The organism is Parabacteroides vesiculifaciens (assembly GCF_049860805.1).
GTDB lineage: Bacteria > Bacteroidota > Bacteroidia > Bacteroidales > Tannerellaceae > Parabacteroides.
On sequence record NZ_CP187555.1, the window covers coordinates 749,729 to 807,399 of the forward strand.

At 43.0% G+C, this 57,671-nt stretch carries 46 protein-coding genes and 1 pseudogene (2 of these 47 running past the window's edge); 30 read left to right on the forward strand and 17 right to left on the reverse strand.

What is annotated here, in order from left to right; all coding sequences use genetic code 11:
• On the forward strand, positions 1 to 331 hold the 3' portion of the coding sequence (locus ACPYIV_RS02990; protein WP_425885460.1) for a type I phosphomannose isomerase catalytic subunit. It extends 644 nt beyond the left edge of the window; the window shows 331 of its 975 coding nt (coding positions 645-975); its start codon lies off the left edge, out of view; the stop codon is at positions 329 to 331.
• 77 nt (positions 332 to 408) lie between these two features.
• Here the strand turns inward: ACPYIV_RS02990 and xyl3A are convergent, their stop codons facing one another.
• Positions 409 to 3,015, reverse strand: a complete 2,607-nt coding sequence (xyl3A, locus tag ACPYIV_RS02995; protein ID WP_293731986.1) for a xylan 1,4-beta-xylosidase — start codon at positions 3,013 to 3,015, stop codon at positions 409 to 411.
• Between the two features lie 205 nt (positions 3,016 to 3,220).
• Here xyl3A and ACPYIV_RS03000 point away from each other — a divergent pair, with 205 nt between their 5' ends.
• Positions 3,221 to 4,099: a DUF5032 domain-containing protein gene (locus ACPYIV_RS03000; RefSeq protein WP_301705026.1), complete on the forward strand. Its 879-nt coding sequence runs from the start codon at positions 3,221 to 3,223 to the stop codon at positions 4,097 to 4,099.
• 7 nt (positions 4,100 to 4,106) lie between these two features.
• Here ACPYIV_RS03000 and trmD read toward each other — a convergent pair whose 3' ends face one another.
• On the reverse strand, positions 4,107 to 4,781 hold the full coding sequence (trmD, locus tag ACPYIV_RS03005) for a tRNA (guanosine(37)-N1)-methyltransferase TrmD (protein WP_293739760.1): 675 nt from the start codon (positions 4,779 to 4,781) through the stop codon (positions 4,107 to 4,109).
• A 147-nt stretch (positions 4,782 to 4,928) separates the two neighbouring features.
• Positions 4,929 to 5,741, reverse strand: coding sequence for a class I SAM-dependent methyltransferase (locus ACPYIV_RS03010; protein WP_293739810.1), 813 nt, complete (start codon positions 5,739 to 5,741; stop codon positions 4,929 to 4,931).
• Between the two features lie 360 nt (positions 5,742 to 6,101).
• On the opposite strand from ACPYIV_RS03010, the gene pheT reads away from it, so the two are divergent.
• Together pheT and ACPYIV_RS03020 are read left to right on the forward strand one after the other, a co-directional pair.
• Positions 6,102 to 8,564 carry a phenylalanine--tRNA ligase subunit beta gene (gene pheT / locus ACPYIV_RS03015; RefSeq protein ID WP_425885463.1) on the forward strand — a complete coding sequence of 821 codons (2,463 nt, stop codon included), beginning with the start codon at positions 6,102 to 6,104 and terminating at the stop codon, positions 8,562 to 8,564.
• A 45-nt stretch (positions 8,565 to 8,609) separates the two neighbouring features.
• Positions 8,610 to 9,344 carry a YebC/PmpR family DNA-binding transcriptional regulator gene (locus tag ACPYIV_RS03020; RefSeq protein WP_293739758.1) on the forward strand — a complete coding sequence of 245 codons (735 nt, stop codon included), beginning with the start codon at positions 8,610 to 8,612 and terminating at the stop codon, positions 9,342 to 9,344.
• A 73-nt stretch (positions 9,345 to 9,417) separates the two neighbouring features.
• Here ACPYIV_RS03020 and ACPYIV_RS03025 read toward each other — a convergent pair whose 3' ends face one another.
• A complete protein-coding gene (locus ACPYIV_RS03025) occupies positions 9,418 to 10,479 on the reverse strand; it encodes a 6-bladed beta-propeller (protein ID WP_425885465.1) in 1,062 nt (353 codons plus the stop codon).
• Positions 10,480 to 10,733: 254 nt separating this feature from the next.
• On the opposite strand from ACPYIV_RS03025, the gene ACPYIV_RS03030 reads away from it, so the two are divergent.
• Both ACPYIV_RS03030 and ACPYIV_RS03035 read left to right on the forward strand, forming a co-directional pair.
• Positions 10,734 to 11,744, forward strand: coding sequence for a DUF4621 domain-containing protein (locus ACPYIV_RS03030; RefSeq protein WP_293731992.1), 1,011 nt, complete (start codon positions 10,734 to 10,736; stop codon positions 11,742 to 11,744).
• 136 nt (positions 11,745 to 11,880) lie between these two features.
• Entirely contained in the window at positions 11,881 to 13,185 is a 1,305-nt protein-coding gene (locus tag ACPYIV_RS03035; RefSeq protein ID WP_425885467.1) for a DUF5723 family protein, read from the forward strand.
• A 63-nt stretch (positions 13,186 to 13,248) separates the two neighbouring features.
• Here the strand turns inward: ACPYIV_RS03035 and yaaA are convergent, their stop codons facing one another.
• A complete protein-coding gene (gene yaaA / locus ACPYIV_RS03040; protein ID WP_425885469.1) occupies positions 13,249 to 14,013 on the reverse strand; it encodes a peroxide stress protein YaaA in 765 nt (254 codons plus the stop codon).
• A gap of 579 nt (positions 14,014 to 14,592) precedes the next feature.
• Here yaaA and ACPYIV_RS03045 point away from each other — a divergent pair.
• A complete protein-coding gene (locus ACPYIV_RS03045; protein WP_425885471.1) occupies positions 14,593 to 16,860 on the forward strand; it encodes a TonB-dependent receptor domain-containing protein in 2,268 nt (755 codons plus the stop codon).
• A 126-nt stretch (positions 16,861 to 16,986) separates the two neighbouring features.
• Here the strand turns inward: ACPYIV_RS03045 and ACPYIV_RS03050 are convergent, their stop codons facing one another.
• Together ACPYIV_RS03050 and ACPYIV_RS03055 are read right to left on the reverse strand one after the other, a co-directional pair.
• Entirely contained in the window at positions 16,987 to 18,753 is a 1,767-nt protein-coding gene (locus tag ACPYIV_RS03050) for a C13 family peptidase (RefSeq protein WP_293731996.1), read from the reverse strand.
• Between the two features lie 2 nt (positions 18,754 to 18,755).
• On the reverse strand, positions 18,756 to 19,220 hold the full coding sequence (locus ACPYIV_RS03055; RefSeq protein ID WP_293731997.1) for a hypothetical protein: 465 nt from the start codon (positions 19,218 to 19,220) through the stop codon (positions 18,756 to 18,758).
• 1,003 nt (positions 19,221 to 20,223) lie between these two features.
• Between ACPYIV_RS03055 and ACPYIV_RS03060 the strand changes: the two genes are divergently transcribed.
• Complete coding sequence (locus ACPYIV_RS03060) at positions 20,224 to 21,273, forward strand: linear amide C-N hydrolase (protein ID WP_370648502.1); 1,050 nt, start codon at positions 20,224 to 20,226, stop codon at positions 21,271 to 21,273.
• 12 nt (positions 21,274 to 21,285) lie between these two features.
• Positions 21,286 to 21,450: pseudogene (locus ACPYIV_RS03065) on the forward strand (ADP-ribosylglycohydrolase family protein); the annotation flags it as partial.
• A gap of 187 nt (positions 21,451 to 21,637) precedes the next feature.
• Here ACPYIV_RS03065 and ACPYIV_RS03070 read toward each other — a convergent pair.
• Complete coding sequence (locus tag ACPYIV_RS03070; protein WP_425885473.1) at positions 21,638 to 22,996, reverse strand: transposase; 1,359 nt, start codon at positions 22,994 to 22,996, stop codon at positions 21,638 to 21,640.
• A 593-nt stretch (positions 22,997 to 23,589) separates the two neighbouring features.
• Between ACPYIV_RS03070 and clpB the strand changes: the two genes are divergently transcribed.
• The 9 genes from clpB to ACPYIV_RS03115 all read left to right on the forward strand — a co-directional run bounded on the left by clpB (position 23,590) and on the right by ACPYIV_RS03115 (position 35,892).
• Complete coding sequence (gene clpB / locus ACPYIV_RS03075; RefSeq protein WP_293731999.1) at positions 23,590 to 26,178, forward strand: ATP-dependent chaperone ClpB; 2,589 nt, start codon at positions 23,590 to 23,592, stop codon at positions 26,176 to 26,178.
• 211 nt (positions 26,179 to 26,389) lie between these two features.
• A complete protein-coding gene (locus tag ACPYIV_RS03080; protein WP_425885475.1) occupies positions 26,390 to 28,477 on the forward strand; it encodes a retropepsin-like aspartic protease in 2,088 nt (695 codons plus the stop codon).
• A 99-nt stretch (positions 28,478 to 28,576) separates the two neighbouring features.
• Positions 28,577 to 29,524 (forward strand): Rpn family recombination-promoting nuclease/putative transposase, encoded by a 948-nt coding sequence (locus ACPYIV_RS03085; protein ID WP_293732001.1) that lies wholly within the window; start codon positions 28,577 to 28,579, stop codon positions 29,522 to 29,524.
• 8 nt (positions 29,525 to 29,532) lie between these two features.
• The gene (locus ACPYIV_RS03090; protein ID WP_425885478.1) at positions 29,533 to 31,239 is read left to right on the forward strand and encodes a RecQ family ATP-dependent DNA helicase; all 1,707 of its coding nucleotides are present in this window, start codon (positions 29,533 to 29,535) and stop codon (positions 31,237 to 31,239) included.
• Between the two features lie 81 nt (positions 31,240 to 31,320).
• Positions 31,321 to 31,647: a hypothetical protein gene (locus tag ACPYIV_RS03095; RefSeq protein WP_293732003.1), complete on the forward strand. Its 327-nt coding sequence runs from the start codon at positions 31,321 to 31,323 to the stop codon at positions 31,645 to 31,647.
• Between the two features lie 45 nt (positions 31,648 to 31,692).
• Positions 31,693 to 32,373, forward strand: a complete 681-nt coding sequence (locus tag ACPYIV_RS03100) for an OmpA family protein (RefSeq protein ID WP_293732004.1) — start codon at positions 31,693 to 31,695, stop codon at positions 32,371 to 32,373.
• A gap of 237 nt (positions 32,374 to 32,610) precedes the next feature.
• Positions 32,611 to 34,296 (forward strand): leucine-rich repeat protein, encoded by a 1,686-nt coding sequence (locus tag ACPYIV_RS03105; protein WP_425885481.1) that lies wholly within the window; start codon positions 32,611 to 32,613, stop codon positions 34,294 to 34,296.
• 279 nt (positions 34,297 to 34,575) lie between these two features.
• On the forward strand, positions 34,576 to 35,229 hold the full coding sequence (locus ACPYIV_RS03110; protein ID WP_293740895.1) for a DUF4136 domain-containing protein: 654 nt from the start codon (positions 34,576 to 34,578) through the stop codon (positions 35,227 to 35,229).
• A 33-nt stretch (positions 35,230 to 35,262) separates the two neighbouring features.
• Positions 35,263 to 35,892, forward strand: a complete 630-nt coding sequence (locus ACPYIV_RS03115; RefSeq protein WP_293740896.1) for a porin family protein — start codon at positions 35,263 to 35,265, stop codon at positions 35,890 to 35,892.
• An 82-nt stretch (positions 35,893 to 35,974) separates the two neighbouring features.
• Here ACPYIV_RS03115 and ACPYIV_RS03120 read toward each other — a convergent pair whose 3' ends face one another.
• From ACPYIV_RS03120 to ACPYIV_RS03150, 7 genes are all read right to left on the reverse strand, one after another.
• A complete protein-coding gene (locus ACPYIV_RS03120) occupies positions 35,975 to 36,616 on the reverse strand; it encodes a hypothetical protein (RefSeq protein ID WP_299363295.1) in 642 nt (213 codons plus the stop codon).
• Entirely contained in the window at positions 36,597 to 37,403 is an 807-nt protein-coding gene (locus tag ACPYIV_RS03125; RefSeq protein ID WP_293740898.1) for a metallophosphoesterase family protein, read from the reverse strand. The genes ACPYIV_RS03120 and ACPYIV_RS03125 overlap by 20 nt, the downstream gene beginning before the upstream one ends.
• A gap of 153 nt (positions 37,404 to 37,556) precedes the next feature.
• Positions 37,557 to 38,492 (reverse strand): phosphatase PAP2 family protein, encoded by a 936-nt coding sequence (locus ACPYIV_RS03130; protein WP_425885484.1) that lies wholly within the window; start codon positions 38,490 to 38,492, stop codon positions 37,557 to 37,559.
• Positions 38,489 to 39,172 carry a CDP-alcohol phosphatidyltransferase family protein gene (locus ACPYIV_RS03135; protein WP_293740900.1) on the reverse strand — a complete coding sequence of 228 codons (684 nt, stop codon included), beginning with the start codon at positions 39,170 to 39,172 and terminating at the stop codon, positions 38,489 to 38,491. The genes ACPYIV_RS03130 and ACPYIV_RS03135 overlap by 4 nt, the downstream gene beginning before the upstream one ends.
• Before the next feature lie 17 nt (positions 39,173 to 39,189).
• Positions 39,190 to 39,696: a GtrA family protein gene (locus ACPYIV_RS03140; RefSeq protein ID WP_293740901.1), complete on the reverse strand. Its 507-nt coding sequence runs from the start codon at positions 39,694 to 39,696 to the stop codon at positions 39,190 to 39,192.
• On the reverse strand, positions 39,681 to 40,154 hold the full coding sequence (locus tag ACPYIV_RS03145; protein ID WP_293740902.1) for a phosphatidylglycerophosphatase A family protein: 474 nt from the start codon (positions 40,152 to 40,154) through the stop codon (positions 39,681 to 39,683). The genes ACPYIV_RS03140 and ACPYIV_RS03145 overlap by 16 nt, the downstream gene beginning before the upstream one ends.
• A 183-nt stretch (positions 40,155 to 40,337) precedes the next feature.
• The gene (locus tag ACPYIV_RS03150) at positions 40,338 to 41,630 is read right to left on the reverse strand and encodes an inositol-3-phosphate synthase (RefSeq protein ID WP_299363304.1); all 1,293 of its coding nucleotides are present in this window, start codon (positions 41,628 to 41,630) and stop codon (positions 40,338 to 40,340) included.
• A gap of 402 nt (positions 41,631 to 42,032) precedes the next feature.
• Here ACPYIV_RS03150 and ACPYIV_RS03155 point away from each other — a divergent pair, with 402 nt between their 5' ends.
• Both ACPYIV_RS03155 and ACPYIV_RS03160 read left to right on the forward strand, forming a co-directional pair.
• The gene (locus tag ACPYIV_RS03155; protein ID WP_005635197.1) at positions 42,033 to 42,278 is read left to right on the forward strand and encodes an RNA recognition motif domain-containing protein; all 246 of its coding nucleotides are present in this window, start codon (positions 42,033 to 42,035) and stop codon (positions 42,276 to 42,278) included.
• 163 nt (positions 42,279 to 42,441) lie between these two features.
• The gene (locus ACPYIV_RS03160; RefSeq protein ID WP_425886489.1) at positions 42,442 to 43,635 is read left to right on the forward strand and encodes a hypothetical protein; all 1,194 of its coding nucleotides are present in this window, start codon (positions 42,442 to 42,444) and stop codon (positions 43,633 to 43,635) included.
• Positions 43,636 to 43,638: 3 nt separating this feature from the next.
• Here the strand turns inward: ACPYIV_RS03160 and ACPYIV_RS03165 are convergent, their stop codons facing one another.
• Positions 43,639 to 43,884, reverse strand: a complete 246-nt coding sequence (locus ACPYIV_RS03165) for a hypothetical protein (RefSeq protein WP_293740409.1) — start codon at positions 43,882 to 43,884, stop codon at positions 43,639 to 43,641.
• Between the two features lie 150 nt (positions 43,885 to 44,034).
• Between ACPYIV_RS03165 and ACPYIV_RS03170 the strand changes: the two genes are divergently transcribed.
• The 10 genes from ACPYIV_RS03170 (at position 44,035) to ACPYIV_RS03215 (ending at position 56,165) form a co-directional block, all read left to right on the forward strand.
• Positions 44,035 to 44,634, forward strand: a complete 600-nt coding sequence (locus tag ACPYIV_RS03170) for an RNA polymerase sigma-70 factor (RefSeq protein WP_293740410.1) — start codon at positions 44,035 to 44,037, stop codon at positions 44,632 to 44,634.
• Positions 44,635 to 44,711: 77 nt separating this feature from the next.
• Positions 44,712 to 45,284 carry a FecR domain-containing protein gene (locus tag ACPYIV_RS03175; RefSeq protein ID WP_425885488.1) on the forward strand — a complete coding sequence of 191 codons (573 nt, stop codon included), beginning with the start codon at positions 44,712 to 44,714 and terminating at the stop codon, positions 45,282 to 45,284.
• Complete coding sequence (locus ACPYIV_RS03180) at positions 45,212 to 45,754, forward strand: FecR family protein (protein ID WP_425885490.1); 543 nt, start codon at positions 45,212 to 45,214, stop codon at positions 45,752 to 45,754. Before ACPYIV_RS03175 ends, ACPYIV_RS03180 begins: the two co-directional genes overlap by 73 nt.
• A gap of 160 nt (positions 45,755 to 45,914) precedes the next feature.
• Entirely contained in the window at positions 45,915 to 49,244 is a 3,330-nt protein-coding gene (locus ACPYIV_RS03185) for a TonB-dependent receptor (protein ID WP_300762804.1), read from the forward strand.
• A gap of 11 nt (positions 49,245 to 49,255) precedes the next feature.
• Positions 49,256 to 50,950: a RagB/SusD family nutrient uptake outer membrane protein gene (locus ACPYIV_RS03190; protein ID WP_300762806.1), complete on the forward strand. Its 1,695-nt coding sequence runs from the start codon at positions 49,256 to 49,258 to the stop codon at positions 50,948 to 50,950.
• 23 nt (positions 50,951 to 50,973) lie between these two features.
• Complete coding sequence (locus tag ACPYIV_RS03195; RefSeq protein WP_300762808.1) at positions 50,974 to 52,149, forward strand: FN3 domain-containing metallophosphoesterase family protein; 1,176 nt, start codon at positions 50,974 to 50,976, stop codon at positions 52,147 to 52,149.
• Positions 52,150 to 52,489: 340 nt separating this feature from the next.
• The gene (locus tag ACPYIV_RS03200) at positions 52,490 to 52,999 is read left to right on the forward strand and encodes an RNA polymerase sigma factor (RefSeq protein WP_217803649.1); all 510 of its coding nucleotides are present in this window, start codon (positions 52,490 to 52,492) and stop codon (positions 52,997 to 52,999) included.
• A 326-nt stretch (positions 53,000 to 53,325) separates the two neighbouring features.
• Positions 53,326 to 53,829: an outer membrane protein gene (locus tag ACPYIV_RS03205; protein WP_008147456.1), complete on the forward strand. Its 504-nt coding sequence runs from the start codon at positions 53,326 to 53,328 to the stop codon at positions 53,827 to 53,829.
• A gap of 33 nt (positions 53,830 to 53,862) precedes the next feature.
• Positions 53,863 to 55,038, forward strand: coding sequence for an OmpA family protein (locus tag ACPYIV_RS03210; protein ID WP_425885494.1), 1,176 nt, complete (start codon positions 53,863 to 53,865; stop codon positions 55,036 to 55,038).
• An 89-nt stretch (positions 55,039 to 55,127) separates the two neighbouring features.
• Positions 55,128 to 56,165: a hypothetical protein gene (locus tag ACPYIV_RS03215; RefSeq protein ID WP_021862113.1), complete on the forward strand. Its 1,038-nt coding sequence runs from the start codon at positions 55,128 to 55,130 to the stop codon at positions 56,163 to 56,165.
• Positions 56,166 to 56,934: 769 nt separating this feature from the next.
• On the opposite strand, the gene ACPYIV_RS03220 is transcribed toward ACPYIV_RS03215, so the two are convergent.
• Positions 56,935 to 57,671: the 3' portion of a manganese catalase family protein gene (locus ACPYIV_RS03220; protein WP_300762816.1), read on the reverse strand. Its footprint extends 217 nt past the window's final position; the window shows 737 of its 954 coding nt (coding positions 218-954); the start codon falls outside the window, past its right edge; its stop codon occupies positions 56,935 to 56,937.

A 57,671-nucleotide genomic window follows, 5' to 3' on the forward strand; every position in this document is an offset into this window, starting at 1 on the left:
CGAACTGGCAAAAGATGCGATCGATTATACCTTGTATCCGGATTACCGTACCCATTACAAAGCGCATACGAATGCGACTGTAGAGCTTGCAGATTGTAAGTATTTTACAACTAATTTGTTGGATATCGATACGATCATGGTGCGTGATTTCTCCGATCTGGATTCTTTCGTCGTTTATATCTGTATGGAGGGGAAAGCATCCATCCGTGATAATAAAGGCAATGAAATTTATGTACATCAGGGGCAGACGGTTTTGATCCCGGCTGATACGGATGTTGTAACGATTTCACCGGTTCCGGGTGCTAAGTTTATGGAAACGTATATCGGATAACAACCTATAGGGTTGTGGAATAGATAAAATGCCGCAGGTTTTCCGGATCATCCGGAGAGACCTGCGGCGTTTGTTTTTTATTCGATTGTCACCTCTAATTTTTGCAAGGTCTTGTCGTCGGATGAACCGCCGTAAAGTATCTGGTATTTTCCGGAGCGGACTTCCATCGTTTGCGTGTTGTCGTTGAAAGAGTGGAAGGCTTCGGGAGTCAGTTCGATGTTGACTTCCTGGCTATCGCCGGCTTTTACGTGGACACGCACGAATGCTTTCAGCGCCTTGACCGGCCCTTCCGGATCATTCGGGTTCTTGATGTAGACTTGTGCGACTTCATCACCATCCATTTTGCCGGTGTTGGCAATGTCGAATGTCAGCGTGACAGACTGGTCTTTGGCAATCCTGCCGGAAGACAGCTTTGCATTCTGATAAGCAAAGTTCGTGTAGCTCAGACCGTATCCGAACGGGTAAAGTGGTGTTTCGGTCATATAACGATACGTGCGGCCTTTCATGCTATAATCTTCGAAACCCGGCAACTGGTCGATCGATTTATAGAATGTGATCGGCAGACGTCCTGACGGGTTGTAGTCGCCGAACAGAATGTCGGCAACTGCTGTTCCGGCTTCCTGTCCGCCATACCACGCATTCAGAATCGCATCGATATTGGCGTCTTCCCAATTCAGAGCCAGGGCGCTTCCCGTACAAAGTACGTAAACGACCGGTTTACCCGTCGCTTTCAGCGCTTTTACCATTTCTTGCTGTACTTTCGGTATTTCGATATTGGTGCGGTCGCCTTTCTTGAAACCTTCCACGTTGACCGGCATCTCTTCACCTTCCAGGCGGGGAGAAATGCCTCCGACATAGACAATCACATCCGCATCTTTAACTTTGGTAGCCGTGGCGGCAAAATCGACCGGGCGCCGTGTGCCGATCTGGAAATTGAGGTCGGCGCTGCCTGTACGTTGCATATACTCGATCTTGACGGGATATTTCTTTCCCTTTTCCGCATTCAGTATATACGTCTTTTCCGCCCCGTATTCGTTTTCCCATACTTCGGCTACTTTTTCATCTCCGACAAAGAGGCGGAAAGCGTCATTCCCTGATATCTTGATCTCGACCTGTTCCGTTTCGGGTGCTTCAAACTCGCCGGTGAAACGTGCTGTGAAGTTCGTCAGGTTTACATTCGGTGCAAACTGCGTATTTCCGCCTGTCGTATAATGCAACTGGTTTGCTAAACCTTTGTAAGCAGCTTCGCCCTTAAATTCCGTATTGTTGAAGAACTCCGAAGCAAATCCTTGTCCGGCAGTGGAAGTGATGTTGTTGCCCAGGTCCTGGATTACGAAGTCGGCGGCATGATTACATCCCAGTTCGTAGATTATTTCTGCATCGGGTACTTTGTTGCGGATACCTTCCAGTATCGTTACGGTATGCGTCGGGAAGCCGTTATAGTTCGCCCAAAGCATGGTCGAGTCGGCTGCATTCGGACCGACAACCGCAATTTTCCGGATCGTTTTGCTCAACGGCAGCGTGTTGTTCTTGTTTTTCAGCAACACCATGCTCTTATGTGCCATTTCGAGTGCTTGTGCCACATGTTCGGGGCTTTCCACCACACTGTAGGGGATTTGTGCATAAGGAACCCGTTCGTCCGGATCGAACATACCCAGTTCGAAACGTCCTTTCAGCAGGCGGCGGAGTGAAACATCCAGATCCTGTTCGGATATCTTCCCGTCTTTCAGGGCTTTGACTAAAGCCCGGTAGCTATTGCCGCATTCCAGGTCCGTTCCGTTCAGGACGGCATCGGCAGATGCGCTTTCCGCATCGGGATGTGTCTCGTGGCGGGGCGTACGTTCGTCCCGTTGCCAGAAGTCGTTGATCGCGCCGCAGTCGGAAAGGATGATGTCTTCATATCCCCAGCTGTTGCGAAGGATGTCGATGAGCAGTTTGTCGCTGCTGCAACAGGGCTTGCCTTGATAGCGGTTGTAGGCACACATGACTTCCTGTACATTTCCTTCTTTCACCAATGCCTCGAATGCAGGCAAGTAGGTCTGCCATAAATCACGGGGCGTCACCGTGACGTCAAACTCGTGACGGTTCCATTCAGGCCCGCTATGGACTGCATAATGCTTGGCGCAAGCATGTGTCTTGAAGTATTTCGGATCGTCTCCCTGCAAACCTTTCACTACGGCAATGCCCATCCGTTCAGTCAGGTATGGATCTTCTCCATAGGTTTCCATGCCACGGCCCCAGCGGGGATCACGGAAGATGTTGATATTCGGAGTCCAGAAGGTTAAGCCTTTATAGCGATCGTACTCTTTATCTCTCTGATACTGATGGTATTTGGCACGGGCTTCATCACTCACCATTGTGAATGTCTCGTGCAGGGCGTCGTCATCGAAAGTTGCCGCCATCGCGATCGCCTGTGGAAAAACAGTTGCTTTTCCGGCACGTGCGACGCCATGCAAGGCTTCGTTCCACCAATCATATTCGGGAATGCCGAGGCGTTCGATTGCCGGAGTCGTGTTCATCATTTGTCCGACTTTCTCTTCGGCAGTCAGACGCTTCAAGAGGTCGTCTATACGTTCGTCGATAGGGAGATCGGGGTTGCGAAACGGAAAATCTTCTTGTCTTTGACTACAAGAAACAGACAGCCATAATGTAAGTGCTGCCACCGTCAGATGTTTCATTCTCATGTTATTAAATTTTAGATATTGTATACTTTACGTTTTATCTTATTGTAAGATGTTTGTTATTAGCTATTTATTGTGATAAATTATGTTGCAAAACTAATGGTTTACTTGCATTTCTTCAAGTAGAATTACTTAAAATAGGTTACTTCGTCCGTTATTTTAGCAAATGTCCTATTTTTGTAAGATCGAATAATAAAAAGAAAGAGAGATGAAGAAATTTTTAAGTATGCTTTTGATAGCGGTAGGACTTGTGTCTTGTGGAGATGATGATAAGCCGTATGTTCCCGAGTTGAATAAGCTAACGAACGTCACCTGTACAAAAAACGGAAATACTTTCTTTAATGCGGATATTACGTACGATCAGGACAAACAAATCAACCGGATTGTGCTGAATATGGGTGGAAACCAATATACCGATAATTATATAATAGTAGACAAGACGATTTCCGTGAGCGGTGTGAAGATGGATAACGGCTCTTTGACAAATCCCTTTGTTCATACGGTTTATAAGTTGAGCGGGAATATAATTGCCACAAAGGAGGAAAAGTCTGAAAATAAGTATATGAGTAACGCTGTATATACGGCAACGGAAAGTAGTTATACTTACAACTCCAACTGGTTGAAATCGGTTTCGCAGATTATCCGGTGGCCGAACGAGAACGGTTCGGGATATCAGACAAGAGAATTGGGTGAGGTGGACCGTTATTCATGGGAAAATGGAAACATAGTACATTACGCTTACTTGCCTCAGAAAGAGATCACGTACGAGTACGACTCGCAACTGCGTCCGGATAACTTCCCTTTCCGGGTTGTAAACTCATTCCAGCCGGTCGGCTTCGACATGATTTCCCCAATCAACCTGATGTATGGGAAGATGAATCTGAATCTGCCGACCCGCGCTTATTGGTATTATGTCTCCGAAGCAACGGATATCTGTGCCGAATACACATTCCGCTATACATTGACCGGCGATTATATCACAGGCATGACGGTTGAAGAAAAGATCAACCCTGTGAATGGCGCTACTGCGGAAAATAACACGTATGAATATACGTTTATCTATAATTTCGTGGTAGAGCAGAAGTAAAAACGATCTACTTCAATAAATCGGGGCGTAGCCGGGCAGTCCGTTCCTGAGCCTGCCCGAGGCGCCATTCTTCAATCTTGCGTTGATGTCCGGACAAAAGGACTTCGGGCACTTTCCAACCGTTATAATCGGCCGGCCGTGTATAGACCGGAGGGGCCAGCAAGTCATCCTGGAACGAGTCGGAGAGGGCGCTTTGTTCGTCGCCGATCGCTCCGGGAATAAGGCGTACGACCGCATCCGTAATGATGGCGGCAGCCAGTTCACCTCCTGTCAGGACATAATCGCCGACGGATATTTCCTTTGTTATCAGATGTTCGCGGATGCGGTAGTCAATTCCTTTATAATGCCCGCAAAGGATAATCAGATTGTCCAGCATCGACATACTGTTTGCCATCGGCTGGTTGAAAGTTTCCCCATCCGGCGATGTGTAAATTACTTCATCATACTCCCTTTCGCTTTTCAAAGCCGAGATGGCCCGGTCGATGGGTTCGATCTGCATCACCATGCCGGCTTCGCCCCCGAAAGGATAATCGTCTACACGCCGCCATTTGTTGGTTGTGTAATCCCGCAGATTATGTAAATGTATTTCTGCCAAACCTTTGTCTTGTGCCCGTTTCACAATGGAGCAGTTTACCATTCCCTCGATCATCTCAGGAAGTACGGTCAGTATATCTATGCGCATAAAATTATATTTCAGATTTGTGGTGCAAAGGTAGGAGATTTATAGTAGTCCGCAAAATATAAAGTGCGGGCATTCTTTGAATTGAATACCCGCACTGTTTGAATAGAGGTTAATTTCAACTATTTCTACAGGTGAATCGGAAATAAATCACTGCTTGGTCTTTTTTGCGATGAAGAATGTATAACCGTAGAATTCTTTATACTTGCGATATAGGACTTCTTCAGAAGATTGAAGTGCGCTGAATTCTTCGGCAGTTTTATTCCCGGCATATTTACTAAGAAAGATCTTTTGGGCTGCAATCTTTGGAGCAAAGTAATGCTCTGTCCAGCAATTTTCAGGCAGAATGAATGTGGCAACCGGCAAATATCCTGCTTTGTATATCTTGGCAACCTGATTGGGAATCGTATCTATTTCAGGATATGCATCTACCCAGAAATCGTTGATTTCCTTAGGACGTTCGTCTGTAAACCACGAACTTTCGGAAACGGCGATATATCCACCTGTTTTCAAATACTTACGCCATTCTTTCAGTCCACGTTCAAAGCCGATATTATAAATAGCACCTTCCGACCAGATCAGATCAAACTCTTCCTTCTGAAAAGGAAGGTTATCCATTGAGCCGACGATACCTTTAACCCTGTCTTGCAACCCAAGCTGTTTCGCATTGCGGTTGAAGATATCAATAAAGCCGGGGAAGAGGTCGAGGCCGGTAATCTGTCCTAATGTATGCTTTGCTAATACCATTGTTTGACCGCCTGTCCCGCAGCCGATGTCGGCGATAAGGGATTTGTCGGTTAGATTATCTATAAAGCTCAATGCTTTCAGCGTCACTTCAGGACTTCCGGGACCTTGCCGTTCCATATTGGAAAAGAAGTCGCAGATTAAATTCAGTTCGAAATCGTGAATAGTTTTATTTTCGTTACTCATTGTCTTAATGTATTTTGTGTACACGGAAAGCATAACAATGCCTTCATCATTGTACATCGATTAAACTTGAATTATAATAATAGAAAATCACCCTCGAAAAGGTATTATCCGAGAGCTAACGAGAGGACAATCTGTATCGGAAGAAACAGATTGTTTACAAAACCAAATCCGATTTAAATGTCTTTGTCATGTCGCAAAGATACAAAAGTTATTGAATATAATTTCGCCGGCATGGAATTTTTCTTTCATGCCCATGGAATTTTAGTTTCACGGGCATGGAACTTTATTTTCATTTTGCTATTGCCCCATATTTTAAATAATTATTTGTATTTTTGCCCGTCAATTTGGCGTGGGCCGGATGGCCCGTCTCTTTACTGAATAAATTTTAAAGCGATGAATATATCTTACAATTGGCTGAAAGATTATCTTGATTTTGATTTACAGCCTGATGAAGTAGCAGCAGCACTTACCTCTATCGGTTTGGAAACCGGCGGAGTAGAAGAAGTTCAAACTATTAAAGGCGGATTGGAAGGGCTTGTCATCGGTGAAGTTCTTACTTGCGAAGAACACCCGAACTCCGACCACCTTCATATTACAACCGTGAATGTAGGCGGCGCAGAACCCCTGCAGATTGTTTGCGGCGCACCGAATGTGGCTGCCGGGCAGAAAGTGGTTGTTGCTGTAAACGGTACTAAATTGTATGATGGCGACGAATGTTTTACGATCAAGCGCTCCAAAATCCGTGGCGTTGAATCGAACGGTATGATCTGCGCTGAAGACGAAATCGGTATCGGAACGGATCATGCAGGTATCATCGTGCTGCCGGCTGATGCGGTAGTCGGTACCCCGGCCAAAGAATATTATAATGTAAAGAGCGACTACGTGCTGGAAGTCGATATCACGCCGAACCGCGTGGATGCCACTTCCCATTTCGGCGTAGCCCGCGACTTGGCTGCTTACCTGAAACAGAACGGTAAGCCTGCCAACCTGAAACGTCCGAGCGTGGACGCTTTCAAGATCGATGATGAAACTCCGGCTATCGAAGTAGTCGTTGAAAATACGGAAGCATGCCTGCGCTATTCAGGAATTACGATCAAAGGCGTAACCGTAAAGGAAAGTCCTGAATGGTTGCAGAATCGTTTGAAGGTGATCGGCTTGCGTCCTATTAACAATGTAGTGGATATCACAAACTATATCCTGCATGGCGTAGGACAACCTTTGCACTCTTTTGATGCCGATAAGATCAAAGGTGATAAAGTCGTGGTACGCTCAGCAACAGAAGGTTCTAAATTCGTGACACTCGATGGCGTCGAACGTACGTTGACTAATCGCGACCTGATGATCTGCAATGTAGAAGAGCCGATGTGTATCGCCGGCGTATTCGGCGGACTCGATTCCGGCGTGACGGAACAGACGAAGAATGTCTTTTTGGAATCTGCAACTTTCCATCCGACCTGGATTCGTAAGACAGCCCGTCGTTTCGGTCTGAACACGGATGCTTCTTTCCGCTATGAACGCGGTCTGGATCCGAATCAGACGGTCGAAGTAATGAAGCGTGCCGCCTTGTTGATTCAGGAAGTGGCAGGCGGAACGATTACGGGCGCTATCCAGGATATCTATCCGGCTCCTGCTGCTCCCTATCGCGTGGAACTGACTTACGGGAAGGTCAATACGTTGATCGGTAAGGTGATTCCGGTTGAAACCGTTAAGAGTATCCTGGAAAGCTTGGAAATGAAGATCGTTTCTGAAACGGCTGAAGGTTTGGTGATCGATGTGCCCGTATATCGTATAGATGTGCAACGCGATGTCGACGTGATCGAAGATATCCTCCGTATTTACGGATATAATAATGTGGAGTTCAGCGACAACGTGAAGTCAAATCTGAGCTATCAGACTTCGACCGACCGCAGTTATAAATTGCAGAACCTGATTTCCGAACAGCTTTGCGGCTGTGGTTTCAATGAGATTCTGAATAACTCGTTGACCCGCTCGGCTTACTATGATAATCTCTCCACTTATCCGGTTTCCCACTGTGTGATGCTGATGAATCCGTTGAGTGCCGATCTGAATTGTATGCGCCAGACGTTATTGTTCGGTGGTTTGGAAAGTGTTGAACATAATGCGAAACGTAAGAACGGTAATATCCGTTTCTTCGAATTCGGTAACTGCTACGATTACAATGTCGATCATAAGAAAGAAGGTGAAACGCTGGCCGAATTTTCGGAAGATTACCGTCTGGGCTTGTGGGTGAGCGGTAGCCGTGTGGATAACAGTTGGGCGCATCCGGATGAAAAATCTTCCGTATACGAGTTGAAAGCGTATGTGGAAAATATTCTGGTCCGTCTCGGTGTAAACCTGCAGAAGGTTATCTTCGGTAATCTGGCTAATGATATTTATTCGGCAGGTCTGAGCATTACGACTTCATCCGGCCGCCAGTTGGGTACGATGGGTATTGTCAGTCCGAAGCTCTGTAAGGATATGGATATCGACACGGATGTCTACTATGCTGAACTTTCCTGGACGTTGTTGATGAAGGAAGTCAAGAAGAGCAAGGTTACTTTCTCTGAAATCTCCAAGTTCCCGGCTGTAAAACGCGACCTCGCCTTGTTGCTGGATAAGACGGTTCAATTTGCGGAAATTGAAAAGATCGCAACGGATAGCGAACGTAAACTGTTGAAAGATGTTGCTTTGTTCGATGTATACGAAGGAAAGAATCTGCCGGCAGGAAAGAAGTCATACGCTGTCAGCTTCTATTTGCAGGATGAAGGAAAGACTTTGAATGATAAGCAGATCGATGCTATCATGAAAAAGATCCAGACAAACCTGGAACAGAAGTTAGGCGCACAATTGAGATAAATTGAAAATTAAGAATTAAAAATTAAAAAATAAAGATCATAAATCATGGGAAGAGCGTTTGAGTTTCGCAAGGCGAGAAAGTTTAAGCGTTGGGGCAATATGGCCCGTGTATTTACTAAGTTAGGTAAAGAAATTACGATAGCCGCAAAAGCCGGTGGTCCGGATCCTGAGAACAACCCTCATTTGCGTGCATTGATGCAGAATGCCAAGAAAGAGAACATGCCGAAGGAGAATGTGGAACGTGCTATCAAACGTGCTGTTGAAAAGGATTTCTCCGGTTATAAGGAGATGAACTACGAAGGATACGGCCCTCACGGTATTGCTATTTTTGTTGAGACGGCAACTGACAATACAACCCGTACGGTTGCAAACGTTCGTAGCTATTTCAACAAACACGGCGGTTCGCTCGGTACGAGCGGCAGCCTCGAATTCCTGTTCGACCATAAGTGCGTATTCCATATTGCTAAAAAAGAAGGTATCTCACTGGAAGACCTGGAATTGGAATTGATCGATTATGGTGTGGACGAATTAGACGAAGACGAAGACGAAGTCGTAATCTACGGCGAATTTGCACAGAACTCCGCCATCCAGAAATACCTCGAAGAAAACGGTTTCGAGATTACAAGTAGCGAATTTGTCCGCATACCGAACGATCTGAAAGACGTAACAGCCGAACAGCGTGAAGCAATCGAAAAATTGATTGAAAAGCTGGAAGAAGACGACGACGTTCAGAACGTGTTCCACAATATGAAGGAAGATGAAAGTGAAGACGAAGAATAAGCAACCCGTCTTTCGCTTACTATAAGGCGCAGGGAAACGCAGATAGATTTTAAATTTGTCTGCGTTTCTTTTTTCAGGCTTTCAGCTTTACGATGAAAACGACCGGGTTGTCGCCGGCCTTACGGTCCGGAAATGATTGTTTGACCTCTTCGCTGCTTTTAGAATAGCAATAGGAATTGCTGTATACGTCCATTGCCTGTAACTCAGGGATTCGCCCGGTCCCGTAGAAATTATCATCCAGTCCGCCTTGTACATTATAAGCATGATTTTCCCTGCGGTCATAACAGAATGTGTAGCATTTGTCTTCTGCATTCGGGTTGTAGTGTGTCGAAACCAGAAAACGGCTACCGATGCGTAAGGGAAGGATAGAGGAATAATCGTCTGTAATATTTAGTTTGTTCTGGCTGATCAGATAGAGCGTGTCCTGTAGAAGCAGGTCCGGCTGGAGAGAAGGGGCCAGGACATATACCTGTCTGTTGGCTACAGCCACCTCCGGTTCCAGCATATGGCCGATCGTAAGGCGTCCCAGTTCGGCAGCCGCCAGCTTGCGAGCCTCCACTGGATGGAAAGTCGTATCGAATTTATACAACCATTGCTCCACGCACAATTGATTATTGTATTCTTCTCTCGGAATCGTTCTGTCGACCGTTGTCCAGATATGATTATCATAATAGGCAAGTTTGCCTAACGACCGGCATAAATGGTTTTCCGACAGGTTGATCTTGCCTAAGAATTCTCCTTCGTAATTATAATAGTGTACGTTCTGCCGGTCATCGGTAACGATCAACTGTTGGTGAACAGGGTCGATTACATAATCGGATATCAGGATATTATTTTTGTAAGACGGGTGGCTATAAGTGATCTGGTTGATAAATTTGCCGGAACAGTTGAAGTGGTACAACTGCCCGTTGCTAAGTAAAAACAGGTTATCCCTGTCACGTTTGATCAGCTTGGCATGACTGAGTATGCATCGTGTGTTTGTTTCCAGAGGGATCGCAATCACTTCGTCTGCCACGTCCGATAGGGAACCGGTGACGGAACATTTTACCGGGGCTTCCCGGGTTACCAGTTCATAGCCTTCTTTGGCATAAGTAACCAGTAAAATGAGCAATAGTATGCTGAAGGTTCGTTTCATAAAATCATGTTTAAAGCATTTTAAGTAATAACGTTCTGTTATGTGATTTATTGAATATACGGATTCCTATTTTATCGTAAGAAACAAACGGATAAGCCTAAATACCCGAATTTCAGGAATGAAATATAAGGTCGGGTAAATATTTTTAGATACTTTTGCGATCGATTAGACTTTATTTTAAAATAAATACTTTAGAGTTTTTCATAATGAAAGGTAAAATTTTATTTCAATCTTTAGTGCTATGCTTGTGTTGTGTGGGAACTTCATGTGTGGATAGCAAGTACGACTTATCGGACATCGATACCGACGATCTGGTAGTGGGGGACGAGTGGGTTGCCCCGTTGGGCACAGGTGCTATCACTGTCGATGATGTGATTAAAGTGTATAAGGTACCATCTGTCAAAATAGATGCGGACGGTAGTTATGTGGCACGTTATGAAGGAACATTGCAGGCTCGAAAGAATGATTTGCGGGCCGATGAAGGTTTTGAGGTTGTGGCTTCCAGCATAATTTCTTTGCAGGATCTGAAAGGGCTGTTCGACGAAAGTTTCAAGTTGAGTCTGGCAGATCCGCATTTATTGTTGGAAAGCGGTTTGAAGGAAGGAACATTGGATTGCCGTATGGATATTAAAGGCAAACCGGCCTCACCGGTTTCTTTCTTTACATTTTCACCGGCGACGCAGAATATATGGATAGGGCCGGAGGCTTCTTCTGTTGCAGCCGGATTTACGTTCTGCCAGAATGAAGAATTGCCGGATGCGATAAAAGATGTTCCCGAAACCTTGGAACTCCATTTATGGGGAAACCGGGCACAGGCGGCTCAACTTCCTGCGGGTGCATTATCGAATATCCGTTACCGTTTCGAAGCTCCTCTGGCTCCGGCTGTCGATTTTGAAGCCGTGACGACGGAGCATGTCAAGGATGCTTTCGACGAGTCGTTTGTCGATTACATATTCTCGGGCGGTACGGCAACCATCTATGGCACAGTAACCAATGAAATGCCTTTTGACCTGACGATCGAAATGCTTATCCTTGATGAGTCTGGTAGCCAATTGGATATATCTTTTCCTTTGCAGGATGTAAAAGGAGCGAGCGGAGATGTCTCTTTCGAAATTACTTCCGAAAATATGCCTAAGATGGCAACAGCCCGCAACATTGATTTCAAAATGCATCTGAAAGGTCGTGAGAAACCGGAAACCTTGAAGGATGGTCAGACGATCTCGATGAAATTAAAGTTGAAGAAAGCAGGAGGCATTTCTATTTAATCGATTTACCAATCTATTTTGTGCTAAGAAAATGAATACTACATATATTAAATCAGCCAGAATATTACTGGCTTCGGTTTTATTCGGCCTAACCGTAATATCTGGATCTGCCCAGCAGTTGAGAACGGCTTATTTTATGGAGAATTCTCCGGCCCGTACAGCTTTGAATCCGGCTTTCCGTCCTGAGAGAGGATATGTTTCCATTCCTGTCCTGGGAGCTGTCAATGCTTCTTATACGACCAATGGTATTGCTGTCGATAATATTTTATTCCCGAAGAACGGCAAAACCGTTACGTTTATGGATAACTCTGTCAATACGGAGTCTTTTCTGAATAATCTCAAAGATAACAATCAGATAAATGCAGAGTTCGGGACGCAAATACTGTCCGGTGGTTGGTATGCCGGAAAAGGGTTCTGGACAGTCGATGTCTCGCTGAAAGGCCTGGCAAATGTACGGGTACCGAAAACGATGTTCGAGTTTATGAAACGGGGCAACACTGCCGAGGGGACGGCTTATGATATCCGGGATATCTCGGCTTATGCAGAGTCCTATCTGGAAACCGGTGTCGGCTATTCACGCCCGATCACAGAAAAACTGACGGTTGGCGGTAAGGTGAAACTGCTGTTGGGTGTCGGATCGATGGATGCCAATATTACACATTTGCATGCGGTGATGAACGACACGAAATGGTCGGTAACGTCGACCGGTACCATGAGCGCCTCTATGAAAGGTCTGGTTCCGGAGATGGAAACCGATGAACAGGGACGCGAATATATCAGCAGTTTCGACTTCGACAGTCCGGGGCTGAGCGGGTTCGGTATGGGGGTCGATTTAGGGGCTACTTACCAGTTGACGGAAAATATCATATTATCGGCAGCTGTTCTGGATCTGGGGTTTGTAAGCTGGAACAAGAGCGGCAATACCTTTGGCGAAGTGAACGGGACTTTTGATTTCGATGGCTTCGACCTGGCAATCGGTGATCATGTCGCTGAAGGCTCGCAGGGCATGGGTGAACAGTTCGATGCAATGAAGAATGACTTTGAGAACCTGTTCCATTTCACACAGAAAGCATCGGAAGGCCGTACCAGCCGTTTGCGTTCGACGATCAATGTCGGAGGTGAATACCGTATGCTGGAAAACAAGTTAGGTTTCGGCTTGTTGTCCTCTACGCGTCTATATTCCCCGAAGGCTTACACGGAACTGACCGTTTCCGCCAATTATCGTCCGATCAAATGGTTTGAAGCGGTACTGAGCTATTCTTTTATTCATAGCAAGTTTAAAACATACGGCCTGGCGTTGAACTTCACTCCGTCATGGATCAACTTCTTTATCGGTTCCGATTATATGTTTACGAAGGTAACGCCTCAATTCATTCCGGTAAGCGGAAATGCAACGAATCTTTATATGGGGATTAGTGTGCCTTTGAGAGGTAAAATGTAAAGAGATAATTATAGTTAGAGGATGTGCCGGACCGGTTATCTGTTTCCGGCACATTTTCTTTTTTTAATCCTGTAAAAACACCCACCTGTCTTTTTCGGACATATCTTCCCTGTACCTGAACCCTTCCCAGGTAAAGCCTTTTAATGCTTCCGGATCGGTAATCCGGTTTTTAATGATGTAACGCGTCATTTGTCCGCGTGCCATCTTGGCGTAGATTACGATCGTTTCGGTTTTGCCGTTTTTCCAGACTTTGAAATCCGGCGTTATGACGCGGACGGATTGTTCTACCTTTTTCCAGTCGAATGAAGGTTGGAGGTCCATACTTCCCAGGTTGACCAGCAGGTTATCGTCGGCTTTCACTTCTTCTATCAGCGGTTCCGTTTGCCGGGTGCGCCAGTAAGCGTACATATTCCCTTCTCCTAATTCGGGAAGTTTGACATCATATTCCATCCGGTAAGGTTTGATCAAGTCCAACGGGCGAAGAAGGCCGTAACAAATGGAAACGAACCGCAGGTGATCCTGGGCAAAACGGAAATCTGCCTCTGTAAAATCTTTAGGATTGATATTTTTGAATACGACACCCGTATAAGCCAGCAGAGCCTGTAACGGTTCTTGTTCCGCAGAATGGAAATTCCGAAAACGGTTGTAACTTTCCAGCATCAACTTGGGACTGAGCTTTAGCATCCTGCTTAATTCTTCGGCGGAATATTGCGCCATGTGCAAGGCTATCTCGATCGCTTCCTGGTTGAACCGGGGCGTCGTACCGGCAGGTGCTTTTATTTTGGATGTTCCGGTCATCGTCTTGGCCGGGGATAAGATAATATGCATACTTGTGAATGTCTTTGGTTCCTGCCAGTAAAATTAGTTATTTTTTTTCATAGTGAAGGGTCTCTTAAAAAATATTACCCGCAAGTATAATTTGAGATATATGGGGTAGAAAAACCAATTATATGCGCTACAGTTTCGATTTGGACCAACGGTTTTTTTTAGTAAATCATCATTTGTAGTTCACATATGGCAAAAGGCGAGGACGGATGTTTCTGAACATTTCTGTTTTTTTTCGTTTTTTTTCTACGTGCTTTCTGCAAAAAAGTAGCATATGTTGATGAAATAACCTCTTCACAAACGTATATCGGCACGTTTCCTTTTGGACGGAATGACAATCATTTTGTATAACCCTGACATCCATATTTCTCCGATAGAGAGTGGAGTTACATATAAAAATACCTCATCTTTTTGATAAGATTCTTTAATGAAATGGCAGTAAACGGATAAAATGGCTTCGGCTTTTATACTAATTTCGTATGTTTACGGCGTATTAGGAAATGATGGGCATGTAATTGTGCCCGGTGAGTGATGAATACCCCTTGTTAGGGTGAGTGGAAATTAATACAAACTGTATATTATATGAAAGTCGGAATCGGTATTTTACTATTATTCTATGCTGTCTCCTTGCAGGCACAGAATATCACAGGAAAGGTTACGGACACTAAAAATCAGCCGGTAGACGGTGCGACCATCGTTTTACAGACAATCGATTCTACTTATATAAACGCCTCTATTTCAAATGAAGATGGAGCCTTTGTGCTGGATAGCCAGCCGGAAGAATACCGGTTGATCGTACAACATCTCTTGTATAAGACTAAAGAAATCACAGGAAAGGGCAGAGATGTCGGTGTCATTCAGCTCGATCCGCAGGATTATGCTTTGGATGAGGTCGTGGTAAAAGCGGAACGTCCTTTTGTGAAGGTGGAAGAGGGACGTTTGGGATATGATCTGTCCGTTCTTGCCGGCGACGGAGTGGTGAATAATGCGTACGAGGCTCTGACTAAGCTCCCCGGTGTAATGGAGAGTAAAGGCGAACTTACTTTGGCCGGTACGGGAAACCTGACCGTTATCCTGAATGGAAAACCGACAACGATGGATGGCGGGCAACTCGAGACGCTTTTGCGCAATACTCCGTTGGACCGGGTGGAAAAGGCGGAAGTCATGTACAGCACACCTCCCGAATATCATGTCAGAGGAGCAGCGATCAATATCGTCCTGAAACGTTCGAATGATTATTCTTTCCAGGGAGAAGTTAACGCTGATTACACAAACCAATATTTCAATAGCGGCGGGGCGAACGCCAATTTCCGCTTATCGACGCCTAAGATGGCCTTTGATGTCATGTATGGAGCCAATGATGTGAAAAAGATGGAATATATGGATCTTTATTCCAGGCATACATTGAAAAATCAAGTGTACGATATCAGACAAAACGAGCAGTTACGTATGAAGTATTGGAACCACAATCTCAGGACTGCGTTCGAATATAATCTGAATGATAAGGACAATCTCAATATCGCTTATACCGGCAGTTTCACTCCTGACCAGCATAGCAATAGCCTGACCTCCGGTAATTTCCAAGCAAGCAATGTCGATAAATATGTCGAAACCCGTATGCACAACGTCACGTTGCAATATCATTCCGGATCCGGACTCGAAGTAGGTGGTGATTACACGCATTATACATCCGATAATAACCAGACTTTGCATGCGGACTATGCGGATGGAGGTCAAAGCCGTTTCTCTATAACCGGCGGTCAAAAGATCGACCGGTATTCTATTTATGCTGACCGGAAGCGTTCTTTGGCTAAAGAATGGGATTTGGGTTACGGAGTATCCTACCGGTTTGCGAAAGACCGTGACTTCCAAACCTATGATAAGGTCACAGGCGATATCCCGACCGAAAATACGGATTCCCGGCTTCGCGAACAGACTGCCGATGTCTATGTCTCCCTGAGTAAAAACTATGAAACAGGGACGTCGGTTTCTGTCTCCGCCACAGGTGAATATTATACCATCGGCAGTTATCGTAAATGGGCGGTCTATCCGCAAGCATCCCTGACGTATGTCAAATCTCCCAAACATCTGTTCCAACTTTCGTTATCGACGGATAAGACCTATCCGGGCTATTGGGATATGCAGTCTTCCGTCAGCCATCTGAATGGATATACCGAGCTTTGGGGGACGCCGGGATTGAAACCGTCGACAACCTATAATCTGAATGGTAATTATATATGGAAACAGAAATATATCTTCGGCCTGTTTCTCATGCATTCTTCCGATTATTTCGTGCAGGCAGGCTATCAATCGATCGACCGGTTGGCTTTAATCTATAAGAATATGAACTGGAACTATATGCAGATGTGGGGGGCAAACGTCATATTGCCTTTTAAAGCCGGAAATTGGCTGGATTCACGGCTTACTTTGGTCGGCATGCAGGTTCACCAGCGTTGCGACGACTTTTTCGATATCCCTTTTAACCGGAAGAAATGGATGTTCAGTGGTACACTGGACAACACTTTCAAAGTAAATAAGTTTCTTGCTATCGAACTGATGGGAAGTGTGCAAACTCCAATGATTCAGGGAACTTTCGACATTGAAACAATCTATAACCTCACTGCCGGGTTGAAATGGAATTTTGCCAACGACAGAATAAGCCTGTCCGTCCGTTGTAGTGATATCCTGAACTCTGGCATGCCGAATCTGAAGGTCCGCTTCAAGGGGCAATATCTGGACATGAACAACGATTTCTATTCACGCGCATTCATTCTCCATCTCAGCTACCGCTTCGGCGGTTATAAGAAGAAAGCAATCAAGAACGTCGATACTTCAAGATTCGGACATTAGTTGGTTCGGAAGGTTTTATAAAAATATTACTGTATGGAATTTAGATGCTACTTTAAATAAAGATGAGATTAAAAAAGAACACGAGCAACTTTCATTATATAAGTAGCCCGTATTCAAATTTAAATATTATGAAATAGTGAATTTATTTTCAAATTTATCGTTATTACTATTAATAATTATAACATAAATACCTTTTCGAAAATTGCTGGTATTAATTGAATTGATTTTTTCAGGTAGTTTTCCATTTGCTACTTTAGTGCCGTTAATGTTATAGATTTCATAGGTCGGTATTTTTGACTGAAGAGATCGAGCTGAAGAGTTTTCATCAATTTCTACATTTAGACTTGTTCCTGCTCCTTCCAATGCAACTTTGAAAGACTTTGAGGAGTCTAATACAAAACGGAATGATATCGGCTCATAATTTGGCATATCTAAATTAACAATGACAGGGAAAGTTGCATTACTTTTGATGTAAAATGTATTTGTGCTGTTTGGTATTCCAATTTGTGTTATATCATTAATATTCGATACACTCCAGTTGGTTGAAATAGGAGTATTCGGATGAGTAATTACAATTTCTATCGGATAAGTCGTTTTAATGGGAATTGTTCCAATAGCTCCATCAAAAGATCTTGTTAAATGTGATGATCCATTGCCATTGAAGTTCACAAAACCTGTAACTTCAGTCCAAACATCATTTATTGATACACTTGTCGAATTAAAATTAGATGCGTAAAATTGAGGTGTCTCAGATTTTGTGTCATGACTTTTAGCGTAATTAAAAGCTTTTTCTGTTGATATAAAATTAGAATGGACAGATAGTGTATTATTATATGCTTCTGTCCAATAATATACAAATTCATCATATTTCAGATTTGACATAGCATATGAAGATTCATCCTTTTTACAAGCGGTAGTAATACTTACTTTCGAATTACCTTTAAAATATTCAACAAACCCACCACTATTACATTGTCCCATCACAATATTGATTGCCTTTGCATTAATCTGATTAACCAATGATGTGAATTCAGAAACATCCATATATTCGCTTGAATTACCCCATAAACATAAATAAGAACCATTGCTGTTAAATCCACCATGGTCCATAGTATAAATAAACAATAAATCATTGGGGGTCAATTTGTTTGCAAGTTCAGAAAATACAAATCTCAAATTTGCTTTTGTTGCTGAATATTTGATGTCATTAGTACCATTTCCGTCCAGATCCAAAGGAGAAGATATAAATGTTCCATCTGTTTTTTTCAAATCAGCTCCAGAATCAGTTCCATCTGCCATAAGAACATAAATGTTTGAAGCAGAATAGTAGTATTTTTTCACGAGTGTTGTGTAAATAGAAGAACAGTCATTCCAATAGCGTTCATGATTATTGTTAGAATTAACACCTCCACTTATTATAAGTGCATATTTATTGGCAATATAGCGTGGTTGTATCTCGTCCTGTAAAGATAATGATGTTTGATATGGTATGATAGGCTCAGATTTTTTATAAAGAGCACTTGGGCTATTAATCATCTCCAAATCTACCATTTTAGGATATGTAGGAAACATTGTTGCTTCTACAACTTTAAAATTCTCACTGGAGTTAATGAATACATATTTACATTGATGAGACCAATTTTCAAAAGGTTGCTCATCTATAAAAAACATCCACGAATCTTCAGTGGTTTTCAATATTGTATTGCTATAACTTGTTACCTCAGTGTTGTTAGGCAATAATGTTTTAGTCACAAATATTTCAAGACTATCAAGTGATTTGGTAATAACCTTGTTTTCTAATATATTGAAAGCCTCATGTTCTGTTATTTGAGCATTTGTTATATGACAACAAAAGCTCAAATATAATATGGTTAAAATAATGTTTGTTTTCATAACTAATTTTCATTGATGATATTATTAACTTTTGTAATTTCCATATCTTCCTTAAACGAGACCTTGAACGAGATAGATAATTCTTTTATCTGAATCGTATAATCTACCCCAGTTGTTAATTTGTTGATGTCAAAACTTATATTTCGATCACAGATACAATTTGCAGACTCGCCTGTTGTTTGTAATGTAATTGATATAACCTTATTTTCATCTAAGTTAGCTATGCCCTTAATATTAGTAACGCCACAATTTATATTTGCGTTGTAAAGGGTGATATGCATGGTATGAGTATCGATAAATGAACATTCGGCATATTCGTTATCAAACACAGATTTAAGTTCTTTAGCGCATTCCGTATAGGATAAATTTTGCAGTAAAGGTTTATCTGTGTAATTTTCATCATTCTGACAAGAAAAAGAAAGCATCCAAGTAAGGATAGCTCCTGCAAATAGATATATTTTTTTCATATTGCTCACTATTTATAAAAAAATTAATTAATTTATGTTGATTTTAAAGTGCTAATATCTGCACGGCTATTTTACCCTCCTTGCTTAAACCGTCGTTTTTTATGACAATGATTATAAATTATATTTGTGCATTTGCAATTAAGAATCATATTTATTTGGTTAATTGTCTAAAGTTAGGAATACTTATTTATAAAAGAAATTTTTTGTGATTCTTTCTTCTGTGATTTTTTTGTTATTTAACTATTATCACTAATTTAATATTAAAAAGGGTGTCAGTCATTATTTTACATTTAATTAGTGAGAACTTGCATTTGTTTATATCAGGTGGCCGTTCGTAATTAAATACAGAGTTAGAAAGTTCGCATTCCTCAATTAGTATATTGGTATATTATCCATCCCTTATTGTAAATAAAAGATTATTTCACATTTGGATACCTTTACGGCGACACTATTCGGGAGTTTCTTTTTAGATGGTAAAAAACGGCTTTTTTTATTTATTCGCCGGTTTATTGCGACGACGACCGTCTTCATCGCGCTGACAAGGGACTTCCTCTCCATGAAGACGGTCGTCATTACTGACTATCTCGGCACCTCACTACAATGACGACCGTCTTCACGGAAAAAAACAGCGCACCTCACAGGAAAAAAGTGGGAAAAACCTTTGGCATAAACGGGAACGATCCGGCTTTGTCCGTGAATATTCGATTCTCCGGGAGTTAAGATTTACCACATTGTTACATTTATTACATTTAAACAGACAAAATAAAAACGGAATACGGATGAGATGCCTGCTTTATGATGCCTGTTGTCAGTTTTTAAATGCCAAAGCCGAGCAAAATGTATGAACAAAATGAACCGGAATTTTCGATGAAATAGAAAAATGTTACAAAGAGGGGTTATTGTTTATTTTTGTTCTGCTACAAGTTGTTCTGACTAACTGAAACTATCATTCTTGCATTCCTGTTATGATTATAGTTGATAGATATTTTAAAAACTTATAGTTATGACAAAAAGAAGTAAGTTGGTCGCCTTTTCAGCAGTCGTTTTAGGCACAATGTTTTTTGCAGGGCAAAGCAACGCTTGTACACGTGCGGTCTATCTGGGACCGGATGATATGATCGTGACGGGGCGGACGATGGATTGGAAAGAAGATCCGCAGTCGAATCTTTATCTTTTCCCGCGGGGGATGGAGAAACGGGGAGGGATTACGGACAATACGGTTACATGGACTTCCAAATACGGGAGCGTTGTGACGGCTGGGTATGATATCGGGGTTTGTGACGGCATGAATGAAAAAGGACTGGTGGCGAACTTGCTTTTTCTGACCGAATCTTCCTATCATCGTCCGAATGATAATCGACCGGTAATGGGGCTGAGCATCTGGACACAATATGTCCTGGACAATTTTGCGACGGTAGACGAAGCTGTGAATGAACTGAGCCGTGAAATTTTCCGTATCGATGATCCGGATTTACCAAACGGGGCAAAATCGACTTTGCATCTTTCAATTTCGGACGCGACCGGTAATAGTGCCATCTTTGAATACATCAATGGTAATCTGATTATTCACGAGGGACGCGAATGCCAGATAATGACCAATTCACCAACTTATGACAAGCAGTTGACCTTGAATGATTATTGGAAACAGATTGGCGGCCTGGTCATGCTACCCGGAACAAACCGTGCCTCCGACCGTTTTGTCCGTGCGTCGTTCTATATCCAGGCACTGCCGCAAACCGGTAATTTTCGGCAAGCTGTCGCCGGAGTTTTCAGTGTGATGCGTAATGTTTCGGTTCCCCTGGGAATCTCTATTCCCGACCAACCCAATATCGCTTCAACCCGTTGGCGTACAGTATCGGATCAAAAGAATAAAGTGTATTATTTTGAGTCGACGCTTAGTCCTGATATTTTCTGGATTAATTTCAAAGACCTGGATTTTAGGGCCGGAGCTCCGGTGAAGAAGCTGACGCTCACGAACGGAGAGATTTATGCAGGCAATGCCGCCGAAAAGTTTCAGGCAGGGAAATCGCTTCATTTTCTGTTTGGGATATAAAAACTTTTGTATTATACGGATGATATGATTATGACGGTCGCTGTGGCCGACTGGCTATTGTATGGGGGAAATCTCGTACAAGTTATGCATCGTTACGACCGGGGTTTCCCGTGCCCGATGGATGGTTATGGGGCACGTTTCGGGCAATGCCTTTGCGAAACGAATCCGCCGTATTATTGTACTTAGGGACATTCAGTAAATGTCTTTAAAAACATAAAATGGCATATGAAGATGCTTTGTTCATATCATCTCATATGCCATTTTTATTATCAATTTTTTCTCTCTGACCTAAAATCTTCTCCTTTCGGGCACGATGTTCCGGAAGAAGCCTGGGACTTCTTCTAATAGATTCTTTATACTTATGCTATGCAGCTCTCTTCTGTCTGTTTTTGATTTTATCAACCATCAATATGGCGTTTGCCGTATGTATTCCAAAGAAAATCCACAGGATTTCTGTTTTCCTGTTCCGTGCTTTGATTTTCGATAGCGAGTAATGCTGTTTTTGCGTACCGAAACTGCCTTCAAGCCTGGTGGCTCTTTCCCTTGAGAGTTCACTCCTGAGAACCTTCCTCACCCGCTCATCCTTCGCGGCCCTTCCCTTGCGTACAAAGGAGGTTGATATCCCATATTTTGTACAGAACTTCCTGTTGGCATTATTGGCGTATATGGAATCGGCGGCCACACACCTGACCCTTACATTCATCAACTTCTGATGCATACGGATACAATCCTTCAAGCGTATGCCCTCATTGAATGCCTTGAAAGAGACGTGCTCGATGAACGAGATCCCGTCTATCTGTATGTTATTAACCTTTGCGCCGAACTCTACAGATTTTACCTCCTTGCCCCTTACGATAGGGCGTACGTAATGACGGTCAATACTGACAATACGGTCACTGACCTTCCTGCCTTCAAAGAGTTCCTTTTCCTGTACAAGGACCTTTCTGATGATGGAAAGCCGCTTCTGATAATCCTGTGTATATGTGAGTGAAGAGCCGTATTCTCTGTGAATGTCATCCCGTTGTATGATGAGTTTTTCCAGGAGTCTGATCATGCGACGCCTCAGCATCCTTGTCCTTGAAGCCTTCCTCTTTCTTTTCTTGCAATAGGATAGATAGGATACCGCAACATCCGCATATTTGTTACGGGGACGCCTTATGCCGAGTTGCCCACAATGTATGCGGATATGCCGGTAGAGCCATTCGATGCTTTCCCAAAGGAGCTTCATGTCCGTAGGGAAACGCATATGACTTTCATAGCATGTGGCATCGGTCATGCATACGTGAAGGTTCTCAAGATAAGGCTTCCAGTGTGAGGCAAGGATTTTCTGAAGGGAGTCGATGTCAAGACGGGATGCTATCTCATTACGGACAGCACTGATTATCTTGTAGTTCGTTATAGGGCAGGACGGGTCTATCATGATACCACAGAACAACTGATAGTGTATGTTTCCGTTAAGATGTTCTACCAATAACCTGTCAGAGAATCCGGTGTAAGCCTTCAGTACCATAAGGGCTATCTTCGAGGAAGGACTGAAACTGTTCCTGCGACCCAAGCGGGATTGTGAAAGGCCTATCTCTTTGGCTATGCTCTCGAACGGAAACACGGAATGAAGACTGCCAAGTTCACTCGCATGAAAACTCTTACGATATTTTTCCAGAATATCGAATTCTGTAAACCCTAAAGTAGGGTGAATTTCTGAAATATTTTGTATCTTCGCCATATCTTAGTGTGGATATTTCCCCCGTTTTGGCCGTCAAACCGTATTTTACGGGGGAATACCTAAAGATACAAAAAAGCCAACTAATTCGCAATACTTTTAGTATGAATTAGTTGGCTAATTTTATAGGATTTACTGAATATCCCTACTTATTGTATAGAATCTGAAAATACCCGGTAGTCTAAATCGAAACAGTATCGCATGAAAATTGATTTTCTACCCCATAAAAATAGAATTACTACTGCGGGTAATGTTTTTTAATAATCTTAAACATATTATAATGTTGATTATTAACGCTTTAAAAATAGCCCCTTAAAGATGGGGTTATTGTAAAAATCGTATGGAGTTGACCCTATGCGAGAGATGGAAATACAGTTACTTACGGATTCAGCCAAAAAGTAAACCTTTTTCCCTGCCGCCTTGTTCTTTTCCCGAAAGCAGATAAAAACAACGTGAAACGAGACTGTTCGGCAGACTCTTTAAACGCAATGTTTTAAAATGTGTGACAAAATGGCATATTTTGTTTCTGGTACTTGTTTTGTAGGAATATATATGAAAATTAGAAATAAAAATAGAATAGAAAGGAGTATAACTATATGAATTTAAACAATTTTACAATTAAAGCACAGGAGGCCGTTCAGCAGGCGGTGCAACTTGCTACTCAGAATGGGCAGCAGGCGATCGAAGCCGTACATTTGCTGAAAGGTGTCATTATGACGGGCGAAAGTGTGACCAATTTCATCTTCCAGAAACTGGGTGTCAATATCCAGAATCTGAACCGTGTGTTGGATGCACAGATCAGTTCGCTGCCGAAAGTATCAGGCGGAGAACCTTACCTGTCAAGTGAAGCAAATGCCGTTTTGCAGAAAGCAATCGACTATTCATCCAAAATGGGGGACCAGTACGTTTCTCTGGAACCGATCATTTTGGCCTTGTTCACGGAAAAAAGCACAGCTTCCCAGATTCTGAAAGATGCCGGTGTGACGGAAAACGAATTACGCCAGGCAATTGAAGAGTTGCGGAAAGGAAATAAGGTAACCAGCCAGTCGGCCGAAGAAACCTACGATGCGCTGGGTAAATATGCAATCAACCTGAACGAACGTGCCCGTAGCGGCAAGTTGGACCCGGTGATCGGGCGTGACGACGAAATCCGCCGTGTACTTCAGATCCTGAGTCGCCGTACGAAAAACAATCCGATCCTGATTGGCGAACCGGGGGTTGGTAAGACGGCGATTGCCGAAGGTCTTGCACATCGTATCGTGCGGGGCGATGTGCCGGAGAACCTGAAATCGAAACAGATTTTCTCTTTGGATATGGGCGCTTTGGTTGCCGGAGCCAAATATAAAGGTGAGTTTGAAGAACGTCTGAAAGCCGTAGTCAACGAAGTGACTAAATCGGATGGGGAAATTATTCTCTTTATCGATGAGATTCATACATTGGTCGGTGCCGGTAAGGGCGAAGGTGCGATGGATGCCGCCAATATCCTGAAACCTGCTTTGGCCCGTGGCGAATTGCGGTCGATCGGTGCGACGACACTGGATGAATATCAGAAATATTTTGAGAAGGATAAGGCGCTCGAACGTCGTTTCCAGATTGTTATGGTAGACGAACCGAACGAATTGGATGCCATTTCCATCCTGCGTGGTTTGAAGGAGAAATATGAGAATCACCATAAGGTACGTATCAAAGATGATGCGATTATCGCAGCCGTCCAGTTGTCTACACGATACATCACCGACCGGTTCCTGCCCGATAAGGCGATCGACCTGATGGATGAGGCCGCAGCCCGTCTGCGTTTGCAGATCGACTCTGTGCCGGAATCCCTCGACGAAGTTTCCCGCCGTATCAAACAGTTGGAAATCGAACGTGAAGCGATCAAGCGTGAAAACGATAAAGGAAAACTGGAACAGCTCAATAAGGAAATTGCCGACCTGAAGGACGAAGAAACGAAACAGAAGGCGCAGTGGCAAAGCGAAAAAGAGCAGATCAACAAGATCCAGCAGAATAAGATCGATATCGAAAACCTGAAGTTTGAAGCCGATAAGGCCGAACGTGAAGGCGACTACGGAAAAGTAGCCGAAATCCGTTACGGAAAGATCAAACAGAAGGAGGAAGAGATCAAGGAAGTTCAGGAGAAACTGAAGACGATGCAAGGTGCCGCCGCCATGATCAAGGAGGAGGTGGACAGCGAAGATATTGCCGATGTGGTGTCTCGTTGGACCGGAATCCCTGTCAGCAAGATGATGCAGAGCGAAAAGGAAAAATTGCTCCATCTGGAATCCGAATTGCATACGCGTGTGATCGGGCAGGAGGAGGCTATCAGTGCTATCGCTGATGCCGTACGCCGTAGCCGTGCCGGTTTGCAGGATCCGAAACGACCGATCGGTTCATTTATTTTCCTCGGTACGACGGGTGTCGGTAAAACAGAGCTGGCCAAAGCGTTGGCGGAATATCTGTTTGACGACGAGAATATGATGACCCGTATCGATATGAGCGAATACCAGGAGAAGTTCAGCGCGACCCGTCTGATCGGTGCACCTCCGGGATATGTCGGATATGATGAAGGTGGCCAGCTGACGGAGGCTATCCGCCGCAAACCGTATTCGGTCGTTCTGTTTGATGAAATCGAGAAGGCTCATCCGGATGTATTCAATATTCTCTTGCAGGTGCTCGACGACGGACGTCTGACCGATAACAAGGGACGTGTCGTTAACTTCAAGAACACGATCATCATTATGACCAGCAACATGGGGTCGTCCCTGATCCGTGAAAACTTCGAGAAGATGACACCCGAAACACACGATCAGGTAGTCGATGAAACGAAGATCCAGGTGCTGGAATTGCTGAAAAAGACGATCCGTCCGGAGTTCCTGAACCGTATCGACGACATCATCATGTTTACGCCGCTCAACGAAGAAGAGATCCGCAAGATCGTTACCGTTCAGTTGAATAGTGTAAAGAAGATGTTGGCCCAGAATGGTATTGCCCTGGAATTTACAGATGCAGCTCTGGCGTTTATCTCGGACAAAGGGTTCGACCCGCAGTTTGGTGCCCGTCCTGTAAAACGTGTCATCCAGAAGTATGTCCTGAACGAACTGTCCAAAGAATTGCTGGGTGGAAAGATCAACAAAGACCATCCGATCACAATCGACAGTGACGGTTCCAACCTGGTCTTTAAGAACTGACCGAAGATGGTTTGATTGATATATATTATGTGAAAGGCTCTGCTCCCATAAGGGGCGGGGCTTTTTCTATTTCCTGCGGATAACAGTAGATAACGTTGCTTAACACTGCTTAACGCTAAATGGATTGTTTTTTGCTGATCGGTTCGGAGCCAATATCTATTTTTGTCTGATAATTAAAGTAAAAGAAAAACATTAAAAATAGATTTTGAATATGACAAGACTTAAATCTATCATTCTAATTTTGTTAGCCAGTCTTTCTCTGGCTGCTTTCTCTCAAACTGATTCATCTCTGCGTTCGCAAATACAGCTTTTAGACGGGTATGGGAATGCTGTTAAATTATGGAATTTGTATAAAAATTCGGCTGCTGTGATGGATGAGGCTACGCGGTTGAAAACTGAAATTTCGTTATACTATTATCTGAACCGGGCGGACGACATGATCCGGAGTGTGGATTCGTTGCTGGCCTTGTACCCGGAAGCGTGTACGGAAGATGATAAATTCGCCTATAGTTGTGTCAAAGCAGAGAAACTGTTTGAAAAAGGACGTTATAAGGATTTGTATGCCTGGTGGGATCAGCTTTCCGGTGACGAGGCCTTTTGCCGTAAGATGGAAGAAAAAGGGAGTTTCCCTTGTACGATAGAATCGATAAAAGGATTGTCAGGTGTGCCTGACTTCCGGATGGATTTTCCGGATTCGGCCTGTACCGTCCCGGTGAGTTGCACCTATCCGTTGGTGCTGTCTGTGAATGTAGACGGGACCGGACTTTCGGAGACTATATTTGATACAGGTGCCCCTTTTACGTTCCTGACGATCGAAGCGGCTCGTAAGTGCGGTGTGAAACTAATAGGTGATACGATACCGGTACAAAGTATGTTTGGTGTGTCGAAAGCAACGACCGGATTGGTAAAGTCACTCCGGTTGGGGAATATAACCTTTCATAACACGGCTGTTCATGTCTCTTTGCTCGAAAACGATCCGATCTTTTCCGGACATGATGCCATTCTCGGAATGAAAGAATTGCGTGGAGTGGCGGATATTGAATTTTCATTGGGCAATCTGACCATCAGGAAAAGAGGAGGGAAGAAAGCGCTTGATCCGAATATTTGTTTTTCAGAAGCAGGACAGCTTTATTTGCCATTCGGGGAACGGCTTTATTTATTGGATACGGGAGGGCAGGTCAGTTTTTCGAATACGACTGATTCGGCATTGACGAAAGTGATGGATGTATGCGGTTATCCGGTACGGTTCAGTAATACCTGTACTACGAATCCTGATTTACTGAAATCCGCACTTTTGGGATTCCCTTTCTTTCAGGGTTTTGAGACTTGTACACTCGATTTGGAACGGATGCGTTTTTCCGGTGAAAACTATCGTCAGCGAAGCGGTTATTCGGATTATATCAACAGTAATAATCTGTTAGGACTGGATGCCGAACTCGATTGGCTGGAAAAGACCTCGGACGAAATGGGACGGTGGCTGACCCGGGCTTATTGGGGAATTGTGAAGAATGATTACGATTGTACGATCCGGTACACGGATAGTTTGTTAAATAAATATCAGCAGGAGCTTGGCGGAGGTGTTCTTTTCGTGCTGAACTTGAGGGCGGCATCGTTGGCTTATCTGGGATATTATAAAGAGGCCGGCGAATTGATGAATATTTGTGTCCGGGCCATGCCGGATATGGCGGGCAGTTATAATAAATGTGTGGCTCTGGAATCTTTCGGCGCCCAGCAGCTTGATTGGAAACAGGAACAGGTGATCTTGAATGCCGTCAGGGACGGCAGCGGTTTTTCCATTCCGGCCAGGATAGGAGTAAAGTCTTGTAAACTGTATTTTGCACCTGACAAAGGCGTTTCGACTGTTTCGAAAGCCGAGGCGGTGAAACTGGGAATGCAGGTGATCGAGTTTGAAAATCCGGCGGCAAGAGGGGGTAAGGAGTATATGGCGATAGCACCGGAGTTGACTCTGGGCGATTTAGTGATCCGGAATGCCCAGTTTGAAATCAGAGATGAAGAAGGTCTTGTGTTGGGTAATAATATACTCCGGCTTCTTCCCCAGTTTACGATTTGTAATAACCGGATTGAACTTTACCGGCATCCGCAACAGCATAAGGTTACGAAAGAGTTCCCTCTTTTGCTTTCTAATTATGTGTTTTGTTTTCGCGAATCGGAAAAGAGCGGGAAAGGCTATTCTATCGGATCACCAGTCCCTTATGCCCAGGAAATCTCTTTGCAGGATTTATGTAAACCGGATGTGAAAGTCATATTCGATCTGGAGCACATGAAATTGGGAATGTGATTTACAATGCTTTTTATCCTGAATTTTATTTTCCATCTATTGCTCATTCATGAATAATACGTACATTTGTGAATCATGTAACAAATAAAATCATTAACTATGGAAAAGTCAGAATCTAAAGTTATGGCAGAGAAAGAAAAAGAAGAATTACAAGACCGGTATATCCGTTTTGACTGGGCCATCAAACGTCTGCTGCGTCAGAAGGCTAATTTTGATGTGCTCGAAGGTTTCCTTTCTGTCGTATTGAAAGAAGAAGTTAAAATCATAGAACTTCTTGAAAGCGAAAGCAATCAGGAAACGGCTGAAGACAAATATAACCGTGTTGATATCAAGGCTCTGAATAGCAAAGGTGAAATTGTTATTATAGAGGTTCAGAACACACGTGAGGTGCACTACCTTGAACGCATATTATACGGAGTTGCCAAAGCGATTACCGAACATATTTCTTTGGGCGAGGGCTACCAGCAGATAAAGAAGATATATTCTATCAGTATTCTTTATTTTGACCTTGGTATCGGTACTGATTACATCTACCACGGTCAAAACCATTTTATCGGAATGCATACCGGTGACCGTTTGCATATCAACACACGTGAGCGTGATGCCGTCGTTCCCCGTTTACCGTCTGAAATATTTCCTGAATACATATTGATTCGTGTGAATGAATTTGATAAAGTCGCGTGTACCCCTTTGGATGAATGGATCAAGTATTTGAAAGACGGGACGATCCGTCCCGACACGACAGCTCCCGGGCTTCGGGAAGCTCGCGAAAAACTGAAATATTATTCTATGTCAGTGAAAGAACGTCGTGCATACGATGAGCACCTGAATGTGATCATGATCCAAAACGATGTACTTAGTACCGCCAAATGGGAAGGCCGGATAGAAGGGCTTGCCGAAGGGGAGGCAAAAGGAATGGAGAAAGGGATCGCAAAAGGTCTGTTGCAAGCAGCCATGAAAATGAAACTGGCGGGTATGCCTCTCCCTGTGATTGCCGATTGCACAGGCTTGACAGTTGAAGAGATCGAAATGATCGAAAAGATTTGATACAGCAGATGCACAATCCACTACAAGTACTGAAGCACTACTGGGGTTATGACGGGTTCCGGCCGGGACAGGCGGAAGTCATAGACAGTATTCTGTCCGGGCGTGATGCCTTGGCGCTTATGCCGACGGGAGGAGGAAAATCCATTACTTTCCAGGTCCCTGCTCTGGCAAAGCCCGGTATTTGCCTTGTGATTAGTCCGCTTGTCGCTTTGATGAAGGACCAGGTGAAGAACCTGCAAAAGCGTGGGATTCTGTCGGCGTTTATCAGTTCGGAAATGCCGCATTGGGAGATTTTGCAACAGCTGGATAATTGCATTCTGGGAGATTATAAGTTTCTTTATATTTCTCCCGAACGTATTTCCTCCGAAATGTTTCAGGAGAAGTTGAAGACATTGTCCCGTAAAGTGAATTTACTGGTTGTGGATGAAGCGCATTGTATCTCTCAATGGGGAAACGATTTCCGCAGGGATTACCGATTGATTGCGGATATCCGCGATGCCATACCTCATGTCCAGGTCATTGCCGTAACAGCTTCGGCAACGGCAGCCGTGGTAGCCGATATTTGCGAGCAACTTCACTTTCGCAAAGGATATCAGATATTCAAGACCTCTTTCGAGCGGAAAAACCTTTCTTTTGTAGTTCGGAAGACGGATAATAAATTGAATGAGATTTGTCATATCTTATCTTCCGTACCCGGTTCCGCAGTGATCTATAGCCGTACCCGCAAAGGGGTGGAAGAATATGCCGGGAAGTTGCGGGCGGCAGGTATTTCGGCCGAATATTTCCATGCCGGCTTAGACCCGGCTCTGAAGACAGAACGGCAGACTAATTGGATAAAAGGATTTACGCGTGTGCTGGTTGCCACTAACGCATTCGGAATGGGGATCGATAAAGGCGATGTGCGGGTCGTTATCCATACGGAGTTTCCCGATTCGATGGAAGCCTATTACCAGGAGGCGGGACGTGCCGGGCGTGACGGGAAACGGGCCTACGCCGTGGCTTTGTTGGCACCGCAGGATATAACGGATATAAAGAGGCGTCCTTCCAATGCCTTTCCTACGATCGAATATATCAAACGGGTATACGAAGCATTGTGCAACCGTTTCCAGATTGCAGAAGGAGACGGGGAAGGCGTGTCTGTTTATCTGGACGAACCGGAATTTCTAAGAGACTGGCATTTTGATAAGGGCCGTTTGCGTGCTTCCCTTGAAATACTCTCTTTGTCGAACTATCTTAATTTTGAACCCTATCCTAATTCACAGCCCTATCTGCGGTACGACCAGCCTCGTTGGACTATGGATCGTTTTCTGAACGACGATTCTCCTGCCGCCAAAATCGCCATTGAAATCTTACGGAATTACGAAGGGCTCTTTTCTGCCGGAGTTTTTGTCAGTGTCGATATGCTGGCGAGAAGGACCGGGTTGGAACCGAGTCAGGTGGCGAAAGTCCTGGGCTATCTGCGGAATGTGGGTTTCTATTATGTACCTCGCCGGAAAGAACCCCGGATCACCTTTAAAATGATCCGTGTCCCTCTGGACCGCCTTGTCATTACGACTGCATCCTATGAAAATCGTTTGGCTGCATTTAAAATGCGAATTGAAAAAGTGATAGAATATCTGGAGACGGCCGGTTGCCGCCAGGAGTTCATTTCCGAATATTTCGGTATGGAAGGCTCACGGTGTGGGTGTTGCGATAACTGCTTGCGGAAAGAGTAAAGATTTATGAGGAAAATAATGGGCTAAATTCGATTATTCCAATATCTTTGTATCATATTATCAACCAAAAATTAAAAAGATATGAGTGAAAAAGACGATTTAATTTACGATGAAGACGATTCCGTAGCATTTATCCAGAATTATCTTCCCCAGGAGTTGAAAGGGAAATTCAGCAATGACGATATTAATTACATTGTAGATCTGATTTATGAATTTTATGAGTCGAAGGGTTTTCTTGATGAGGATTCCGCCGACGATGCCGAAATTGATATTGATGAAGAAGAATTGATCGGGTATGTTGTAAAGAATGCGCAAAAAGACGGTGTGGGTAAGTTCGCACCCGAAGAGATTACTTTTATTGTACAGGGAGAACTTGAATATTGCGATTCCATCAACATGTTCGATTAATAGACTGTTGTATAGTTACAATAAAGTTTATAAAAGAATAAGAAGATGAGAAATTTTAAGTTGTTATCAGTTTTACTGCTTTGTATGGCAGTTGTTTTTACGAGTTGTGGAACATGGAACAATACCGCTAAAGGTACAGCTATCGGAGTCGGCGGAGGTGCGGCAGTAGGTGCCGGAGTCGGTGCTCTGGCTGGTAATACTGCGTTAGGTTCGATAATCGGTGCTGCGGTAGGTGGTACTGCCGGTGCTCTGATCGGTAAGAAGATGGATAAACAGAAGAAAGAACTGGAAGCTACGTTGCCGGAAGAAACGACTGTCGAAACCATCAATAACGGCGAGGCACTGAAGGTTACATTTGATTCGGGCATCTTGTTTGCAACCAATTCAAGCACTTTGAGCGATGCTTCCAAGAGCGCTTTGCGTAATTTTGCGAACAGCCTGAAAGCCAATCCCGATACGGATATCAAGATTGTCGGATATACGGACAATACGGGTAAAGTCGATTATAACCAGACATTATCCGAAAAGCGTGCAAAGAGTGTATATGACTATCTGATGTTGCAGGGTGTAAGCAGCGATCGTATGGTTTTTGAAGGCAAAGGCGTTCATGATCCGATAGCCTCTAACGATACCCCGGAAGGACGTGCTCTGAATCGCCGTGTCGAAATAATCATCCTGGCTAACCAGAAAATGATCCAGGAGGCACAGCAGGGAACATTGCGTTAATAAGCAGTAAATTTGAATTTATAAAAGGGATGTCCGGTTTTCAGGCATCCCTTTATTTTTAAGATTGTATTATTATTAAGTTTTGTTGCTTTTTCTATCATAATATCTCTATCTTTGTTTGTCACTTGAATATAATTCTTGATAAACAATATTTATCGTTATAAAATTACCCTGTATATGATTTGTCATATTCCCGGTGATGCTTTGTACAATTGTTAAACCATAAATAATAAGAGTATGAATAAATTTTTACACATTGGAGCAAGATATAAGATGAATGTCTTATTTGTATTGACAGGGTTGCTGGTTTCATCGGCAGATGTAGTGGGAAGTACCGGATTAATTTCGTCGGAGGCCAGCGATGCTACCTTGAAATCCCTTTCCTACAAAATAGGGGAAGATGGCCATAGTGTACCGATCAATAATTTTAAGCCGGATATTTATAACTACGAAGTTCCTTATGAAAGTAATGAAGATGCAATCAGCCAGGGAAGGCCTCCTGTTTATACTGATGCACAAATGGATATGTATAGGATTTATCCGGTTCCCGAAGCGAATGATCCGGATGCAACGATGACTGTTGTGGATGTTCCCTTTAAGCAAGGCGGTTTGGCTAAGGTACAGGTGACATCGGCAGATAAGACAAAAATAAATACTTATACCTTCTTTTTGGTCAGCCGGATGGATGCCGGTAAAAAATATTATGTGGTTTCCGAATTGGAGCATTTGACTTTAGAGGCCGATTCGTCTAAAGTTAGCAGAGATGGTCAGTTTGTAGGTAAATTAGTACCGGAAAGCGGGTACGAACTGCCTCAAAATATCACAATCGAATATGGAAGTGATGTTCAGAAGGTTTCTGGCAACCTTTATTCTTCTGTAACAGGTGAAATAAATCTGAAAGCATCTTGGCATATGCTGATTCGTGCGAAAGGAGTGAAGGCGTCGGATTTCTTTGTTGCCGACCATGTGAAATACCAGATAACAAGTTCGGAAAATATAGCTGTTGTAGGTACGGATGTCGAAGACAATGCCACCTGGACCGTAACGGATTGTATCATTCCTGCGACTGTTTCGAAGGATGGTAAAAATTATCAGGTAACGGAACTTGGTGAAGAAGCATTTATCGGATGCAAAAAACTGAAATCTATCACATTGCCTGCTGGTTTGACTACAATCGGAGAACGTTGTTTTGCCGGATGTGTCAGTACGTTGACGGAAATACATTGCCTGAATCCAGTTCCTGCTGCTTTCCCTCAGTTGTTCTTCCATGATACAATGGAGGAATTGAATAATTCTTCACCGGTGTACGACTGTGTCCTATATGTTCCTGCAGGTTCTAAAGCACAATATGCCCAGGCAGAAGGGTGGAAAAACTTTGGTGGAATATTAGAAGACGGGGAAATAATAGAACCGGTTGTTGGTGAAACAACCGATAGCACAATGACTATAACTTGCAATGCATTTGAGCAGGCAACCGGTTATATTGTAAAGGTGTACGAGGATGCGGCAAAGACCCGATTGAAAGATGAATATCAGTTTGATGCCGATGGCAAACTCCGTTCGTCTTCTTTCTCCTTTACAATCAAAGGATTGTCAGCCGGACAAACCTACTATATTGAAACAATGGCTGTCCGGGAGGGATATTATCCAACTCCGATTATTATTTCACAAAATACGATCGAAGCCAAAACAACCGGCACGGCGACCGCTAATGAGGGTGTGACGGCCGATAAACCGATTGTTTGCGTACAAGGTGGCGAGGTGGTGGTTCGTTCATCCGGTGAGATTTCTGTTCGTATCTATGACCTCTCCGGACAAAGTATTGTCGCCGGCAAGGTTACCGGATATGGTTCTTTCCAACTTACAAAAGGCATGTATATCGTGGTGGCAGGTGATGAAAGTTATAAGGTTGTAATACGATAAGATCGGCTGCAAACCCTATTATATAAATAAGGAGAGTATATCGAAACTCGTTTTTGGTATACTCTCCTTTTTTATAGGGATGGGCAAACGGCTATTTGGAACATATAGAGAGAAGGACTACTTTAACAGTCGTTTATAACCGTTCCAAAATCTTCAGGCAAGTTAATTAACACTCTTGAAAAGGGAGAATGCAAACCTTTTTTAGTTCATGTTGTTTAAATAGTAACTTATATATAAGTGCACAAATAATAGTATAAACTGTTTTAAACGTTGAATGAGATGAAAAAGATTCTTCCTTTTTTCTTATTGGTTCTTTTGCTGGCGTCTTGCCAGAAGGACCCGGACATGTCAAAACTAAGCGATGATTTCGTAGTATTCACAGATTATGATAAGGATGCGAACTTCGAATCGTTTACGACTTTCTATGTTCCTGATAGTGTTATGTTAATTGGTAATAATAAAGATCCGGAGTTCTGGGATGCTCCTGATGCCGGACAAATTATATCTACATTGACAAATGCTATGGAAGGGCGTGGTTATACGAAAGCTGACAGCAAAGCCGATGCCGAACTCGGTCTTCAGGTTTCTTTTGTTAAGAATGTGAACTATTTCACCAACTATCATGACAATCCTTACTGGTGGTGGGGGTATCCGGGATATAACTGGTGGTATGGTTACTGGGGCAACTGGACTGGCGCATGGAATGGATGGTATTATCCGTATCAGGTTGTTTACAGCTATAGCGTAGGTTCTTTGTTGGTTGAATTGGTCAATCTGAAAGCTCCGCTGCCAAAGTCGACAGATGCTAAACTTCCGGTTCTCTGGACTGGCTACATGACTGGCTTACTGTCCGGTTCCGACAAAGTGAATGTCGAACTTTCCACTCGTGCTATCGAGCAGGCTTTTGTACAGTCACCGTACTTGAAAAAATAATTAAACGCGAATTAAAAGATAAATTTGAGTCTTATGAAAAAGATATATAAATCAATAAAATTAATCGCTTTACTTGTTGCCTGTTTAGCGATACCTTCTCTGGCCGGTGCCCAGGTTGTAAAGAACATGTATTTTAATGTTGACTGGCAGATCAACTCTCCGTTCAGTCAGGATTTCTCTGATAAGACAAGTGGTTGGGGTGCACATGCAGAAGCTGGTTATTATGTAATTCCTAATTTCTCAGTAGGTGCATTTATTTCTTATCACACCAACAATAAGTATATCGATCGTCAGACATTGCCGGTAGGTTCAACATCTGCCATCACTTCCGATCAGCAGCACTCTATCTTCCAGTTGCCTTTTGGTGCAGCTTTCCGTTATAACGTAGCTCCCGAAAGTCAGTTCCAGCCTTATGCCGGCTTACAGATGGGTGCAAACTACAGTGAGATGTCGACTTATATGAATGTTTTAAAGGTTTACGACCGTAACTGGGGCTTTTATGTATCTCCCGAAATCGGTATGAATATGTATTTTACACCTCAGAAGCAGATCGGTTTACATATCGCTGCCTACTATAATTATGCAACCAATAAAGGTGATGTCCTGACTTATTCGATCGATGGCTTGAATAACTGGGGTATCCGTTTAGGTCTTGCATTCTAATGCGAAGTTTGTTCTTTTAAGTGTTTTATGTAGTTTATGGGGAACGGGAGGTTGTCGTAATGACGCCTCCCGTTTTTTTGTTTTATAGGATCTGAAGTTTGAGGCCGAACGAAAGACTCAGATAGTCTTTGGGTTTCAGATAACTGTTTCCGATCTTGTTTATCAGATACAGGTCGCAGGTACTGAGCTCGTAAAAGAAAGAGATGGATTTATGCCAGCTCTTTTTTGTATCCAGCTTCAATGTGAATCGCTCTCCGACAAAAACGTGGGTGCGGATGCGTGTGGAGAACCAGTAATAACCTTGCGGATATTTATCAGGTTGCTTACCCCAGAAGTCACGGTCTAAAAGGGTATTGACATAGACACCACAGGCGAGAGGTTCGAAGGAGAACTTTTCGGCAATATGGATGTTCCAGGGATAGTAATTTTGTTTGAGCGTAAGTGCCGCCATGGCATGACGGTCCGAATTTCGGGGGATTATTCCGAGGTAGACATCTGTTTCCCAGTGGTTGCGGTAATAATTCCAGCCTGTTCCGAGTGAAAGCATACCCATTGACCCCGCAAACTGGAATTTGGTATAACGGGGAATGAGCTTTTCCCATCTGGATATATATTTTTCCACACGTTTCTTATATCGTGCCTCTTCTATGTTTTCCTCCTGTGCCTGTAAAGCGCCGGCAAGGGAAAGAAATACGATCATCCATTTAAAAATAGATAACTTCATACGTGTAGCTGTCTGGGGTTAGGGTGAATAATATGTAGTTGCGTTTGGCTATATTGCTACAGCCATAGTAAATGATCCCATCGTCAAACAGGTCTTCCACTTGCAACTGATGGTTATGTGCATTCAGGCAGAAGAGCAAAGAGGGGAATTCCCGGATGTATAACTGGAATACATCTTTCACGTTGTTATCGAATTGTTCGCTTCCGGGGCGTGCGTGCATGGCGACGACCGTACGGTTGTAATGGCGGGTGCTGTCTTGTAGTTCTTCTTTCAGGAAGCCGAAGTCGGGGACAGGATGGGAGTAGTCGTATTCGATTGCATTGGTGTTGAGGCAAACGAATTTGACATCCCGCACGATAAAGGTAAAGTTCTCTTCACCGAACAGTTTGTTGAAAACCTGGTCGCCATTGCCGATCACGTCATGATTCCCGATCAATCCGAGATATGGAATATCGAGCTTCGACAGGATATCGACTGTCCATTCGTACTCTTTCTTCATTCCGAATTCGGTGTAGTCTCCTCCGTGGATGATGAAATCGATACTGTCTTTTTTAGCATTGATATGCTTTACGAAATCTTCCGTCTCGTCGTAACTGCGTTGCGTATCGCCCATCAGGACGAAGCGGATCGTGTCTTTATCTTTTGTGGCAGCCTCGATTAGAGGGATGTTGCGACCGTTGATGTCACGTTCGGATATGGTAAGCCGACCGTCATACGGATGATAGTCGATAAGGTCGCATGCAGATAAGAGTATGCACAGAAAGAATGGTAGAGTTTGTTTATACATTATGTCCTAACTTTTGTAGTGGCAAAGTTAAGATGTCATGCTACTACAAAAAAGGTCAGGATGTAATGAATAATGTGCCAATTGAGCAATATGTCAATGTGCCAATGATAGGTTTCTTGTATTGGCACATTGGTATATTGCTCGACTGGCACATTATTTAATGTAATTGTAATACCTGTTAAAAAAGTTTTTGAACCAGCCAGTCTTCATCAGCCCCTTTTCGAAGATCAGAATACCTAAGAGGGCGCAACAGATTCCTAATGTTACATCTATAATATAGTGATGCGACGTATAAACGGCTGTTCCCCAAATTCCCAGCATAATGACGGCGAACAGGACAATCACAAATTTATTACATTTATTGATAACCGCATAGCATAGCGCAACAACCATATATGCGGCATGTAATGACGGAACTGCCGCGAATACATTCGCGTTGCGGCCATAGATGGAGTCGAAGATCGAAAGTCCTGTCAATGCATCGAACCTGCCGAGGCCGGCAACATTACCGGGCGTGTTGAGGATAGGTTCGAAACCATAGTTGATTGCATACCAAGGTGGTGCTGCCGGATGGATATAATATCCGGCAAAGCCGATCAGGTTCACGAAAAGGAATACCATCGAATAACGGAGGTACAAATTACGATCTCCTTTCAGGTAAAGCCACAGTCCGAAAGCGATTGGAACCGGAACCCAGCAAAGATAAAATATGCCTGCAAAAAAGTCTGCTATCTGGCAATTGTGTATCGCGAAATACTCGCAAGGAATCAGGATGTTCCCGCTATCGTTTATGCCGAACAAGCTTTTCTCGAGATTATACAGGCTTTCCACATCGATCGGGTTCGCCTCGTAGTTCGGGAAAACGCGCATCCAGTCGTAGGAAATGCCAAAGAGTGCGAAAGGCAACAAGGCTACAGCCAGTTTACGGGTTGTCTTGCTGGCGAAGAAGAGAATCAGATAGAGGCCGACCATGAATACATGCTCCGGGCGCAATCCGATACATACGGCTGTCAGTAAAAGAAACAGGGTTGTCAGAACGATGACGGTTCCTGTCTCTTTCTTTGACGCGAATACAATATTATCTTTCATTCGTTACTTTTGCTGTTCAATAGTTTACGACAATGGTTCAGGCGTGCGAATGCCGTGATGTTGGAGAATACCGCAACGACCAGCAGAGGAATGACAAATATCATGATCGGCTCGAATGTCTCGTTGCTTTCCATCATGGGAGCAAAGATACCGCAGCAAAGTGCGCCCAATCCGGTCAATACCACGCGTTCGGGACGTTGCATGAAACCTACTTTGCATTCAAGTCCCAACCCTTCGGCACGGGCGCGGACATAGCTTACCATCAGTGAGCCGATCAGAGCAATGAAAGCGACGATCGAACTGATTACATATCCCTGATTGATCAGATAGAAGCAGATCCCGAAGAAAACCGTCAGTTCGCTGTAGCGGTCCAGTACCGAATCGTACAAGGCGCCGAACGTGGAACTCATTTTGCCGATACGTGCCACCTGTCCGTCCATCATGTCGAACAACCCGGCAAACAGGATGATGCCGCCTCCCCAGCCGATATAGTAGAAGTCACCTCGTTCTCCTTTCATCCCTGCATAGAGGAATATGCAGGCAGCCACAATATTCAGGATTAATCCTGTCGTCGTAATAAAATTGGGGGTGATCCCAATTTTAATCATTCCATGTACGATCGGGTTGATGATCTTGTAGATCATCTGTTGTAACCAATCTCTAAAAACTTTGAATTTCATATCTTAATATTTTGTTTTTATTTTGAGTTCGCTCTCTGGAAACGACCTCTGATCCTACAGTTCTTGTAGACAAAGACACGTTGCATATTATAGTTCCAAAGAAATCCGACAAGCAGCGAGACTACGATCTTGGAGAAGACGAACAAGTCGTCGATATAATGTTTCAGCGTCTCCTGGACCCAGGGGTTCCTGCTGATCGTTTCCGTCATGAAGTAAATCCCCCAGGTATTCAGTAAGATACTGCCGATCCAGACCAGCAGGTATTTTACCATTACATGCCGTTTCTTGCATTCTTTGGATTTGAATGTCCATTTATAATTAATGACGCAATTCACGATCCCTCCGCAGACAGAACCCGTGAAAGTTGCATACACGTAATAAACTCCAAATAATTTAACCAACAAGATTGTGACCAAAAAATCTGTTGCACTGGCAATCTGCGAAGAAAATTGGGCTCGTATGAACATGAATATCCCGCCTTTCTCCGAAAACGCTTTTGCACTTTTCTTTATCCAATCAACCATCTTGCACCGATTAGCAGGATGAGACTATAGATTCCAGCCAAAATATCATCCATCATTACTCCGACTCCGCCCTCGAGACTTTCCATCTTGCGTATGCCCAACGGCTTGAAAATATCGAACAGGCGGAATAGCGTGAAAGCCGCCAGTGCGTACCACAGGTTACCTGCCGGCGCCGCCAAAAGCGGAATCCAGACACCTACCATCTCGTCTACCACCACCCGCGATGGATCTTCTCCCCAAATGGGTTCGACTGCGTTTGCCGAACGGATCCCGGCAAACGTAAAGAGGATAACCAATAATGCGGTTATAATAAAAAGCAGGGTAGGAGATACGGCGCAAGACAATGCAAGCCAGATCAGTGTAGCTAATAAAGCTCCTGCCGTTCCCGGAGCAAACGGAGAAAAACCGGAGCCAAAGCCTGTCGCTATAATAATATGAATTAGTGGAACTCTTTTCATTCTGTCAGTAAAATGTGTGCAAAGTTATAAAAATAATAAAACTTTCCCCCTTATCCGGGAGAAAGTTATATCGGGAATTCCATGCTGATGGAATTTTAGTTTCATAGGCATGGAACAAAAGTTTCATAGGCATGGAACAAAAGTTTCATCCCTATGAAACTAAATGAGTATTACCTTGAATTTTTAATCCAGATAGCTGGGAGCATCTTCCCCGATCATATTGCGCAACGTCTGTTTAACCATTCTCCATTGCTGGAACAGGTCGTGTACAGGCTGATGTTCGAAGTCGTGCATCGGGCTTTTGCAGAAGAATGACAACCAAGTCTGAATACCACACATACCGGCACGCAGGGCCAGATCGCTGAACAACACCAGGTCAAGTGCGATAGGTGCAGCCAGGATGGAGTCGCGGCAAAGGAAGTTTACCTTGATTTCCATCGGGTAACCCATCCAACCGAAGATGTCGATATTGTCCCATGCTTCTTTATTGTCCTTGCGGGGAGGATAGTAGTTGATACGTACCTTATGATATACGTCTCCGTACAGGTCCGGATATTTTTCGGGTTCGAAGATGTTGTCGATGACGGATAACTTGCTTACTTCTTTTGTCTTGAAGTTTGCTGGATCATCCAAAACTTCGCCGTCACGGTTTCCTAAGATATTGGTCGAGAACCAACCGCTTACGCCTAACATACGGGTTTTGAACATTGGGGCCAGAACTGTTTTCATCAAAGTCTGTCCGCTCTTGAAGTCCTTACCGGAGATAGGTACATTCATCTTTTTAGAGAATTCCCACATAGCCGGGGTGTCTACACACAGGTTGGGAGCACCCATAATGAACGGAGCGCCTTCTGCTATAGCAGCGTAAGCGTAGCACATACTTGGAGAAACTGCTTCCGTGTTATTGTCCTTCATTGCTTTTTCCAAAGCGGCGAGCGACATATGTTCGTCAGACAGCGGAATATAGATTTCCGTACTTGCAGCCCACAGTACAGCGATACGTTCGCAATTGTTGGCTGCCTTGAAATCACGGATGTCCTGGCGGAGTTGTTCAACCATATCCCAACGGGTTGCAGCTTGTTTGATGTGCGTACCGTTCAGGCGTTTTGCCCAGTTATGGTCGAATGCGGCCGGCATCGGTTTAATCGCCGCCAATTCGTCTTTTACGCCGTTCAAGTCTTTTTCTTTCAAAACTTCAGCATACATAGCTGCTTCGTATGCATTATCCGGGAAAATATCCCATCCACCGAAAACGATGTCATTCAGGTCGGTCAGAGGAACAATATCTTTGATCGCTTTTTCTTCTCCGTTTTCCAAACGCATAGTGGCCAACTGCGAGATTGAGCCGATAGGCTTTGCCAATCCTTTTCGTGCAGCCAACGTACCTGTAATCATAGTAGTAGCAACTGCACCACCTACCCCAACAACCAGAATACCAAGTTTACCTTTGGCTTCTTTAACTTCGATTTTTTCCATGTCAAATTAAGTTCAAAATGATTGGGGCAAAATTAGGCTTTCTGGTTGAGACATAAAAGGCTATATGTAGGCTTAATTGGTCAGAAATACTATAAAATAGGCCTTTTTTATGTATTATTGTACCAAAGCCTCTTTTTCTAACTCCCTATGATTATAAGGATTCTCTTCAGGAAAAGTCTTCTTTTATGTGTCTTTTTTGAATTGTTATGAATTAATTTTTCAGTTTTATGGTGTAATATCCATTTTAAATGCTTTCCTTTGTACCCGACAAGCAAAACTGTTTGTGTAGTTCTTTATCTCCGATTTAATATTCATTGCAGAATATGATTTAGCAGACATTGATCTTTCCTAAAAGTTTTATTGTTTCAAATTTTTTTATTAATTATTTTATATCATTTTTGTATGAATATTTACATTGGTAACCTGAACTATCGGGTTAGAGAATCAGACTTACAACAGGTTTTGGAAGAGTACGGTACAGTTGAATCAGTTAAATTGATCATTGACCGCGATACTCGTCGTTCTAAAGGTTTTGCTTTTGCAGAACTTCCTAACGAAAACGAAGCAAGAAATGCTATCGAAGAATTGAACGGCGCTGAATACGAAGGCCGCCAGATGGTTGTAAAAGAAGCAACGCCGAGACGCTAATAGATTAGCATCAAAGTATACGAACGGGGATATAGACAAGATTCTATATCCCCGTTCTTCGTTTATTCCTTTTTAATTGTTACGTTTGCAGCAAAATTTGCAGTTGATGAAAAGTCTTTTAAATATTTCCTGTTTGCGCATTAGCTTGTGCTTTCTGTTCTTTATGGCGGTAACTTCATTTGTCCATACACTTCATTCCCAGGTTCCGGACCGCGTTTTTAAGACGGATTACCGGATCGATCCGGAGAAAAAAGGTGAACTTTCAGTCGAAATAGATAACCTGAGTTTCTTTAAGGATGATGAATATACCGGTTCGTTTATGAAAGGCTACACGTTGCCGGGACTTTGGTTGCAGGCAAAGGCGGTCTATTACCCGTTGGAAATGTTGAAACTCGAAGCAGGTGTTCATCTGCAACGTTTTTGGGGGGCGAATCGCTATCCGAACATGGCTTATCAGGATATTGCTCAATGGAAAGGAGATCAGTATCAGAAAGGTTTTCATGCACTTCCCTGGTTCCGGGCGCAGGTAGCCTTGTCCGATCATGTGGATATCGTGCTGGGAGATTTGTATGGTGCGGCCAATCATAATCTGATAGAGCCGTTGTATAATCCGGAGTTGAATATGATTGCCGATCCTGAGATGGGACTGCAATTGATTTATAACTCTCGCCGGTTCGATTTGGATGCGTGGGTGAACTGGGAGAGTTTTATTTTTAGGGAAGATGTACACCAAGAGGCTTTTACGGTCGGGTTATCTACCCGTTTCAAGTTTAACGATCCGGATTCCCGTTTTCATCTCTATGCGCCTTTACAGGCTTTAGCCCAGCATCGGGGAGGAGAGATCGATACGATCCTGACCAATTCTGTTCAGACGTTGATGAATGGCGCTGTCGGAATTGGAGGCGTGTGGAACACAGGGCATAAGATATTCAAAAACGTAAATGTAGAGCTGGATGTAACCGGCTATTATCAGCAGGCAGGTAAAATATGGTCTTTCGATAACGGTTATGGTGTGTACGCACGTGCGTCTGCGGATATTTATGATTTTCGTGTGAAAACTTCTTATTGGAGATGCCATCAGTTTATTTCCATGTTCGGCAGTCCGTTCTATGGGGCTGTGTCGACATCCGAGGAAGGACTTACCTTCGAAGATCCTTCTATGCTGTATTTCGGTTTGGAGTATTCGCGTGAATTGGGAAAAGGCTTCTCGCTTGGCATCGATCTGGATATATATGAACATCTGCCTGTTGTTTTTCGCGGAACGGAACAAGATGGTTATAAATCGTTTGCTAAAACCAGTTTTTCTGCCGGAATCTATCTACGGGTAAACCCGTCTTTCCTGATAAAGAAATTCTAAGGACTAATAGTTGTCTTGTTTCCTGCCCAGACGGAACAGGATAAAAAACAATGCGGCAATAATAATCCAGTTCGTGACAATCATTGTCGTGAACAGATTGAGTAGTTGTGGAAGCTGGTTTCTTGTGCAATCCGACAATTCGTTGAGGGGACCGCTAAAGTCACCGTACAACCCTATAATCATAATCGCTTGAATTATGAGTAAGATAGTAACCAATCCGACATAGATGTATTTTGTGTAATTATTCATGTCTTTAAAGTATTATCCGCAAAAGTATAAAAAATACCATTGTCTTGCATATTTATCTAAGTAGAATGTCGTTAAATAAGCAATATTTGTGAAAATATTATTATTTTTGTAGACTGAATGCTGATTGAATGGTCTTAAATCTCTGGTAATATGTTTGATATTTCTTTATTGTATGAACTGAAGAAAGGGAATAGGGAAGCCTTTAATGGGGTTTTTCGTTACTACTATCCCCGGATGATGGCTTATGTGGCTTCTATGGTTGAGCAAAAAGCGGCGGAAGATATTGTTCAGGATGTTTTCCTTTATGTTTGGGAGAACCGTGAAAAGCTATATGTCAGTGATGGTTTCCATTCCTATCTTTTCCAATCCGCTTATACCCGTTGCCTGGATTATTTCAAGAAAAACCTCTCAATTGAGAAATATCATTCTGTGACGTACGAGAAATATATGGAAGATTATCAAAACCTGTTGAAAGGCGACAATCCTGTCATAGAAGAACTTTCTGTTAAAGATTTCTATCGTCGTTTATATGAATTGCTGGAACATCTGCCTGCGCAGCGTCGTGAAGTGTTCATTCTTACTTATATAAAAGGGCTGTCGACTAAAGAGATTGCGGAGCAAGTTCAGATACCGCAGCGTACGGTGGAGAGCCATTTGTATCTGGCACTCCGTTTCCTGAAGGGGCACATGTCCAGGAACGACTATTATATGCTTTGCGCTTTCCTTCTTTCGCATGGCATACATGCTTGATGAGATAAACAAAAAAATTTCATTTTAGCTCAGTAGTTTTTTCTTGTCGGTCGTTTAGCCTATATAAAAGTTGAAAAATGGAGTTTGATTACGCACTTTTAGCAAAATATCTGATTGGCGACCTCTCCCGGGAAGAATTGGAGGAGGTGATGAAGTGGCGTGATTTGTCGGCAGATAATGAAACCGTTTTTTCAGAAGTGCTCCGGCTACGTCTTTCGTGGAATGCTGCAAAGTATGCGGATAGCGAGCGGATAAATATGGCTTTGGAAAAGATAAATACACGTATTAACCGGACGAAACGTTTTCGAATCGCCCGTTCCTTCCTGAAATATGCGGCTGTTATTTTGTTGCTCGTTTCATTTTCATCTGTCGGTTGGGATTATCTAAAACCTGAAACTTACGTGACTATAGCTTTGGGAGATAGCGAAGGCGTGAAAAAGGTAACGTTGGATGACGGCTCGGTCGTTTGGCTGAGGGGAAATTCTGTATTGAGGATACCGCAGTCGTTCAGTGCCGCCAACCGGGCGGTCTCCTTGCAAGGAGAAGCATTCTTTGACATCGCAAAGAATGCTTCTCCTTGCAAGGAGAAGCATTCTTTGACATCGCAAAGAATGCAAAATCACTATTTATCGTTGTTACCGATTATGTGAAAGTTGAGGTATATGGAACATCCTTTAATATTAATGTTAACGCTGAAAATAAGTCTGTCGAAACCGTTTTAGTAAGAGGCAGTATCAGTTTGCAAAACCTGAACGGAAAGAAAATCTTGGAAATGAATCCGGGAGAGCGGGTTGCCTATTCCTGGGATGAAAATACCTATTTTACGGATCATGTCGATGTAAATGTTTGTGCGACATGGCGTTTTAACCAATTGGTGTTCGAAAATACCACACTTCGTGAAATCGCTAATCAATTATCAATCAAATATAATGTAAATGTGAACATTGAGTCATTGAAACTGGCTCAACGTAAGTTCCGCTGCGTGATAAATGAAGACGAACGTCTGCCGGATGTGCTGGAACAGTTATGCTATCTGGCGCCGATTACCTATCGAATAGAGAATTCTGAAATTTATATATCTGAAAAACAAACAAAAAAAAGAATGTCTATGGGAAATTGAAATGTAATCTGATGTAAACAGTTCCGTAATATCGGGGATATTCCTTTGCAGCGGTTAATTAAAACGCTGTCCGGTATGGGAAATGCTATTAGCGGGTACGCGTGTATCCGTTAAAAAGTTAACTGATTTTTATAGTACTAACAAAAACGAATCACATGGTATGAATAAAAAAGTATCTATTGCGACATTATCTGCATTCTTAGTCGCAGCATCGCCCGCAATGGCGGTAAATGAAACGAATACTTTGTATGTGAATCTGGAATTGTCTTTGAATAGGACAACTGTAGGTATGGTCATACAAAGTATCAGTCAGCAAACTGGCTATGAATTTTCTTACGACGAGTCTATCTTAAGTAAAGAAATCTCCGAAGTTTCCGTTCGTGTAAAAAATGAGCATATCGAAAATGTTTTAAAGCAAGTCTTTAAAAACACAGATATCTCTTATAGGATAGTCGATAACCGGATTTTTTTGCAAGATAACGCAAAGGCAAAAAGTGTGTCTTTAGCAAGTGTTCAACAAGTTCGGAAGACAATCAGAGGTACGGTTGTCGATAACACCGGCCTTCCCGTCATCGGGGCGAATGTTATCGTAAAAGGAAGTGCCGGTGTCGGTACGGTTACAAATGTCGACGGCGATTTTACCCTGGAGGGCATTGAAGACGGTGCGATATTGATGATTTCCTATATCGGCTATGTAGACCAGCAAGTCTCTGTAGCGAAAGGAAAAACCGATTATAAAATTACAATTCACGAAGATACACAGAATCTGGATGAGGTCGTAGTTGTCGGCTATGGTACGCAAACTAAAGTAAATCTGACAGGAGCGGTGAGCACGATCGGCAAAGACGAGTTGATTAACCGCCCGGTGACGAATGTCTCATCCGCCCTTCAGGGGTTGACTCCCGGAGTAACGATAACATCCGGCACAGGAAGGCCTGGAGATGACGGTTCGACTATCCGTGTTCGCGGGGTAGGTACCTTGAACAACGCTAATCCGTATATTTTGGTGGATGGTATTGAAACCGGGACCTTCGATTCGATCGATCCTAACGATATCGAATCCATTTCTGTTCTGAAGGATGCTGCCTCAGCCGCCATCTACGGTTCCAAAGCCGCCAACGGTGTAATCCTGGTAACGACCAAACGGGGAAAAACTGGTAAAGCGACGGTTTCTTATAATGGTAATGTCAGTTTTTCAAACGTGGCGACTTTAGTCGACCGCTTGAGTTCTTATGACTATGCCCGTTTGTACAATCAGTTGTTGAAGCAGGACGGTGCATCTCCCCGTTTTACGGATGACGACCTTCGTCTATTCCAGGATGGAACAGACCCTTACGGCCATCCGAATACGGATTGGACGGACTACATTTTCCGGACCGGCTTTATGCATAAACACAATCTCAATGTCAGTGGAGGTTCCGATGATGTGAAATATATGGCTTCAGCCGGCTTTTTAGGACAGGAAGGAACGATGAAGAATTCCGACCGTTCTCAGTTCAATCTTCGTACGAATCTGGATATTAAGTTATCAGATAAATTTACGATGCGAACGAATATGGCCTTTATCCATAACCAATACTCCGAACCGAATGCTTCTTACGGAGGTGGCTCGAACCAACTTATATGGCAGGCCAATCGTATAGCTCCTTGGATTCCGTATAAAAAGGAAGATGGTTCTTACGGTTCAATATCAGATGGAAACCCCGCTGCTTGGATCGATATCGATAGTCGGAAATATCACTTGCAACAAAATTTCTCCGGTGTATTGGCCTTTGACTATCATATAATAGACGGACTGACATTTACGTTGCAAGGCGCTTACGTGACGAATATAAAGGAAACGAAGGACTATCGTAAGGAATGTTGGTATGACGACGTTAATTATCACGGACCGGATCAATTGGGAGAGACGATTTCGAGATGGAGTCGTTATACGTTGGATGCCTTGTTGAATTATGACAAAACTTTTAACCAAGATCATCATTTCAAAGCAATGGCCGGTTATAAGGTTGAAAAATATGATTACCGAGAATTGTATGCATTCCGTAAAAGTTTCCCGAACAGCGAAGTGACCGATTTGAACGGTGGTGATTCTTCGACACAAACGAACAGTGGTTATTCCCGTGAATTGGCTTTGCTGTCTTATTTCGGGCGTCTCAATTATGACTATAAAGGCAAGTACCTGTTGGAAGCCAATTTCCGTGCGGATGCTTCTTCCCGTTTTGCAAAAGGTTATCGTTGGGGGTATTTTCCGTCTTTCTCAGCCGGTTGGCGTATTTCGGAAGAAGATTTTATGGAAAATACGAGAGGCTGGTTGCAGTCTTTGAAATTCAGAGGATCTTGGGGCTTACTTGGAAACCAGGATGCCGTATCTGATGAATATTATCCTTATTTGCCTACTTTATATATTGGAAAAAACTTCCCGTTTGGCGGAACGGTTCATCAGGGTATCACGGTCGTAAGCCATAAGGTTACGACTATTTCCTGGGAAAATTCGACAAACTGGGGTATCGGATTTGATGCTAATTTCTTGAACGAGTTTATGCTGAGCGTCGAATATTATAATCGTAAAACATCCGATATTATTATGGATATCCCTGTTTCCGATACATTCGGTATATCAGGAACGTATCAGGATAATAAAGGTTCTTTGCGTAACAGCGGTATGGAAGCAAGCTTCGCCTGGAACCATTCTTTCAATAAAGATTGGAGAATGGGAGTTAATGCGAATTTCTCCTATAACAAGAATAAATTGTTGGATTTGGCCGGTGTCAATGAGATTATCGACGATTATCTGATTAACCGTGTCGGTGAACCCTATCAATCGTTTTATGTTTATGAGGTAGACGGATTATTCCAGAGTGATGAAGAAGCTGCAGCCTATGAAAAGCAATATGGTAATCCGTGGTCGGCTCCCTTCAAGGCGGGTGATTTCCGTATTAAGGATGCAGACGGAGATGGAAAACTTTCCTCGAAAGATCGTGTGATCAAAGGTACGCAACAACCTAAAACGACTTATGGCCTGACGTTGAGTGCAGGATGGAAAAATTTTGATTTATCGGTATTTATGCAAGGTGTGACAGGTACAAATCGTTATTTCACAAGAGATGTTGTCGGCTCCTTTATAGGTGATACTTCTCATCCGAGTACGAACTGGCTGGAGGCCTGGACTCCTGAAAATACGAATACGGAATGGCCTCGTCTGTTCTTGGAAGAAAATTCCGTTAGTGCACCTAATAAATGCCGTTCTTCTTTTTGGGCTATGAATACGGATTATTTGCGTATTAAGAATATCAATTTCAGTTATACGTTCCCGAAGGCTGTTACAAATAAACTGGGAATCGCCAATGCAAAGATCTATTATACAGGCGAGAACCTCTTCACTTTCGACAGTCTGCCTTTCAATGCAGATCCTGAGTCTTCTTCTGGTAATTTGGATATTTATCCGATTAATAAAAGTCATTCTTTTGGTATTAATGTAACGTTTTAAATGATTGCAATATGAAACTAAAACAAATATTAAGTCTCGCACTTTGTTTTGCCGGGGCGGGAGCCTTTTTCTCATGCGATGATTTCTTTGATCTGAATCCAAAGGATCAGTTAACTTCCAATACTTTTTGGAACACCTCCGAGGATGTCGATGCAGCTGTGACTGCTGCATACAATTGGTGGGTTAATAATTATATCGGATCTAAATTCATCTTTTACGAAGATAGCTATTCGGATATAGGTTTCAATTATACGAATGCTTCTAATATGAGAAATATGGGAAGGGGAAGCGTTTCACCTACTGCAGCTCCGAATTACTGGAGGCAGTATGAGACGATACGGCGTTGTAACTTTGTGATAGAAAATATCGATTTGGTTCCGGCTACCGCAATGACGGAGACGAAGAAAAATGATTTTCTGGCACAAGTACGTGCGATTCGTGGATATAGCCACGCGTATCTGGCAACCTGGTACGGGGATGCCGTGATCATGGACTTTGTTCCTGCAACGGCTGACGACGCCAAACTTCCCCGCGAACCGGAAGCGAAGGTGAAAGAGCATGCCATGAACGACCTGATGTGGAGTGCCGAACATATCGCGGAGAAACCGGCCGAAAAGGGACGCGTCGCCAAAGGTACGGTTCTTTCGATGATTGCCCGCTTCAATTTGCTGTGGGGAAATTATACGGAGGCGTTGGATGCAGCCAATAAAGTAATCGCTCTGAACCAGTATGAATTAGACCCTGATTTTCTGAATATGTTTTCCATGGCCGGACAGGATTCGAAGGAAATTATTTGTACTTACGAACATGTTCAAACCACTTATAAATATGGTGATGTGATCCGTTTTTATAACAACTCGGATGGCGGTTGGGCCTCGTTCGTTCCCACGCAGAACATGGTCGATATGTTTGAAATGGCGGATGGCAAGATGATTGATGAAGCAGGTTCAGGCTATGATCCGGTTCACCCGTTCTATAATCGTGATCCGCGGTTGAAAAATACGGTTATCTATTCCGGATTGGATTGGGTGGGCCGTAATAATGTGCCTCGCATTTTCAATACGCTTGACAAGACATTGCCGAACGGTTCTTCTAATAAGGACTATTATACGGCGGCAGACAATGCTTCTCATACCGGCATGTTGTGGGCTAAATATTTGTATCCTAATCAGGGACAATATTCTACATCCATGAACGACGATGCCTTGTGCCCGATTATCTTCCGGTATGCGGAGATATTGTTGACAAAAGCTGAATGTCTGGTCGAATTGAACCAGGATTTGCAGGAAGCTATGAATATCATCGACCAGTTGCGTTTGCGCGGAGGCCATATTGCTGTCGACCGTTCCAAATATAATACACAAGCCAAAGTGCGTGAATTGGTAAGAAGGGAACGCACGATCGAATTGGCCGGTGAAGGTTTCCGCTTTGAAGATATCGTTCGCTGGGACGAATACGACAAGAGCGGAGCCAAAACCGGAAGGAAAGTGGTAGAGGCCGTTATGCCGGGTGACTTGTATCGTCTGTGCGGAACTGTCGACTATGACGAACCGGATCCGGACCGTCGTGCCGTGATCGATGTGAATGCTTCGCGTGAAGACCGTTTGGTCGAGGTGCGTTATTTCGATAAGAAACAGTTCCATCTGCCTATTATGCAGGCAGAGATGGATGCGAACCCTCAATTGGTTCAGAATGACGGCTATTAATAGATCAACCCTATTTATTTGTAATGAAGTATATTAGAAATTTGATATATGCACTTTTGCTCACAGTTGCCACTCAGGTGGCAACTGCGCAGATAAAGATTCTTTACGGACCTTATTTGCAGAATGTAAAAGAGGATGAGGCAACTATTGTCTGGGTGGCGGATAAACCGTCTATTGGTTGGGTGGAACTGGCCCCGAATGACGGAACTCATTATTATGGAGAAGAACGGCCTAAATATTTCGATACGACCAATGGAGTTAAAAACACTTCTTTGCTTCATACCGTAAAGGTAAAAGCTCTGACTCCCGGAACGACCTATCGTTATCGTATCTATTCCCAGGAAGTGTTGTCGCACGAAGGGATTAATGTCGTATACGGACGTGTAGCAGCTTCGGATGTTTATAAAAAGAAAGCGTTGACGTTTACAACTTGCGATCCGGATAAGAAAGAGACTTCTTTTGCGATGATCAATGATATCCACGGGCGTGAAAATATTATCACGAAATTGTTGAACGCAGCCAATTATAAAGATAAAGATTTGATTATTTTCAACGGGGATATGGTTTCGGAATTCAAGGACGAGCAAACGATCTTTAACGGATTTATGAAAGAAAGTATCGATCTGTTTGCCTCGGAAAAACCGATGTATTATGCTCGCGGAAACCATGAAACCCGCGGTGAGTTTGCAACATCGTTCCAGAAATATTTTTCTCCTAAAGAACCCTTTTTGTATTATCTTTTCAGACAGGGACCTGTGTGTTTCATTATGTTGGATACGGGTGAGGACAAACCGGATTCCGATATCGAGTACAGCGGCATAACCGATTATGACGGCTATCGCACGGATCAGGTGGAATGGATGAAAGAATTATACAAAAATGAAGATTTCAAGCAGGCTAAATTTAAAGTTGTCATTGCACATATGCCACCTTCGGCTGATCTCAATATCTGGCATGGGCAAAAAGATGTCTTGAAGAAATTCGTCCCTATCTTGAACGAACTCGGAGTGGATCTGATGTTATGCGGACACCTCCATCGGAATAAATATGAGGAGCCGAGTGCCGGCATCAAATTCCCGGTTTTGGTAAATTCAAATAATAGTGTGGTTTCTGTGGAGACTGATGGCGACCGGATGAATCTGGTTGTGCTTGATTTGGATGGTAAAGTCGTGACAAAAAAGTCATATACGGCAAAATAATCCTCATAATTCAGTATTAATTTATATGAGTGCGGTTACTCGGGTGGAAATCCGAGTAATCGCACTTAATGTATTTAGTCTTATCCGATATTTTATCATATTCTCTTGGTTTTTTATAGAACGATTTCATTTTTAGTGATATAGATAGGTTCTTAGAGATTGCTGTGAATATTTAGTAGGGATCAGGTTTTATAGTAAAAATGTACGAAATCGTCCGATATGTATCTTACAAAGGGATAAAAAACGAATCCAGAGTCTTTTCGGACGAATTTGAACTTATGGATAAAGAGGAGAAGTATAGTTTTGTGGCAGGTAAAATTTTTAACAAAAAAATAAATATATGGATAGGATGCAATTTCAACAAAGACTGGTCGGTCTACAGGAACACATGATGAGTTTTGCCATCAAACTTACTGCTAATAGGGATGACGCTTTGGATCTGTTGCAGGATACGACGCTGAAAGTTTTGGATAATCAGGAAAAGTTTGTAGATAATGTCAATTTTGCTGGTTGGGTTATGACCATAATGCGTAATATCTTTATAAACAACTATCATAAGGTTGTTCGTGTACAGAGTATCGTTGACCAAAATGCGGATTTGTATAATCTGAATGTTCCCAATGATTCCATTTCGGGTTCTCCGGATAAGATTTACCAGATTCAGGAGGTCACAAGAGTTGTTGCTGGGCTCAGTAGTGAGCTTAAAATTCCGTTTTCATTGTATCTGAATGGTTATAAATATCATGAGATAGCAGAAGAACTGGATCTTCCCTTGGGAACGGTAAAGAGTCGTATCTTTTTTGCACGCAAGGAATTACAAAATACACTGAAAGATTACCAATATGCATGAATATGATTGAATACTATTATTTTCAAAACTAATATGAATCTGAAAAAACTTAGGATATTGGTTTTGTTTTTATTAGTAGGAAACAAAATAAAAAATGCTGTTGTTATTCTATAAAAATGTATAGTCTTTATTGCAATAATAGATTTATTTGTAGGTAATTTTTAAAGAAGGAGGGTATTGTTTGAAATAAATTTGTTGGTGATTATTTGTAAATAATAAGCTTAATATGCTTGTGTTTTACGAGAGTAATATCGGAAATAATATTAAAATATGAATTTGATGTTGCTCCAAGTGTTTAAAGAAGTGTATAATTAAAAATTATTCAGATGAAAAAGATTCTTTTTATAGTATTTTTGCTGATAACATCTATTGGCGTTTTTGCCCAAAAAGGAAATTTCTCATTGTTGGGGAATTTTGGTTATCAGACGGATTTTAAACGTGTGATGTTAGGCGTTCAAGGACGGTACAATTTGACGGATCATGTTCGTTTGGCACCGGATCTGATGTTCTTTTTCCCGAAAGATAAAACAACAGGTTTGGATGTAGATGTCAACGCACATTATGTGTTTGATTTGAGTGAAGATCATTTGTCGCTTTATCCTTTGGCGGGATTTAACCTACAAAATAATTTCCAAGGGAAACGGACCGTAAAAGGAGAAGAAGGAGAGGTTACGTTGGATTCGCACAGTTCTACAAATTTTGGTTTTAACGTGGGAGGTGGATTGACCTATAATCTCAATTCGCGTAATTTTCTTAATGTCGAATATAAATATGTCTTTGGCAAAGACAATTCTTCCGTAATAGCATTCGGCTGGGGATATCGTTTTTGATCCCGGCTATTTTTATCACAAAAAAAATCAATCATGAAGAAGTATTTGTTTATTATGGTGCTTTGTAGCATCATACAGACCTCTTTTGCCCAATCGAAAGAAGGTCAAAGTTCGGAACCTGCCCGTAAAGCAACATTTATCAATAATGGTTTCTGGGATCATTGGTTTATTGGAGCAGGTGCAGGTGCCAATATTTATTTTGGCGACAGAAATAGTGATGCCGACTTCTTCCATCGGTTTACCGTGGCACCGGAAGTTCAGTTCGGTAAATGGATCAATCCTTATTTGGGAACACGTATCAAGGGAGCAGGTTTGACGAATCTGCATACATTCAATGATAATGCGACTATCATGTCACGTAATAGGTTTGCGACGGTACAAGCGGATTTGATGTGGAGCATGACTGATTATTTCATGAAGTATAGTTCGGATCGTGTATATAGCCTTGTACCTTATGTCGGTTTCGGATGGGCTTTTGGATGGGACTATACGAACCAACCGACGTATGCAGGCGGGCATACCCGTATGAATGGCATGACGCTCAATGCCGGTATTATCAACAATTTCAAACTGTCCGACCGGGTGACTCTTTCTATCGAGTTTGCAGCAACGGCTGTCAGAAGCGAGTTCAATCAAGTCAAGAGCAGTGGCAATTATGATATCTTGGGAACCGCATCGGCCGGACTGATCTTTAATTTAGGAAAGACGGCTGCTTTCTCGGAAGCGGAGTTGAGAAATCCTCAGGAAATCGATGCGTTGAACAGTCGGATTAATGAACTGTATGCCCAGAATCAGGAGTTGGCACAACGTCCAGTGGACTGCCCGGACTGCCCTGAACCTGAGGTGATAACCGAAAAGGTGGTTGAGTTTGAGGATAATCCGTTGATAAACAATGTGGTTCTCTTTAAGATCAATCAAACGAAAGTAGATCCTTATCAGGGGGTTAATATTTACAATATTGCGCAATATCTGAAAGATAACCCGCAGTTCAAGGTGCGTGTGATCGGTTATACGGATCGTAAGACCGGAACAAGTCAGATCAACGAGAAACTTTCTGCTGAAAGAGCACAAAATGTAGCCCGTATTTTGATCAGCGACTATAATATCAGTCGTGACAGGATAAAGGTGGAATGGGTCGGTGACAAGGAACCTCCTTTTGATAAACCGGAATGGAATCGTGCCGTGATTCTTTATGTAGAACAAGAATAGAAAATGAAGAGACCATCCTGGAATAATCCGGAGATGGTCTCTCTGTTTTTATGAATACAAGAATTATAAATGATTAGAATAAATGCATTATGACACATATAAATAATTTGATTGAGTTGAAAAAAAGAGTTTCTTGGGGAAGTGTTTTTGGCGGTGTAGTGACGGTGTTGGCTGTCTCTATCTTGTTATCGGTGTTAGGCTCCAGTATCGGTCTGTTTTTGTTTGACCCGTTTGCTGATAATCCCGTCTCTGGGATTGGGACAACGGTCGGCATAGGTACGGCTGTGGCTTTGATTGTCAGTATGGTTGCCGGTGGTTTCGTCGCCGGAAAATTAGCCGGGGTGGATGGCTTGATACATGGTTTTTTAGTTTGGGGTACAACTCTTATTGTAGGGACATTTTTCTGTGTTTTACTTACTGCCGGGGCGGCCAAACTTACAATGAATGCATTGGGAGCCGCATCGTCGGTGGCCGGAGGGGTTATTTCCGGAACCGGTTCGGTTGTGGGCGGTGGAGTCTCCGCTCTTTCGGATCAGGCGAAAGAATTGTTCGGTGAAATCGATTTTAAAGTCGATTTGAAACACGGAGAGTTGCCAAAAAATATTCGTGCGGTTCTTGTGAAAAGCAAAGTGAAAGAGTTGCAACCTGATTATTTGCAGAAGCAGTTGGAGGGGGTGAAGGCCGACTTTGGCAAATCTGTGAAGAAAGCCATCGCGTCTCCACAAGATGCAGATGAGATTTTTAAAGATTTTCTGGCTCGAGTGAAGGAACAGACGAATAAGCTGGCAAAAAGCATAGACCGGAATGATCTTGCCAAAGCATTGGCAAATAATACCGATATGTCGAAAGCTGAAGCAGACAAGGCGGTCAAGCAGTATACGGAAATCATGCAAAAGGCGACTGCAGAGGCCGACAAACAAATTCAAAATCTGGAACAAAATCTGGATAAAGCGATCCAGGAATGGCAGGAAGTGAAGCAAAATGCACTGGAAGCGGCTGATAAAGCTACGGACGCTGCGGCTCGCTCGGCTCTTGTATCTTTCTTTGCTATCTTGATCGGTGCTGTCTTGTGTAGTTTGGCTGGTGCTTACGGTAGCCGGAAAACGCAGGAACGAATAGATATGTGATTGGGGAGAAATATCTTCTTTAATAGATTCTTTCATTAGTATAACGGGGAGGCCTTATAAAAGAGCCTCCCCGTTCGTGCTATATAGAAGCAATCTCTCTCTTCTTGCCTTCAGTACAAGCATATCCATATAAAGTTTTTGTAGAAACAATCATCGTGCTATCAAGATAGCCGCACCAAATTCATTTTATAGCAATACGGTCTTATGAATCATATAATATGAGATATGATGTTTCCTCACTGCAAGAAAACTTATCTACATAGGCATAAAAAACATCAAAGTGCCTGTTAATTCTGTAATCAGTGGTTGTGATTATATAATTAGTGCCAGCGATTATATAATCACAACCACTGATTTTATAATCACTGACACCGATTATAAAATTAATAGGCATTTTAGAAAGAATTATTCGGAACGAAAAAGAATATCCTGTCCATAGAAATAAGAAATTGTTACTGCAGAGTTTGTGCGGTTGCTTTGGTATACTACGGTTAAGCATATAAACATAAGGCGAAAACAATGAGATGATTTCGCTTTGTAGAGGGTATAAAAAATCCCGGCGAAGACATTTTTCTTCGCCGGGGATAGGGGTTAATTACTTACAAGTGACGTTTCGGTTACTTTTTGGCCGATTTTTTTCTGAAGTTGAGCACTTGCATTCTTTAGTCTGGGTTTGTTTTTTCGTACCCTTTGTTTCTACCTGCTTTTTTTCATTCTTCTTGTTCATAATCTGATAAATTTTAAAGTGAATATATTACTTGGCGACAGTTTATTTTCTGTTTCCTTTTTTATCTTGGTAGTTACACCAACTCATGACTCCGTCGGGTAAAGAAGAAAGGACTTCTTCGCTGCGTTCTTTGGCAAGTTCATTGTCCATTTCCTGGACCTCTTTTTCCGTGCGGTATGTACCTGCCGGTTTACGGTCGACGAGCCCATTGGTGTTTCGTACTTCTTGTAAAGGATCGTCAATGTATTGCCATTCTTCTTTCAAGCGTGTACTTTTTCCTTCATTCCACGGCCCGCGGGCATCTTTGCCTTTGGACATGTTGAAATACAGGTTGCTGTATTTGGGGGAGGTTTGAAACACTCCGGGAGGAAAGTTGGGTTGGATGGTCTCCAATGCCGCTTCGAACTGTTGAAAATGGGTTACTTCGCGTGTCATAAGAAACGTGAGCGTCTCTTTCACGTAGGAATCATCCGTCAGCGGTATAAGATTTTCATATCCGATCTTTGCACGGCATTCTCCTGCCATGTTGGAACGGAGATCCACGGTCAGATCTGCATTAGCGGATACATAGGTAGCACACCACGGATTTCCGTTGCTGTCTGTCAGTGTGGGACTTCCGGGGGAAGTTACCAAGAACTGCGGATTTGTGAATGCTTGATGGATGAGATCTTCTTTGGCTCCTTTGCCATTCATCATCATATTGATTTCCATGTTTTCCACCACGTCCTTCATTTTTCCGTTTACAGGCCCGAGGAGCATTTGGATGGTAGCCCCGACGA

What these genes read in the sequence shown, in the direction of transcription:
- ACPYIV_RS03095 (WP_293732003.1), top strand. Translation starts at nt 31,321, where the DNA reads ATGAGTGAAAAAGACGATTTAATTTACGATGAAGACGATTCCGTAGCA.
- ACPYIV_RS03020 (WP_293739758.1), top strand. Translation starts at nt 8,610, where the DNA reads ATGGGAAGAGCGTTTGAGTTTCGCAAGGCGAGAAAGTTTAAGCGTTGG.
- ACPYIV_RS03010 (WP_293739810.1), bottom strand. Translation starts at nt 5,741, where the DNA reads ATGCTTTCCGTGTACACAAAATACATTAAGACAATGAGTAACGAAAAT.
- ACPYIV_RS03090 (WP_425885478.1), top strand. Translation starts at nt 29,533, where the DNA reads ATGCACAATCCACTACAAGTACTGAAGCACTACTGGGGTTATGACGGG.
- ACPYIV_RS03000 (WP_301705026.1), top strand. Translation starts at nt 3,221, where the DNA reads ATGAAGAAATTTTTAAGTATGCTTTTGATAGCGGTAGGACTTGTGTCT.
- ACPYIV_RS03115 (WP_293740896.1), top strand. Translation starts at nt 35,263, where the DNA reads ATGAAAAAGATATATAAATCAATAAAATTAATCGCTTTACTTGTTGCC.
- ACPYIV_RS03135 (WP_293740900.1), bottom strand. Translation starts at nt 39,172, where the DNA reads ATGAAATTCAAAGTTTTTAGAGATTGGTTACAACAGATGATCTACAAG.
- trmD (WP_293739760.1), bottom strand. Translation starts at nt 4,781, where the DNA reads ATGCGCATAGATATACTGACCGTACTTCCTGAGATGATCGAGGGAATG.
- ACPYIV_RS03140 (WP_293740901.1), bottom strand. Translation starts at nt 39,696, where the DNA reads ATGGTTGATTGGATAAAGAAAAGTGCAAAAGCGTTTTCGGAGAAAGGC.
- clpB (WP_293731999.1), top strand. Translation starts at nt 23,590, where the DNA reads ATGAATTTAAACAATTTTACAATTAAAGCACAGGAGGCCGTTCAGCAG.
- ACPYIV_RS03210 (WP_425885494.1), top strand. Translation starts at nt 53,863, where the DNA reads ATGAAGAAGTATTTGTTTATTATGGTGCTTTGTAGCATCATACAGACC.
- ACPYIV_RS03195 (WP_300762808.1), top strand. Translation starts at nt 50,974, where the DNA reads ATGAAGTATATTAGAAATTTGATATATGCACTTTTGCTCACAGTTGCC.
- ACPYIV_RS03145 (WP_293740902.1), bottom strand. Translation starts at nt 40,154, where the DNA reads ATGAAAAGAGTTCCACTAATTCATATTATTATAGCGACAGGCTTTGGC.
- ACPYIV_RS03130 (WP_425885484.1), bottom strand. Translation starts at nt 38,492, where the DNA reads ATGAAAGATAATATTGTATTCGCGTCAAAGAAAGAGACAGGAACCGTC.
- ACPYIV_RS03205 (WP_008147456.1), top strand. Translation starts at nt 53,326, where the DNA reads ATGAAAAAGATTCTTTTTATAGTATTTTTGCTGATAACATCTATTGGC.
- ACPYIV_RS03185 (WP_300762804.1), top strand. Translation starts at nt 45,915, where the DNA reads ATGAATAAAAAAGTATCTATTGCGACATTATCTGCATTCTTAGTCGCA.
- yaaA (WP_425885469.1), bottom strand. Translation starts at nt 14,013, where the DNA reads ATGCATATTATCTTATCCCCGGCCAAGACGATGACCGGAACATCCAAA.
- ACPYIV_RS03070 (WP_425885473.1), bottom strand. Translation starts at nt 22,996, where the DNA reads ATGGCGAAGATACAAAATATTTCAGAAATTCACCCTACTTTAGGGTTT.
- ACPYIV_RS03055 (WP_293731997.1), bottom strand. Translation starts at nt 19,220, where the DNA reads ATGAAAAAAATATATCTATTTGCAGGAGCTATCCTTACTTGGATGCTT.
- ACPYIV_RS03105 (WP_425885481.1), top strand. Translation starts at nt 32,611, where the DNA reads ATGAATAAATTTTTACACATTGGAGCAAGATATAAGATGAATGTCTTA.
- ACPYIV_RS03150 (WP_299363304.1), bottom strand. Translation starts at nt 41,630, where the DNA reads ATGGAAAAAATCGAAGTTAAAGAAGCCAAAGGTAAACTTGGTATTCTG.
- ACPYIV_RS03080 (WP_425885475.1), top strand. Translation starts at nt 26,390, where the DNA reads ATGACAAGACTTAAATCTATCATTCTAATTTTGTTAGCCAGTCTTTCT.
- ACPYIV_RS03120 (WP_299363295.1), bottom strand. Translation starts at nt 36,616, where the DNA reads ATGAAGTTATCTATTTTTAAATGGATGATCGTATTTCTTTCCCTTGCC.
- ACPYIV_RS03165 (WP_293740409.1), bottom strand. Translation starts at nt 43,884, where the DNA reads ATGAATAATTACACAAAATACATCTATGTCGGATTGGTTACTATCTTA.
- ACPYIV_RS03035 (WP_425885467.1), top strand. Translation starts at nt 11,881, where the DNA reads ATGGAGAATTCTCCGGCCCGTACAGCTTTGAATCCGGCTTTCCGTCCT.
- ACPYIV_RS03175 (WP_425885488.1), top strand. Translation starts at nt 44,712, where the DNA reads ATGGAGTTTGATTACGCACTTTTAGCAAAATATCTGATTGGCGACCTC.
- ACPYIV_RS03110 (WP_293740895.1), top strand. Translation starts at nt 34,576, where the DNA reads ATGAAAAAGATTCTTCCTTTTTTCTTATTGGTTCTTTTGCTGGCGTCT.
- ACPYIV_RS03190 (WP_300762806.1), top strand. Translation starts at nt 49,256, where the DNA reads ATGAAACTAAAACAAATATTAAGTCTCGCACTTTGTTTTGCCGGGGCG.
- ACPYIV_RS03215 (WP_021862113.1), top strand. Translation starts at nt 55,128, where the DNA reads ATGACACATATAAATAATTTGATTGAGTTGAAAAAAAGAGTTTCTTGG.
- ACPYIV_RS03125 (WP_293740898.1), bottom strand. Translation starts at nt 37,403, where the DNA reads ATGTATAAACAAACTCTACCATTCTTTCTGTGCATACTCTTATCTGCA.
- ACPYIV_RS03085 (WP_293732001.1), top strand. Translation starts at nt 28,577, where the DNA reads ATGGAAAAGTCAGAATCTAAAGTTATGGCAGAGAAAGAAAAAGAAGAA.
- ACPYIV_RS03170 (WP_293740410.1), top strand. Translation starts at nt 44,035, where the DNA reads ATGTTTGATATTTCTTTATTGTATGAACTGAAGAAAGGGAATAGGGAA.
- pheT (WP_425885463.1), top strand. Translation starts at nt 6,102, where the DNA reads ATGAATATATCTTACAATTGGCTGAAAGATTATCTTGATTTTGATTTA.
- ACPYIV_RS03200 (WP_217803649.1), top strand. Translation starts at nt 52,490, where the DNA reads ATGGATAGGATGCAATTTCAACAAAGACTGGTCGGTCTACAGGAACAC.
- ACPYIV_RS03155 (WP_005635197.1), top strand. Translation starts at nt 42,033, where the DNA reads ATGAATATTTACATTGGTAACCTGAACTATCGGGTTAGAGAATCAGAC.
- ACPYIV_RS03045 (WP_425885471.1), top strand. Translation starts at nt 14,593, where the DNA reads ATGAAAGTCGGAATCGGTATTTTACTATTATTCTATGCTGTCTCCTTG.
- ACPYIV_RS03050 (WP_293731996.1), bottom strand. Translation starts at nt 18,753, where the DNA reads ATGAAAACAAACATTATTTTAACCATATTATATTTGAGCTTTTGTTGT.
- ACPYIV_RS03060 (WP_370648502.1), top strand. Translation starts at nt 20,224, where the DNA reads ATGACAAAAAGAAGTAAGTTGGTCGCCTTTTCAGCAGTCGTTTTAGGC.
- ACPYIV_RS03160 (WP_425886489.1), top strand. Translation starts at nt 42,442, where the DNA reads ATGGCGGTAACTTCATTTGTCCATACACTTCATTCCCAGGTTCCGGAC.
- xyl3A (WP_293731986.1), bottom strand. Translation starts at nt 3,015, where the DNA reads ATGAGAATGAAACATCTGACGGTGGCAGCACTTACATTATGGCTGTCT.
- ACPYIV_RS03100 (WP_293732004.1), top strand. Translation starts at nt 31,693, where the DNA reads ATGAGAAATTTTAAGTTGTTATCAGTTTTACTGCTTTGTATGGCAGTT.
- ACPYIV_RS03025 (WP_425885465.1), bottom strand. Translation starts at nt 10,479, where the DNA reads ATGAAACGAACCTTCAGCATACTATTGCTCATTTTACTGGTTACTTAT.